Source organism: Micromonospora radicis (genome assembly GCF_003583405.1).
In the GTDB taxonomy this organism is placed as follows: Bacteria; Actinomycetota; Actinomycetes; order Mycobacteriales; family Micromonosporaceae; genus Micromonospora; species Micromonospora radicis.
On the sequence record NZ_QXEC01000034.1, the window covers coordinates 1 to 48,998 of the forward strand.

Genomic DNA, 48,998 nt, shown 5'->3' on the forward strand with positions numbered 1-48,998 from the left:
AAGCTTGCCGAGACTGATCGACATCGGTCGACATCGGATCGGAGGCGCTGGGGCGGGACGACTCCGTCGATCGTGCCGGTCACCCGTTGGCGTCCCGAGGTGGCGGATCGGCTGCCGGGGGAGATCGACCAGTACTGCGCGGTGGGCCGTAAGCCGTAGCGATCGTCCGCTCTTCGGGTCTCGGTGGAAATCGGGGCTAGCGCCGGCAGGCTAAACCGGTTTAGCCTGCCGGCGTGGTCCAGCCGTGGCGGCACCCCGCGCAAACCCCCTGCGCAACGGTGTCCCGCCGCGGCGCCACCCCACCACCGAAGGGAAACAGACGATGTTGCAGATCAGCCGCAGGAAGGCCTGGTGGACACCGCTCGCGGCCGGCCTCACGGCCGCGGCGGTCCTGACCACCGGCGGGGCCGCGGCGGCCCCCAAGCCGAAGCCCACCCCACCGCTCGCGCTCCCCAGTGAGGCCCAGCAGGTGCCACCGACGGACTGCACCGCACCCGTCGGGATCGACGCGAACGCCACGCTGCCCGGCTACCTCGTTCCCGACGACATCCTGGGTGTCACCTGCGTGCCGTTCACCCAGGTGCCCCTCGAACCGGCCGGCTACCAGGGCGACTACCGGGTCGACGCCTTCTCCGACCAGGTCCTGCGGGACATGCTGGCCAACTGCGAGGCGGCGCCGCCGTGCGCCGCGATCACCAACGCCCAGAACTACAACCCCCCGCAGTTCCGGTTGACCGGATCCCTGGTCCCGCAGGGGAAGATCGATCCGCACGCGCCCAACGTCGACCTGCGGGACATCCGCCGACCGGCCTTCTTTGGCCAGGCGCCCTACCACGAGGGCATCGCCGCGGCGGACAAGAACAGCTACACCTTCGAGTTCGCCGTCCCGGCGGAACCGTACGAGCGGCTCAAGCGGGGCATCACCGCACCGGTGAAGCTGCGCGGCTGGTACCTGCGCGGCGCCGGCGTGCAGCAGCCCAACGGTCGGCGGGTCCAGTCCCTGGCGATCTTCGTCGGCGGTCGTTCGGTGGAGACCACCACGGTCCAGGATCCCCGCGATCCGCTGTACGTGCGCTCGGAGAGCACCGGCAGGTTCGAGAACGTGACCTACCCGTCGCGCGGCACCGAGCAGTGGGCGGGCCGGCACTGGCGGCAGTACCTCTACAAGCTCAACCAGGCCGGCTTCGACGTGCTCACCTTCGACAAGCGTGGGCACGGCATCTCCGGTGGCATCTCCGGCGACAACATCCTGCAACAGGGCCTGGACATGCTGCGGGCGGTCGACGCCCTGGACACCGGTGACGGCGTGCGTATCGTCGGCGCGAACGGCAAGCAGCTCACCGGCAAGGCCGCCGTCCGCGCGTTGGTGCCGAACAACATGAAGAAGCTGCCGATCATCCTCGGCGGCCCCAGCCAGGGTTCGGCGGCCACCCAGTGGGCGATGAACGCCAACTTCAACAAGTGGTGTGAGCTGGACACCCCCGGACGCGCCTGCCACAAGCCGTGGGGTCACAACGTCAAGGGTGCGGTGCTGATGGCGGGCTTCCCGGTGGTCAACCCGGGGCTGGCCGAGGCCGCGCGGCGCAAGGTGAACCACACCGTCGGCCTGGGCGGCACCTCGGAGCCGTTGGCCGGGATCGGCTCGTGGCCGGCGGTGTTCTTCGGCAAGGGCCTGTTCGACGGCATCCAGGGGCCGTTCCCCACCTTCAACGCCTACCTGCGGGTCAAGGGTGACAAGGAGCTGCTCTTCGTCCGTGGCCCGCACTCCGAGGTCGCCTTCGGGCCGGGCAACGTCGCCCTGATGCAGGAGCGGGTGGCCCAGTTCGCCGTCCGGGCGGTGCTCGGCCAGAAGACCGACCAGCCCAGGTACGCCACCCTCAAGGAGGCGGTGGCCGCCAGCCCGCAGATCTGGGAGCCGTCCACCCAACCCACCTTCGAGACCAAGCCCTGATACCGGTGATCCCCGGTCGGTGGTAGCCCCCGCTACGCCGGCCGGGATCCGGCCCGCCGCGGCGACCGCCTCGGTAGCGCGCTCACGGATCGAGCGCGCCCGACGGTGGTCGCCGCGGCGTGCTGTCTGCCCCCGGGCGGGCGCCACCCGGACGCCGGTGTTCCGCGATCGACGGCTGGCCCCGTGGCGCGGGGCCAGGCCCGCGTGCCGTACCGCCGCCGTCGTCCGCAGCGGCCGATCTTTTCGGCTGTGTGAACCCGTGTGAACACTTGTGTCGCGGCGCATCGGCTGATTGGACGGGTGCTGGTGCCGATCGTGTCGGTTCACCAGTGAACAAGTTCGGGGGTCTTGTTCACTGCCACTTAATCCGATAGAACACGAGTGGACCCGCTGCGCGGGCCGTCTGCCTCGTGGTTCTAGGAGGACTACTTCATGGCACGTTCATCCGGTGCGGGCCCCTCCTCGCCCGCCATCTCCCGCCGCGGGGTGCTGCAACTGGGCGGCGGCGTCGCGCTCCTGCTCGCCACCAGCGCCTGCGCCGCGAACAGCGACTCGAAGCCGGACACCGGTGCGTCGGGCGGCCCGGCCGCCAGCACGCTGCGCATCGCGGTGTCGAGCTACCTGTCCAGCTGGGATCAGGACTTCGTCGGCTTCGACCTGACCGCGCTGATGCTCTACAAGAACATCTTCCCCTACATGATCGACTACGGCGTCACCAACGCGGGCGACAGCCAGATCCTCGACACCCAGAACATCACCCCGACCTTCGCCGAGTCCTTCGAGCCGGACGCCGCGCAGAAGGTCTGGACGCTCAAGCTGCGTCGCGGGGTGAAGTTCGCCAGCGGCAACGAGATGACCTCGGCCGACGTCAAGTGGTCCAAGGACCGCGCCTTCGCCGCGCAGGCCAACGTGGCCGGCATCTACCGCACCATCGGGCTGACCAGCGCCGACCAGGTCAAGGTAGTCGACGAGTACACCGTCGAGTTCCACCAGGAGTTCCCCAGCGCCCTCACCCGGCAGATCCAGGCGATCTCGTTGTACGTCTTCGACTCGGTGGAGGCCAAGAAGCACGCCACCGCCGAGGACCCCTGGGCCAAGGAGTGGTTCGCCAAGAACGCCCCGACCGGCGGCTACTACAACGTCACCAAGGCCACCCAGGGCCAGGAGATCGAGCTGACCGCCAACACCGGCTACCCGGGTCCCGACCCGGCCAAGACGCCGACGATCCGGATCTCGGTGGTGCCCGCCGCCGCGAACCAGCGGCTGCAACTACAGGCCGGTGACATCGACATCGCCCTCGGCGTCAGCCAGCGCGACATCGAGGACCTGCGCAAGGCCGACGGGATCAAGGTGATCTCGGCGGCCAGCAACCGTCAGGTGGCCATCCAGATGTCGGTCACCTCGGCGCCGTTCGACAACGTCAACGTCCGCAAGGCCCTGGCGTACGCGGTGCCGTACGAGCAGATCATCAGCAACGTGTACGGCGGCGACGCCCGGCCCACCAAGAGCCCGGTGCCGCTGGACATGCCCGGGTACGACGAGAGCGGCTACCCGTACACCTACAACCTGGAGCAGGCCAAGGCCGCCCTCTCCGCCGCCGGGCGCAGCTCGGTCGACTCGGAACTCGTCTTCGAGGCCGACAACGAGGAGCAACAGCGCATCGCCGTGCAGGTGCAGAGCGAGGCGGCGAAGGTGGGCATCAACCTCAAGCTGACCCCGCTGGATCCGGCCACCCTGGGCGAGCGACGCACCCGCAAGAACATCCCGCTGCAGCTCACCTCCGGGCAGCTCTGGGTCAACGACGTCGAGTACATGCTCGCCACCAGCTTCGTCAAGGGCGCGAACCTCAACTACTCCAACTACACCAACGCCGAGATCGAGCAGATCTACGAGAAGTCCCACACCACCGTCGACGAGTCGGCCCGCAACGCGCTCTGGAAGCAGGTGCAGCAGATCCTCGCCGCGGAGGTGCCCTGGGTGGTGATCTGCCAGCCCAACTTCAACCTGCCGGTGCGCGAGGCCGTGGCCGGCTGGGTGCAACCCATGGACGGCCTGGCCCGACTGCGATACCTGACCGCCTCCGCCTAGACCCGGGCAGACACCCCGCCATGCGCATCTTCCGTTTCGTCGTCAGGCGACTGCTCCAGCTCATCCCGGTGCTGCTCGGGGTGGTCGTCCTGACGTTCCTCCTGGTCCGGGTGCTGCCCGGCGACCCCATCCGGAGCATCCTCGGGCAGAACGCCACCGAGGCGGATGCCGCCGCGGCCCGCGCCCGGTTCGGGTTGGACCAGCCGCTGTGGCGACAGTTCCTCGACTACCTCGGCGGGCTGGTCACCGGAGACTTCGGCACGTCCATCCAGAGCGGTGCCTCCGTCGGCGGCGAGATGGCGTTACGGATCGGGCCCACCCTGGAACTCGTCGTCATCGCGGTGTCCATCGCCCTGGTGGTGGCCACCGTGCTCGGCGTCTGGTCGGCCCGGCGGGCCAACCGCCTCGGCGACCACGGCATCCGCCTGTTCGCCCTGGTCGGCAACTCCATTCCGGAGTTCTGGCTCGGTCTGATGCTGGTCCTGCTCGGCTACAGCGTGCTGGGCTGGTTCCCCGCCCCCAGCGGGCGGGTCGACCCGGACGCCAACCTCACCCCGATCACCGGTGCCGACCTCGTCGACGCCGTGCTCACCGCGAACGGCCCGGCGATCTCCAGCGCCGCCGCCCACCTGGTGCTGCCGGTACTCACCCTGGTCGTGGGCGTGGTGGCGCCGCTGCTGCGCAGCGTACGCGCGTCCGCGTTGGAGGTGCTGAACTCCGAGGCGTACGCGGCGGCAGCGGCGCACGGACTGCCGCCGCGGACCCTGCTCCACGGCTACCTGATGCGCTCGACCCTGGTGCGGCTGCCGGCCCTGGCCGCGCTCGTCTTCGGCACCGCCATCGGCTCCACCGTCCTGGTCGAGTACGTCTACTCCTGGCAGGGCTTCGGCCAGTGGGCGTTGCGCGGCCTGCTCTACCGCGACTATCCGGTGGTCCAGGCGTCCGTCCTGGTGATCGCGCTCTGCTACGTGCTGGTCTTCCTCATCGCCGATGTGGTCCACGCGATTCTCGACCCGAGAGTGAGGATCTGATGGCCGACCTGAGGGCCGCCGGTGCCACGGGCGCCACCGCACGCGTGACCCGCAGCCGCGACGACCGCTTCGCCCGACTACTGATCATCACCGGTGCGGCCATCCTGGCGGTGGTCGCGATGGCGGCGCTGGCCGCGCCGCTGTTGAGTTCGTGGGGCGCGACCGAGATCGACCCGGCGGCCACCCTGGCCGCGCCCGGGGGCGCGCACCCGCTGGGTACCGACACCAACGGCATGGACGTGTGGAGCCGGGTGCTCTACGCCGCCCGGCTGGACCTGGGCATCGCGGTGGCCGCCGTCGCCCTCGCCGTGCTGGTCGGCACGCTGCTCGGCCTGGTCGCCGGCTACCTCGGCGGCTGGCTCGACGACGTGCTGATGCGGGTGGTCGACATCTTCCAGGCGTTCCCCACCTTCATCCTCGCCCTGGCGGTGGCCGCCCTGCTCGGCAACGGCACCGTCAACCTGATCATCACCATCGCGGCGGTGAACGCACCGGCGTACGCGCGACTGGTCCGCGCCGAGGTACGCACCCAGCGCGAGTTGCCGTTCGTCGACGCCGCGGTGACCTCCGGCGCCTCCACGGTCGGCGTGCTCTGGCGGCACCTGCTGCCCAACAGCCTCACCCCGGTCCGGGTGATCGCCCCGCTCAACTGCGGCTGGGCGATGCTCACCCTGGCCGGGCTCTCCTTCCTCGGCCTGGGCGTCAGCATCCCGGAGGCCGAGTGGGGCGCCATGATCAGCCTCGGTGCCGCGGACGTGGTCGGTGGCCGATGGTGGACCAGCGTGCCGCCCGGCCTGGCCCTGTTCGTCTCCGTGCTGGGTTTCAGCCTGCTCGGCGAGGGCCTGCAGGAACGCGCGAACGCGAAGCGGCGGTGACCATGCTGTCCATCGAGAACCTCTCCGTGCTCATCCACCGCGCCGACCGGCAGGTCGCCGCGCTCACCGACGTCACCTTCGCCGTACGCCCCGGCGAGGTGGTGGGTCTGGTGGGGGAGAGCGGCGGCGGCAAGAGCATGGTCGCCCGCGCCGTGGTGGGGCTGCTGCCCACCGGCGCGCAGGCCACCGGGCAGGTCCGCTTCGGCGACGCCGACGTGCTGCGGATGGACCCGGCGGCGCTGGCCGCCCACCGGGGCCGGGGCGCGGCCATCTGCTTCCAGAACCCGCGCGGCGCGCTCAGCCCCACCCGGACCGTCGGTCGTCAGCTGAGCGACCGGCTCGTCACCCACCAGGAGATGTCCCCGCGGCGGGCCCGGGAGGCCGCCCGGGAGCTGTTCGAGGCGGTCGGCATCCGCAGCCCGCAGCGCCGGCTGGACGCCTACCCGCACGAGCTGTCCGGGGGCATGGCCCAACGGGTGATGATCTCGCTGGCCACCGGCTGCGCCCCCGGGTTGTTGATCGCCGACGAGCCGACCACCGGCCTGGACGTGACCCTGACCCGGGAGATCCTGCGCCAGTTCCGGCACGCCGCCGACGTGGACGGCCGCAGCGTCCTGCTGATCTCCCACGACCTCGCCTCGATTGCCGAGATCTGCGACCGGGTGGTGGTGCTCTACGCCGGCACCGTGGTGGAGGCCGGACCGGCCGGGCAGATCTTCGCCGAACCGGCGCACCCGTACACCCGGGCGCTGCTGCGTTCGGTACCGGACGTCGGTGGTCGACCGGTCGTCGCCACCCCCGGCGCGATGCCGCTGCTGCAACGCGCGCCGCGGCACTGCCCGTTCGCGGCCCGCTGCGCGCACGCCGACGACACCTGCACCACCCGCCGCCCGCCGGCCACCCCGATGGCCGGCCGTCGGACCGACGAGTGGTCCCTGGCCTGTTTCCACCCGCAGAGCGGACCGGTCGCTCCCGCCGTGGAGCCGGCGGAGCGGTCCACCGCGTCGCCGACGCCCGCTCCGGTGGCCGGTGACGCGGCCGTCCCGGGCCCCGCCGTGCTGGAGATCGACGACGTGCACGTCGTCTACCGCAGCCGGTTCGGCTCCGGTGGTCACCACGCGTTGCGCGGGGTGAGCCTGCGCCTGGCACCGGGGGAGACCCTGGGGGTGGTCGGCGAGAGCGGCTGCGGCAAGAGCACCCTGGCCAAGCTCATCATGGGGCTGGTCGCCCCCACCTCCGGCACGGTGAGCGTCGCCGGGCAGTCCCTGGTGCGGCAGCCGGGCCGACCCACGCCCCGCGGACGGGCACTACGCCGGCTGCGGACCCGCGCCCAGTTCGTCTTCCAGGACCCGATCGGCTCGCTGAGCCCCCGCCGCCGGGTCGGCGACTCCATCGCCGAGCCGCTGCGCGCCGCCGGCCTCTCCGCCGCGCAGCGACAGGCCCGCGTCGCGGCGGTACTGGACCGGATGGAACTCGACCGGTCCATCCTGCGGCGGTACCCGCACGAACTCTCCGGCGGGCAGGCACAACGCGTCGGCATCGCCCGTGCCCTGGTCGGCGAGCCCGATCTGATCGTCTTCGACGAGCCGACCTCGGCCCTCGACGTCACCGTGCAGGCACAGATCCTCGCCGTGATCGCCGACGTGACCGCCGACACCGACCGGGCCTCGGTCTTCATCTCGCACGACCTGGCCACCGTCCGGGGCTTCGCCGACCGGGTCGCGGTGCTCTACCTCGGCCGGGTGGTCGAGGAAGGACCGGTCGACGTCGTCTTCGACAGTCCCCGGCACCCGTACACCCGGGCGTTGCTGGCCAGCGCCGCGCGCCTCGGTGGGGAGCCGACCTCCGGTGCCGCCGCCGTCGAGCTGGTGCGGGAACTGGAGGAGGGCGACGCCGCCACCGGCTGCGCGTTGGCCGCCCGCTGTCCCTTCGTCACCGACACCTGCCGGTCGCAGCCGCAACACCTCCAGCCGTACGGCGCGAGCCGGGCCGCCTGTTGGCGGATCCCGGAACTCGACGCCCTGATCGGAAAGCAGGCCGCCACCCCATGACACCTCGCCCCATCCGGCTGGCCGTCGACATCGGCGGCACCTTCGTCGACGCGATGGAACTGGACACCCGCACCAACCGGGTGCGGTTCCGCAAGGCGTCCACCACGCCGGCCCGTCCCGCCGACGGGGTGCTCGCCGCGATCACCGCGCTCGGCACCGACCTGTCCGAGGTGGAGCTGTTCATCCACGGCACCACCCTCGGGCTGAACGCGGTGCTGGAGCGACGTGGTGGGCGTACCGGCATCATCACCAACGAGGGATTCCGCGACATCTTCCTGCTCGGCCGGGGCAACGTGCCGCCGCAGCACATGTACGACTTCCAGTACCAGCGACCGCCGAGCCTGGTGCAGCGCCGCTTCACCGCCGGTGTCCGGGGCCGGCTGGACCACCGGGGTCAGGTGGTGGAGGAGCTGGATCCGGAGAGCGTGCGGGCCGCCGCCCGTACCCTGGTCGAGGAACACCAGGTCACCTCGATCGCCATCTGTTTCCTGCACTCGTTTCTCGACCCGAGCCACGAACGGGAGGCCGCCCGGCTGATCCGGGAGCAACACCCCGAGGTCAGCCTGTCGCTCTCCACCGACATCGTGCGGGAGTACCGCGAGTACGAGCGGACCAGCACCACCGTGCTGGAGGCGTACATCCGGCCGATCTTCGAACGGTACGTCGACGAGTTGGAGTCCGGCCTGGCCGATCGGGGCTTCGCCGGCCGGTTCCTGATCATGCGGTCCGGTGGCGGCTCGATGACCAGCACGGTGGCGAAGACGTCTCCCACCCACACCGTGCTCTCCGGTCCGGCCGGCGGCATCGTCGGCGCCGCGTACCTGGCTTCCGAACTGGGGCGCGAGCGGCTGCTCACCTTCGACATCGGCGGCACCTCGCTGGACGCCTGCGTCATCGAACACGGCAGTCCGGTCGCCGCGTACGAGGCCCAACTGGAGCACTTTCCGCTGCTCATCCCGACGTACGACATCCGTACCATCGGGGCCGGTGGCGGTTCGATCGCCTGGCTGGACCGCGGCCTGCTCAAGGTCGGGCCGCAGAGCGCGGGGGCCGAGCCGGGGCCGGTCTGTTACGGGCGCGGCGGCACCCGGCCGACCGTCACCGACGCGGCGGTGGTGCTCGGCTACATGGATCCGCAGCGGTTCCTCGCCGGCACCATGGGGCTGGACGACGCGGGCGCCCGCGCGGCCGTCCGGGAGCAGTTGGCCGAACCGCTGGGCCTGACCGAGGCGGGCGCGGCGGCCGGTGTCTTCGACGTGCTGCTGGCCCGTACCGTCGGCGCGGTCCGGCAGATCACCGTCGAGCGGGGGCACGACCCCCGACACTTCTCGCTGCTCGCCTTCGGTGGCGCCGGGCCGCTGCTGGCACCGCTGCTGGCCCGGGAGATGGGCATCGGTGAGGTGGTGGTGCCGTTCGCGCCGTCGGGCTTCTCCGCCTGGGGGATGCTGTCGGCGGACATCGTCAACGACTTCAGCCGCACGGTGATGGCCGCCCTGGACGACGTGGAACTGGCCGACCTGGAGCAGTTGTTCAAGGCGGTCGAGGCGGAGGCGGTGGCGTCGCTGGTGGCGCAGGGTGTGCCCGGCGGGCAGGCCGTGTTGGAGCGGCAGTTCGAGGTGCGGTATCTCGGCCAGGAACACAGCCTGATGGTCACCGTCGGGCGCGCGGTGGACCGCGACGCGGTGCGGGCCGCCTTCGACGAGCTGCACCGGGCCCGGTACGGCCACACCATGGACAACCCGCTGCAACTGCTCAACCTGCGGGTGCGTGGCATCGGGCGGACCGCCCGACCGGAGTTGGGCAGCCACCCGCGCGGTGACGGCGACCCGTCCCGGGCGTTGCTGACCCCTCGGGACGCGTACGACTTCGGGCAGCGCGCGGTGGTGCCGTTCGCCGTGTACGACCGGGCCGCGCTGGAACCGGGCGACACGTTCGCCGGTCCGGCCCTCGTCGACGAGGGGACCTCGACCACGGTGGTGCCCAGCGGCCAGCGGGTCACCGTCGACGAGCACCGCTACCTGCTGGTGACCTTGGAGGAGGCCGCATGACCGCCCTGGACGGCGCGCAGGTCGAGGTGGTCCGCAGCTATCTGCTGTCGGCGGCCGAGGAGATGCGGGCCACGCTGATCCGGACCTCGTTCAACCCGGTGATCTACGAGGTGCACGACTTCGGCCTGTCCATCTACGACGCGGACCTGCGGCTGGTCGCCGAGGCCACCGGGCTGACCTTCTTCCTCGGGGCGAACGACTACTCGCTGGCCAAGGGGGTGGCGTACGTGGGTCGGGAGAACCTGCACCGGGGTGATGTGGTGCTGCTGAACTATCCGTACTGGAACGCCGCGCACGCCTACGACGCGACCCTGTTCGCGCCGGTCTTCCGGCCCGACCCGGCCGACGTCGACGCCGACGGCGACCTGGTGGGCTTCCTCTGCGTCCGGGCGCACTGGATGGATCTGGGGGCGAAGGATCCGGGTTATGTGTTGGATTCGACGGACATGCATCAGGAGGGGTTGATCTTTCCGGGGACGAAGGTGGTGTCCCGGGGGGTGCCGGTGCGGGAGATCCATGAGTTGATCCGGTTCAACTCGCGGATGCCGGCGGCGGTGTTGGGGGATCTGCACGCGCAGATCGCCGCGTTGCGTACCGGCGAACGCCGACTGCTGGAGATCATCGACAAGTTCGGCCGGGACACCGTGGCCGCTGCCGTCGACCGGATCATCGCCGACGGCGAGGCCCGTACCCGGGCCGCGCTCGCCGCCCTGCCGCAGGGCACCTGGAGCGCCGAGGACTGGGTCGACGACGACGGCATCACCGATGAACCGGTGAAGATGCGGGCCACCGTGACCATCGCCGACGGCACCTTCACCGTCGACTTCGCCGGCTCCGCGCCGGCCACCCGGGGCCCGATCAACATGCCGTTCGGTGCCACCGAGGCGATCTGCAAGGTCATCCTCAAGTCGCTCACCTCGCCGGACGAACCCTCCAACGCCGGCACGGTCGCACCGCTGGAGGTACGCGCGGAGCCCGGCACGTTGTTCCACGCCGTCTACCCGCAGCCGACCTTCACGCTGTGGACCGGCATCGTCGCCGTCGAGCTGATCCTCAAGGCGTTGGCGCAGGGGATGCCGGATCGGTTGCCGGCGTCCAGTGGTGGTGATGTGCCGGGGTTCATGATGGTCGGCGCGCATCCGGACACCGGCCGGATCTTCGCGGTGAGCAACAACGACCTGGTCGGCTGGGGCGGCACGCCCGAGCACGACGGGATGGAGGCCGCCACCCACGTCTCCGGCAGCACCGGCCGGGGCACCCCCATCGAGGTGATGGAGGCCCGCACCGGGATGTTCTTCGAGCGGGTGGAGATCCGGACGGATTCGGGGGGTGCGGGGCGGTTCCGGGGTGGGTGTGGGTTGCGGCGGGACATTCGGTTCGTGTCGGCGGGGGAGTTTCTGTCGGTGATCAAGAAGACGCGGAGTGCGCCGTGGGCGTTGGCGGGTGGGTTGTCGCCGGAGCCGAATCAGGTGGTGGTCTTCCCCGGGACGGATCGGGAGGCGCGGGTGAGTACGCGTCGGACGTCGGTGGTGGCGGGTGATCGGGTGTCGTTGTTGACCGCTGGTGGTGGTGGGCATGGTGATCCGGCGCTACGGGATCCGGAGGCGGTCCGTCACGACGTGGCCGAGGGGTATGTCTCCGCACAGGCGGCCCGCGACGTCTACGGGGTGCAGCCGCGATGACCGACACCAGTCCGCCCAGCCTGCTGCTGGCCAACTGCACCGTCCTCGACGCCCGCGTCCTGGACGGCCTGGCCCCCGTGCCCGACGCGGGAGTCTGGGTACGCGGCGACCGGATCGCCGCCGTCGGCCCGTACGCCGGGGTGGCGGCGCAGGCCCGGGCCGCCGGCCCGGTGACCGAACTGGACCTCGACCGGGCGTACCTGACTCCCGGACTGGTCAACATGCACACCCATTTCTCGTTGTCGCTGCCCGGCACCGGCGGCGACAACGTTAAAACCATGGGCCCGTACGACCTGGCCCACTACATGGCCGACGGCGCCCGGCGCACCCTGCACTGTGGAGTGACCACGGTGCGCTGCGTGGCGGAGAAGGACCACGCGGACTTCGCCCTGCGCCGGGCCATCACGGCCGGCCGGATCCCCGGCCCGCGTATCCACACCGCCGGCCGGGCCCTGGTCTGCACCGGCGGCCACGGCCACGAGAGCAACGACACCCTGGAGTGTGACGGCCCGGTCGGCTTCCGGCGTGGCGTACGCAGCCAGATCAAGGCCGGCGCGGACCTGATCAAGGTGATGATCTCCGGTGGCATCGCCGGGGAACACGAGGGCATCCACACCCCGCAGCTGTTCGCCGACGAACTGGCGGCCGTGCTGGAGACGGCGCACGCCTGGGGTCGCAAGGTGACCGCGCACGCCGGCCCGGCCGAGGTGATCGCCACCGCGGTGGAGTTGGGCCTGGACTGTGTGGAACACGGCTACCAACTCACCCCGCAGGTGGTGACCCGGATGGCCGAGCGGGGCACCGCCCTGGTGCCGACGTTGCTGGTCACCCGCTGCAAGGCGTTCTTCGACGAACTCGGCGTGCCGGAGTGGATGCAGTGCCGCTCGTTGGGCGCCGGTCCCCGGCACCTGGAAAGCTTCGCGATGGCGGTGGAGGCCGGGGTGGAGGTGCTGCTCGGCAGCGACATGCCCCCGTTCTGGGACTTCGAGGGCACCAACGCCACCGTCCGTGAACTGGAGTACCTCGCCGAGGGCATCGGGCCGGCGCGGGCGATCCACGCCGGCACCCGGGGACCGATCCGCTGGTTGGGCGCCGAGGCGGACCTCGGCACGGTGCAGGACGGCAAGCTCGCCGACCTGATCGCCATGGACGGCGACCCGCTCGCCGACACCTCGGCGTTCCGGGGAGTGCGGTGGGTGATGACGGGCGGCCGGGTCGCCCGCGACGACCGGGCAGGTGTGCCGTGACGTTCGTGGCCGCCGACGAGGCGGCCGTCGCCGCGCTGATCGACGACCTGTACGCGGCGTTCCTGGCCGGCGACCGGCGGCGTTTCGACGGGCACCTGCACGCCGACGTGACCACCTGGGAGACCCACCTGCCCGGTCCGTTGCGGAGCCGGGCGGAACTGGACGCCTACCGCAACAGCCGCGACGCGTCCGGGCAACGGCCCCAACTGGCCCTGCTGGTGGCCCGCGACAAGCACATCGACGTCTGGGGGGCGACCGCCGTGGCCCGGTACGTGCTGCTCGCCCGGTCCCATCCCGACCAGCCGCTGTCGGCCACCCGGGTCACCGACGTGCTGCGGCGCGTCGGCGGCCGCTGGCTGATCGTGCACCACCACGCCGAACTGCTGCGCGACCAGGAGGAGACACGATGATCCGCCGACTGGTCGCGTACCGCACCGGTGAGCCCACGCAGGTGTTGTCGGTGGCCGAGCTGCCCGACGACCCGCCGCCCGGCCCCGGCGAAGTGCAACTCGCGGTACGGGCCGTCGGCCTGAACTTCCTCGACGTGTCGCTCTGTCGGGGCGAGTATCCGGTGCGCCCAGAGCCGCCGATGACCCCGGGAGTCGAGGCGGCGGGTCGGATCGTCGCGGCCGGTCCCGGTGCGGAGCAGCTGTTGGGGCAGGAGGTGATCGCCTGCCCGGCCCTGCCCCGCGGCGCGCTCGGCAGCACCGTCACCGTCGACGCGACGCTGGTGGTGGCTCGACCGCCCACGATGGAACCGACGATCGCCGCGGCGCTGCCGGTCACCTACCAGACGGCCTGGTTCGCCCTGGAGCGGGCGCGGGTCACCGCCGGCGACGTCGTGCTGGTGCACGCCGGTGCCGGTGGCGTCGGTATCGCCGTCACCCAGTTGGCCGTCGCCCGGGGCGCGCGGGTCATCGCCACCGCCGGCAGCCCGGCCAAGACGGCGCTCTGCCGGGCGGAGGGCGCCGCGGTCGCCGTCGACTACACCAGCGAGGACTTCGTGGCCGTCGTGCGGGAGGCCACCGGCGGGCAGGGCGTCGACGTGGTGATCGACCCGGTCGGTGGTGACGTGCTCGCCCGATCCCTCGACTGTCTCGCGTTCGAGGGCCGGCTGGTGACCGTCGGCGCGGCCGGTGGCGCACCACCGCCGGTGGACCCGGCCCGGCTGATCGCCGCGAACGCCGACCTGGTCGGGCTCTCCTGGGGTTCGACGTACCCGTGGCGTCGGCCGGCGGCGGTACGCGCGGCCTACCAGACGCTGTTCGACCTCTGCGCGGCCGGCGCGGTCCGCCCACCGGTCGCCCGGGTGGTGTCCCTGGCGCAGACGCCGCAGGCCCTCGACGACCTGGCCAGCCGCCGGACCACCGGAAAGATCATCGTACGGCTCGACGAAGGAGAGCAGTGATGGCTGACAGCACCGACGGCGACATGGAGATCTACGACCTGAAGGTGACGGTGGACCGCATCGAGGGCCGATCGGTCTGCGGTATGGCCACCGGCGACTCGTTCGAGCTGGTCAACAGTGCCCACCTGCGGCTGCCGGAGGGCAAGCACTTCTGCGTCTACGCCCTCGCCGCCGTCCTTCCCTTCCTCGCCGCCAAACAGCGTGACCTGGCCGCCGGTGACTGGCTCGCCCAGGACTCGCACTTCGCCTGCCCCGACCCCGAGGAGCGGCTCGTCATGAAGGTCGAACGGACCTGCCGCCGGACCATGAACTCGGCCGACCTGACATGACCGGCGTCGAGATCGGACTCGGTCTACAGGGCGACAAACCGGCGGGCGCGTACGCCCGGCTGGCCCGGGCCGCCGAGTCGTACGGCTTCGACGTGCTGACCGTCTTCGGTGACCTGATGTACCAGCCGCCGCTGTTCGCCCTGCTGGAGATCGCCCAGGCGACCGACCGGGTACGTCTCGGCCCCGCCTGCCTCAATCCGTACTCGCTGGCCCCGTACGAGATCGCCGGACAGCTCGCCGCCCTGGACCTGGCCTCGCACGGGCGGGCCTACCTGGGCCTGGCCCGGGGCACCTGGCTCGGTGCGGTCGGCCTGCCCCAGCCGAAGCCGCTGGCCACCATCGAGGAGGCGACGGCGGTCGTCTACCGGCTGCTGCGCGGCGACCGGTCCGGCTACCAGGGAAGTGTCTTCACCCTGGCCCCCGGCACCGCGCTGCGCTACGCCGTGCACCGACCCGATCCGCCGCTGCTGCTCGGCGCCTGGGGTCCGCGCGGGGCGGCGCTGGCCGGCCGGATCGCCGACGAACTCAAGGTCGGCGGCACCGCCAACCCCGACCTGGTGCCGATCGTCCGCGACCGGATCCGGGTCGGCGCGGACGCGGTCGGCCGCGACGTCGACGCCATCGGCATCGTGTTCGGCGCGGTGACGGTGGTCGACACCGACGGTGCGGCGGCCCGCGCCCGGGCCCGCACCGAAGTCGCCATGTACCTCGCGGTCGTGGCCGACCTGGACCCGACGGTCGTCCTGCCCGACGGCCTGGTCGCCCAGGTCGGACAGCTGGTCGACGCGGGCGAGCACGAGGCCGCCGGGCGTCTCATCCCGGACGGGGTGCTCGACCGGTTCGCCTTCTCCGGCACTCCCGAGCAGGTCGCCGCGCAGGCCCAGCGGCTCATCGACGCCGGTGTCCGGCGGGTCGAGTTCGGCACCCCGCACGGGTTGACCGACGAGCGGGGCGTGGAACTGCTCGGTGCCGCCGTGCTGCCCCTGCTGCGTCGAGGACGGGGGTGACCGAGGTGGAGGTCGTCGTCGTGACCGGTCCCGACCTGGTGGCCGACCTCGACCTGCTGGAAACCCTCACCGCCGGCACGGCCACGGCGCTCGGTGTCGCCGGCCGGTTGGTCGTGGCCGGCTCGGCGGCCGAGTTGGCCGCCCTGGTCGCGGCGACGCCGCCGCCGCTGGTGGTGCTGCCCGGCCCCACCCCGACGGCGCGAGCTGTGATCACGGCGACACCCGAGGTGGTCTGGTACGACCCGACCGTGCAGCCCGTCGTACCCGGCGCGGTCCACCTACAGGGCCGGGGCATCTGGGGCCTGGCCTGGGCGATCCGCCACGCCGTGCACCGGCGGCGCACACCGGCCACCCGGCTCGCCTACGGCAGTCAGGCCGACCAGTGGGGTGACCTGCGGTTGCCGACTCCGCGCGAGTCCGTCCCGGGCACCTCCCGCGAACCCCGCCCACCTGCGGTCGCGGTACTGCTGCACGGCGGTTTCTGGCGGTCGGTGTGGGGCGCCGACCTGATGGACGCCCTCGCCGTCGACCTCACCGCCCGTGGGTACGCCTCCTGGAATGTGGAGTATCGGCGGCCCGACCGGCACGGCTGGGACGCCACCACCGCCGATGTGGCTGCCGCCGTCGCCGCGCTGACCGGCATCGCCGACCGCGGTGCCCTGGACCTTGGTCGGGTCGTCGTGCTGGGTCACTCGGCCGGCGGCCAACTGGCCCTGCGCGCCGCCGCCGACCTGGCTGCCGCCGACCTGGCCGCCGCCGAGCGGGGCGGGTCGTCGGGTCGGCGCGGTGCGGTCGCCGCCAGTCCTCGGGTGGCGGTGGCGGTGTCGCTGGCCGGGGTGGTCGACCTGGTCGAGGGGGAGCGTCGACAGCTCGGTGAGGGCGCCGTCGCCGCCGCGCTCGGCGGCACCCCGGAGACGACCCCTCGGCGGTACGCCACGAGCGACCCGCTGGCCCGGCTGCCGTTGGGCGTACCCACCGTGCTCGTGCAGGGCACCGCCGACAGCCTCGATCTCGTCGACAGCAACCGGCGCTACGCGGCGGCGGCCCGAGCGGCCGGCGACGATCTGACCCATCTCGAACTGCCCGGTGACCACTTCGACGTCATCGATCCCGGTTCGACCATCTGGCAGGCCACCCTCGCCGAGGTCGACCGCCGCATCGACCGGCTCGGCAGCTGACCCGCCCGGCAGCTGGCCCGCCCGGCAGCTGGCCCGCCCGGCAGCTTGCCCGCCCGGTAGCTGGCCCGCCCGGCAGACACCGGACACCGGCATGTTTCATGACGGTGAACAGATCCCGCGGCCCGGTCGTTGACCGACCTGGTTAGAACAGCCGGGGTGTGACGACCGAGACGACCGTGGTGACGCTGTCGGTGTCGTTGTACATCCGGTGCGGCACGGACGAACGCAGATGCACGCTGTCACCGGGGCGCAGCCGGTGTTCCACGCCGTCGACCTCGTAGAGCAGCTCGCCGGAGATGACGTACGCGAACTCCTCACCGGCATGCCCGTACGCGTTCTCCCGCCGCCCGCCGGGCGCGATGCTCACCAGCATCGGTTCGAGCCGCAGGTCGGGGCCGCGTTCGGAGAGCATCCGGTAGGTCTGCTGCCCGGAGACGTACTGGGTGGTGGTGCTGGTCTCCGCCCTGGTCAGCGTGAAGTGGCTGGGCAGCGGGGTGACGGCGCCACCGGCCGGGTCGGCCCCGTTGTCGAAGAAGTCGCCCACCGAGTGGTCCAGCGCCTTGGCGACGCTGCCGAGCGCGGTCAGGCCGATCGCCGAGATGCCCCGCTCGACCTGCGACAGGAAGCCGATCGACAGGCCGGCCCGGGCGGCCAGTCCCCGCAACGTCAACCCGCGTTCCTTGCGGAACTGGCGAATCCGCGCACCGACCAGGCCGGCCGGCGTCTCGCCGTCGACCTTCTGGTCGGTGCGGGCCTGCTCCGGCACCGGGTGACTCTCCAACGACCGCACGCGGCACCTCCTGTTACCGCCGGCGGAAGCCGCTCCACCAGCGGTGTTCAATCCTATCGAACACGGCCCCCGCCCCGCGAGGCCGACCGGCACATCTCGGGTGCGCGGGACGGACCCCGAAACGCGACCCGACGAGGTACTCGGCGAAGCCCGGGTCGAAGAGGTCCTGCGGCAGCTCGATCTGACTTTCCTCCGGCGATCTGATCCGTCGATGTGGGGCCTTCGTATCCATCTCAGTAGCGGATGTGGTGAACCCGGCGAAAGGGGCAGGCTCCGATGGACAGATCGAGGTACGGCAGGTCTCGTACGCAATCTCGGCGGTGGCGGCTCGGCACGGTCGCCGGGGTCGCGGTTCTCGCGCTCGGTGTCGGACTGGGTGTCGCCTCGGCCGGCGAGGACGTGCCGGCCGCGCCGCCACCTGCCACTGCCGCGCCGGTTACCAGCGCGCCCGTCGTGGCCGGGCCAGCGCCGCAGGCTCCGGCGGACACGCCGGTGGCGGTGCACGGTCGGCTCAGCGTCTGTGGTGTGCAGCTGTGCAACGAGGCCGGTGAGGCGATCCAACTGCGCGGCATGAGCAGCCACGGCCTGCAGTTCTTCCCGGACTGCGTGAACACCGACTCGCTGGTGGCGCTGCGCGACGACTGGCGGGCCGACGTCATCCGGCTGTCGATGTACGCGCAGGAGGGCGGCCTGGAGACCGACCCGGTCGGCTTCACCGCCAAGGTGAACGGGCTCGTCGACGACGCCACCGCGCTGGGGCTCTACGTGATCGTGGACTTCCACGTGCTCACTCCTGGTGACCCGAACATCAACCTGGAGTTGGCGAAGAGCTTCTTCGCGGAGGTGACGAGCACGCACGCGGCGAAGAACAACGTGATCTACGAGATCGCCAACGAGCCGAACGGGGTCAGCTGGGCCGGTATCAAGGCGTACGCCGACGAGGTCATCCCGGTGATCCGCGACAACGCGCCGGAGAGCGTCGTGCTGGTCGGCACCCGCGGCTTCTCCTCCCTGGGCCTGAGCGACGGCAGCGACGAGACCGAGATCATCGACGATCCGGTCACCTTCGACAACATCATGTACACGTTCCACTTCTACGCCGCCTCGCACGGCGCGGACCGGCGTGCGGTGGTGGCCCGCGCCGCGCGGAGCCTGCCCCTGTTCGTCAGTGAGTTCGGCACCCAGACCTTCACCGGCGACGGTGACAACGACTTCGACAGCACCACCGCCTGGCTGGACCTGCTCAAGGACGCCAGGATCTCGTATGCGATGTGGAGCTTCTCCGACGGCCGGGAGACCAACTCGACCTTCCTGCCGGGCACCTGCGCGGGCACCGACTTCACGGGCAACGAGGTGTTGACCGAAGCGGGCCGGTACCTGCGTAGCCGGATCCGCACCGGCGTCGGCAACCCCAACGGCTAGCTAGCCGACGACGCAGTTCGGCTGGCCGGAGGCAGACCCGCGGGTAGGCGTGATTTCACCCTGAAATTTTTATTTCACCATGAAATCAACGCTCTGAAGGTAACCCTCTCCCGGGGCTGCCAGCCACGGCGCCAGCACGGATCATCCAATGCCGTCTATCGATCACCGGCCCGCCGCACCCGACCTCGAGACACGGACCTAGCTAGACCTTCGCTGCGCCCGCAGCCCCGCCCCGAGTTAGCACTTACTCGTCTAGATCTCCACGAACAGCGCGGACGCTCCGGTGGAAGTTCGGGCGTCCCGCTGTTCGTTACGGCCGTGCGGTGCCTGGGCTGTCGGGCAGCTTTCGGGGGTCGAGGTCGACGGCCACGGGTAGGTGGTCGCTGGCGGCGCGGCTGACGGGGGTGTCGATGACCGTGAGCGAGGTGACCGCCTTGAGGACCGGTGTGGTGGCGTGGATGGTGTCGATGCGCCGGGCGATGCCTCGGGCGTCGTAGGGGCAGGTGGGCCAGTGGCCGGTGGTGGGTTTCCAGGGGCTGCGGGTGGCGGCGGCGAGGTCGTGGAGGCCGCCGGATTCCCAGACCAGAGCCGGATCGGTGGCGCGGTCGCGGGGGTGGTGGTCACAGTGACCGTCGGCGTGGTCTGGGGTGCGGGAACGGGGTCCGGCCGCCGCTGGTGGTGGGGGCGCCGCGCCACATCCGCCAGATGATCGGCCCGTCGGTGGGGAGGGCGATGGTGGGGCCGGCGGTGTAGCCGTGGCGCAGGTAGAGCCGCCGGTTGCGCATGTTGCTGGCTTCCAGGTACGCCGGCAGGCCGAAGTCGTCGAGTCGGCGGTGGTGGTCGGCCAGCAGGGTGGCGCCGATGCCGCGGTTCTGCCGGCTGGGGTCGACGGCCAGGTACGCGAGGTAGTGGTGGGGTGTGTCGGGGTGGAAGGCGTCGAACAGCTCTTCCAGCAGCACGAACTTCGGCGCGTAGACGCCCGTGATGCGTTCCAGTGCCGCCAGCCGTTCACGGGTGTCGGTGGGAGCGGGTTCGAGGCGGGGGTACCAGATGGCCACGGCGGTCTGGTCGGCGGTGGTGTGGACCTGCCCGTGTGTCATGCCGTGGTGGAGCGCGTCGCGGAAGTAGCGGTAGTAGACGGTGCGCCGCTCGTCGGGGTCGGGGATGAGCCACTCGGCGAGGGGTCCGTCGTGGAACGCCTCGGCGAGGACGCCGATCAGCGGTCCGGTGTCGGCTTCGGTGGCGGGGCGGACGAGCGGGTTGTTGTTGGTGACGGTCACGGCTTCTCCTTGGTCAGGCGGGTTGGCGAACGGCGTCGGGGGCGCGCAGGGGTCCGGTGTCGCTGTCCGCGCCGAGGCCGACTGCGGCGTACACGTCGGGGTTGGTGGTGCGCAGGAGCAGTGCCCAGGCGATGCCGAGGAGTGCGGCGGCGGCGTAGGCGGCGGGGAACGCCCAGCGCAGTGGCGAGTCCGGTGCCACGCCGAGGAGGGTGGCGAACTCGCGCAGGGTGACGGTGAGGATCCCGGCGAGCGCGAGGGTGGCGGCCCCGGGTGCGATCAGCGTCCGCCAGGGGCCTTCGGTGTGGGTGATGCGGGCGTAGAAGCCGATGACGGCGGCGGAGGTGACGGTCATCAGGATGAGGACGCCGAGGCCGCCGGTGACGGTGATCCAGAAGAACAGGTGCACGATCGGGTCCGCCCCGGCCAGGGCGTAGCCGACGAGCACGGCGAAGGCGAGGCCACTCTGGGCGAGGGAGCCGACTTTCGGGGCGCCGGTGTGCCGGCTGGTGCGGCCGAACACGGCGGGCAGGACGCGTTCGCGGCCGAGGGCGAACAGGTATCGGGCCACGGTGTGGTGGAACGAGAGCAGGGCGGCGAACAGGCTGGTGACGAAGAGGACCCGGGCGACGGTGATGACACTGTCGGCCAGGTACGGCGAGACCAGGTTGAAGATGAGGTCGGTGCCGTCGGCGCGGGCCGCCTCGACGATGCGGTCGGGGCCGGTGGCCACGGACATCGCCCACGCGGACAGCCCATACAGCAGACCCGTCACGGCCACCGCGATGTAGGTGGCACGGGCGATCGTGCGGCGAGGATCCTTCGTCTCTTCGCTGAACACCACCGTGCCCTCGAAGCCCACGAACCCGGTGATCGCGGTGACCAGCGCCGCGCCGATCCCGGCGGCGAACACGTGTGCCGGGGCGAGGGTGTCGAAGCTGACGGTGCCGTCGGCGGGGTGGGTGACCATGATCGCGTCGAAGGTCAGGGCGACGACGCATTCGGCGACGAGGACGACGGCGAGTACCCGGCCGTTGAGGTCGATCCGGGCGACCCCGAGCGCCGCGACGATGGCCCAGACGGCGAGGGCGCAACTCCACCAGGTGAGGTGCCAGCCGTACCGGTCGTTGAGGAACGCGGCGGTGACGGCCCCGGCCCCGCCGTAGAGGCCGATCTGCATGGCGTTGTACGCCAGCAGCGCGACCATCGCCGCCCCGACCCCGGCCGGACGGCCGAGGCCCCGGCTGACGTATGTGTAGAAGGCTCCGGCGTTGACGATGCGCCGCGACATCGCCACGTAGCCGACCGCGAACAACGCCAACACGGCGGCGACGAGCAGGTAGGACACGGGGATGCCGGTGACGCCGGTGACCGCGTACCCGGTGGTCGCCCCGCCCGCGACGACGGTGAGGGGCGCGGCGGCGGCGATCACGAAGAACACCACCGACGGGATACCGAGCCGCCCACGGGCGAGGACGGCGGAGACGGTGTCGGGTTTCGAGTGGGACATCGGTTCTCTCTCAGCGAAGGGGATGGCTGGGGTTGGTCGCACTCAGGAGGTGCGGTGGCTCAGTACGGCACCGCCGACGACGGCACCGAGATCAGCGAGAAGGTCACGCAGCGGCAGGGGTGCCTGCTCGACCTGCCGGCGCAGGAACGCGCGGGCGGACAGGGGCGCCCCGTCGAGCAGGATCGGATCGAGCTGCGTGTGCACCGCGATACCCGCCAGGGCGATGTCGAAGGCGTTCAGCCGTTGGTGGTTGCGCAGCTGGTAGGACAGGCGCGCCCACGACCAGGCGGCCGTGTTCATGTCCGCCGGCACGTAGACGGTGCGCTGGCGCCACAACCGACCCACCTGCTCCGGTCGGAGCAGCCCGAGCTGCCACATGCGGGTCGCCACCTGCTCGTGGGCGGTGGTGCCGAGGAACGCCAACCACGTCCGCGTCGCCGTGTGACGGGGCTCGGCCACCAGCCGGTCGAGGACGAGGTGTTGCAGCCAGTCCCTCGGCGGCGACACGTCGGTCACCCGCACCTGCCGGCCCACGAACGTGATCCGCCCCTCCCAACACAGTTCAGCGAGGAGCGCGGCGGCCAGGCCGTGCGCTGTCGCGGACTCGAACAGCCGCGACCGACCGGTCTGGTCGTCGTGCGCCAGGTAGAAGAACTCGTCCGCGAGGCGCGCGGGTTGGGCGGCGGCGCTACCGACGGCCCGCACCGGCCGGGCCGGCTCCACCGGCACCCGGTGCTCGCGTAGGTGTGGGGCGTGGTCGTCGGCTGCGCCGGGGGGTGTGGTGTTCACCGCGGCTGGCCTTCCTCGGTCGAATCGTCAGGGGAGATCGGGTGCCCGAGCTGCCGAAGGAGCTTCCGCCCGCCAGGATGGCGAGCGAGTTCCTCGATCGCCCAGGCGTGTTGCCCGCACCGGTCGTGCCGACAGTGGAGACACGTGCCGCCGTCGCGGTGCTGGAGCGCGGTGTTCCGCGCCGACTCGAAGCGGTCGACGGGCCGATCGCTGTCGTCGGTGCCGGTCACGACGCGGCGAGCTGGCGGTGCAGCGCGGCGATCCTGACCCGCACCTCCATGCACGGCGGGTGCCGGTCCACGTGCGGGTACGCACACTCCGGCCGGTGACCGAGCACCCAGACCCACTCGTCGCTGCGGTACAGCAGGTCGCGGACGCCTGCGACGGTGACGGCCACGGAAGTACCGGGGGTCAGGCCGCGCCCGTAGGACCAGTCGTCCGCGCGGAGTTGGAGCAAGACACCCGGCGGGACGTCGGGGAGCGGCTGCGGGGTGCGGTTCACGGCTGTGTCCCTCCGTGAACCGGCTGCGGACCGCAGCCGCGACCCGATGCGGGTCGGCTGGGGCTCGGTCGGCGCATGTGATCGTGTCCGTGAGCGGGGACGAACCGCTTGACGCGCACTGTCATCACCTCTTCGTGTGGGAGATACGCGGCCGGGCCCTCCCTGGCACCGACCGCACACCCCGATCAGCGGACGCAGGCGTGCGTCCCGTACGGGACGCACGGCGGACCCCGCACCCGGTTTATGGACAGGACAGGACCGCTTCCGCACGTACTCGGCGTTGAGCTGTTTGAAGAGGCCCGCGGGCTCGTGGCGTTCCGCTTGATCCGACAGACGTGATCGGCCTTGGGGTGATGACCCGTTCGGCGACTGTCCGGCCCTTCTGCTACTCATTACACTTTGGACATGACCAGAAATCAACCATCCAAGAAGGGGTATCTGTTTTGAGAGAAGTTTTTGCGTTGCCTAATAAAAGGGCAGGTCACAGGGGATGTGCCCCTCAGGGTTACGCGTCTATTGCGTGTTTTAATTGGGCGCAGCACGCGCCCAAAGTGGACGAGAGGGTGGGCTTAGGTGTCTGAGGCAGTGGGCTCGGCGTTGCTACGCCGCCACATCGGGCGTCGCCTGGAGGCGTTACGGAAGCACGCTGGGCTGTCGCAGGAGCAGGCGGCCGAGCAACTCCAGAAGGGCCGCACGACCATCGCCAGGTGGGAAGAGGGCCACGAGAACGTCCGTTTCCGCGACGTGGACGTCAAGGCGCTGCTGGAGATCTACGGGGCGGGAGAGCATGACACCAAAGTCCTGCTCGCGCTGACCGCCGAGACCCGCAACGGCCGGCGCAAGAGCTGGTGGCACGACTACACGGAGACGGCGCTGCCGACCTGGTTCGGCCTGTACGTCACGTTGGAGGACAGCGCCGAGACGATCCTCCAGTACGAGTCGGAGCTGGTCCCCGGCCTGCTCCAGACCCCCACCTACGCCGAACAGGTCGCGCGCGTGCCACCGGGTTACCTCGAAGAGGACGAGATCCTCCGCCGCGTCCAGGTGCGGGTCGAGCGACAGTCGCTGCTCACCCGCCCCCGCGCGCCGCACCTCCAGGTCGTCCTCAACCAGGCGGTGCTCCATCGACCCGTCGGCGGCCCGAGGGCCATGGCCGAGCAGATGGCCCACCTGCTGGAGCTGACGGCCAAGGCGAACGTGACCGTGCGCATCGTGCCGTTCTCCGCGGGCGTGCACAGCGGCATGGCCGCCTGCGGGCCGTTCACCATCCTGGACTTCCCGACCAACGAGTTCGGCGATCCACTCGAACCCCCGCTCGCGTACGCCGAGACGCTGACTGGTGCGATGTACCTGAACAAGCCCGACGAGGTCAACGCCTACCGGCTGGCGTGGGCTGACCTTGAGAAGCGCGCCCTCAACCAGACGGCGTCGAAACGACTGATCGTGGAAGCACAGAAGGGATACACCAGTGGCTGACTCGGCTGGCGCGATCTGGCGCAAGAGCACCCGCAGCGGCAACGGCGGAAACTGCGTCGAGGTGGCGACGAACCTGCTCGACCGCCAAGGCGCAGTCCTTGTGCGCGACAGCAAGAACCCCCAGGGCGGCAACCTCGCCGTCACGGCCAGGAGCTGGACGGCCTTCACGGCCGCCGTTCGGGAGGGCACCCTCAGCCGGTAACCACGACGTGGCGGCACCCCGCAGGTGTCGGCCCGCGCCGAGCACCACCGCCTTCACCGCCACCGCCACCGCACCAGCTCCACCGGACCAGCTCCACCGGACCAGCTCCACCGCGCCAGTTCCACCGCGCCAGCTCCACCGCACCAGAGCTGCGCGACCGAGGGCAGGAAGCTGCTGAAGTCCTCGGCGGACCAGGAAGGGAAGAGGTGGGAGGGAGGGCACCGCCGGATGGTGCCCTCCCTGGTGCCCGCCCTGCGGAACCGCCGGGCGGGCCGTCACTGTCGGCGGTCAGATGCTCGTGTGGTCGACCGCCTCCCATGAGCGCAACCTGACATGCGGCGTCCCGGCCGCCTGGAGGCGTTCCGGCGAGCTGTTCGCGGCCGCCGAGGCCGACGCCAACGGGACCTTGTAGAGGCCGTAGATGTCCGCCGCGTTCTTGACCATCTGGTTGATCTTCTTCTGGTCACCCCCGTATGCCTGGTTCAGGATCGGGGCGTACAGCGCGAGGAAGTCGTTGAAGGCCAACTTCGACAAGTCCACGGCCGACTTGAAGGCGACACAGGTGAGCACACTCTCCATGTACGACTTGATCGACTGGGCCCGAATGTTCCGCCCCCAGAATGCGAAGTCGAACCGGACGATCGCCGGGTAGTCCACCGCCACCGCGTAGTACCTCGCCTCGGACTCCTGCCCCTCGCCGGCACCGATGATCGCGGTGAGCGCGGTGCCCACGACGCCCGCGATACCTTCCATGATCTGGGGATCACCGGAGAAGATCTTGGCGAGGGAGTTCTTGACCTCGTTCACGATGTTGGTGGTGTCGCTCTTCGTGTAGGCACGAAACTCCGTACGCTTGCTGACGATCTTGGTGATCGCGATGGTGAGGTTGTCGGACGTCTTCCCCAGGAGCAGGTCCTGCTGGATCTCATCCTCGTACGCCTTGCCTTTTGCCTCGGCAAGACTCATCAGTAGGGACAGGTTGTCCTTTACCTCGGCAGCGACTTCCGGGGTGTTGTCCACGGCTTGCACGACATCTCTTGCGAAACTCATGACTTTCCTTTCCCGAGAATCATTGTGCGGTGCCCCCGCACGGTCAGGTTGCCCCTGGAATCAGGAGGACGGGCTTCCCTCGACAACCCAGATGTGCGCATCGCCCGCGCGGTAGTCATCAAGGCTCGACAACAGGGCGTGTCGGACGGACCGCTCGATCTCCCGCTGCTGCTCCAGGCTGCGCTGCCGGTTGGTCGCCGGGTCGATGGCGACCGCAGACGGCGCGACGAGCGCCGCGGCCACCGTGTTCGGCCGAGCTATGCCCTTGAGCTGGACCTGCAGGTTCGCTCGCCCATCGGCCGTTCGCCCCTGGACGTCCAGGTGCACCCGGTCGTTCTCCACGACGGTCCCCGCAGCGTCCCGCCAGATGTCGGCATACCCAAGGTTGGCGATCGCGTTACGGGCGTCTTCGTACTGAAGTTGGTCGAACTGGGGAGCCGCCGCCCGCGGAACCTCGCCCTGACTTATGGTGATGGTCATCTCCGAACACCAATCACCATTTCCGTATTGCCTCTCACCGCTCTCGCTCCTCTCCGGATTGGAACATCTTCCGAGTCTCTTTCCGAGACACCAGCCGAAGGTAAATCGAAGTGCGCGATCAAAGGCGCAGAGTCACGCCTGACGTCAGGAAATACTGACGATCTTCACAAGTGCCACAACATCGTCGACCACATCACGATGATGACCCCATGCCGATAGATGATGCGCGGTGGCCCTACCTGTCGCCGTCGTTACCGGACTGGGGGCGGGTGGCCGATCCACGCGGATTGCTACGACACATCGTCACGCGGGACATCACTCGACACGCCCCACAGCCGAATGCGTTGGCCACGGTTCTCGACGCCCTTGGACAGTACGCGCGCCTGCGAACGGCGCTCGGTACGGAACTGTTGCTCCTGGTCGTCGAAGCCCATCTCCGTGGCGCCTCCTGGGCAGAGGTGGGTCGTCGCCTGGACCGAACGAAACAGAGCGTCCACCAGCAGTACCAGGCGCGCGTCTGGGCACCGGAGACCCGACGGCTACTCCTGTCCGACCTGGCGTTCGCGCGGGGCAGGTCGCCTTACCTCGCGGCGACGACACATCGCGCCCAGAGGGTTGACGTCGGCCCACTGCGCCTGCGTCAGCAGCCCCCCACGCACCAGCCGGTGTCGGTGTTCGAGATGTAGCGAGGTCTCCGGCATCTGGTTGGGATCTGCAGGCCGAGCCGCCGGGCGGGGCCACGGTCGAGCCGACCGATCACGCGCTCGGCCGGTCGCGGGGTGGGCTGACCACGAGGCTGCACCTGGCCTGCGCGCAGGGGCAGAAGTCGTTGTCGATCGTGTTGACCGTAGGGCGGCGTGGGGACAGTCCGCAGTTCGTCAAGGCGTACACGTCCCGGGCCATCCGTCGCTACCTGCGCCGACGCGGAATCGCCGTGGCCATCCCGTCGAAGGCCGATCAGGACGCCAACCGGCGTGGACGAGGCGCGAAGGGCGGCCGGCCACCCGCCGTCGACCCCGAGCGGTACAAGCAGCGTCATGCGAAGCCACCGTGCGCGTCGCCGCGATCCGCGAGTGGCGGTGACCGACTTCGACACAGGCTTAAACCGACGACACAGGCTCTAACCGACGACGCAGGCTCTAACCGACGACACAGGCTCTAACCGACGACGCCGGCTCAAGCCGACGACGCAGTGGCTGGCGCCGACTCGCCCCGATCCGGCCGCCCCCGGCCCGGAGACAGATCTGCGGGTAGGCGTGATTTCACCCTGAAATTTTTATTTCACCATGAAATCAGCGCTCTGCAGGTAACCCTCTCTCGGGCTGCCAGCCACGGCGCCACCGCCGATCATCCGCCGCCGTCTAGCGATCACCGACCCGCCGACACGCACCCGACTTCGAGACACGCGGGCATCCGTCAGGAATCAAGAAGTGCCGGTCTCACGGCACGGCTAGCGTCGGAGGCGCCGACCACGAGCAGGAAGTGACAGCGATGAGCGCCAACACCAGCAGGAAGAACACCGACGGCTTCTCGGCCGAGGAGCGTGCCGCCATCAAGCAGCGTGCCGCGGAGCTGAGGGAGGAGGCGAACCGTGGCGGTCGCGGCAAGAAGGCAGCCGCCGAGGAACTCGACGTGCTGTCGAAGATCGCGGAGATGGAGGCGGCGGACCGCGCGGTGGCCGAACGCATCCACGCGATCGTGACCACCAACGCTCCGGAGTTGTCGCCGAAGCTGTGGTACGGGCAGCCAGCCTACGCCCGGAAGGGAAAGGTCGTGTGCTTCTTCCGTAGCGGGCAGGTCGACAAGGAGCGGTACTCGACCTTCGGTTTCACCACGGACGCCAACCTCGACGACGACAGCGGCCTGTGGCCCACGTCCTACGCCGTGACGGCGCTGAGCGCCGAAGCCGAGAAGGCGCTCACGGCCCTCGTCAAGAAGGCCGTGAGCTGACGCCACGTCCCCTACCCGGTCCTCACCCGCACGAGCCCGGCGAGTGTCGCGGGAGACGTTCCTGGCCCGTTTCTTCGAGCGGCGGCTTGCCGCACCGGCGGCTCAGGTGGCGAGCAGGTCGTCGATCCGGTTGATCGCCGAGGTCGCGCCCTCCACGACGCCCATGTCCAGTACCTTCTGCAGTGCCTCGGCGGATTCGTACCTGCCGAGGTAGACCGCCCGGGTGCCGCCGTCGTGTTCGGTGAAGGTGTAGACGTTGTGCGAGGCCGGCGTACTTCTCGCCCTCGGGGCTGGTCATGTAGTAGGTCACCCGGCCGCCGGGAGTGAGGTCGTGGTCGACGAAGGTCGCCGGGTACGTCGGTGGTCCCCACACCGTCGGTCACGGGCACGGGCCAGTCCTCCTGGTCGGGATCGGGTGTGTTCTGGTCGGGATCGGAGGCGAGGAGCAGGTCGATGCGGGCGACGCGGCCGCGCCAGACCTGTTCGAGTTCGCCGAGCATGGCGGCCACCGACCGCACCGCCGCGACGTAAACGTCTCCGGCCGTCCGCGAGTCGGGGCGGTGCCCGGGCCGGTACGGCGGCGACGGGGGAGACCGATGGGCGCCGGGCGCGACGGCCGAACCGGCCGAGCCGCCGTACCCGCCGGTGGCCCTGTCCCGAGGGCGGGGCCACCGGCCGGTACGGTCAGGCCGGGTGGTGGTGACCGAACTGCATGCGGGCCAGCAGCACCAGCATGACCACGGCCCCGCCGAGCAGCGCGAGCCAGGACCAGACCCAGCCGACGGTGAAGCTGAGCACCGCGAAGGCCGCGATCGCGACCAACCAGATCGTGGCCGTGTAGAGCCCGAACCGGGCGGCGGTGGCCGGGTCCCGCGTGAAGCGGTCGGCGCCGTCACGGTGGTCGGCCATCAGGCGCAGCAGCCACGGCTTGTGCCGGTTGGTCTGGGTGCCGCCGAGGTAGGCGAAGAGCGCCACCGCCGTGACCACCGCGAGCGCCCCGCCGACCAGCCACGGCAGGTCTTCGTTGGTGCGGTACGACCAGCCGGCGCCGAGACCGGCCAACACGAGGGCAACGGCGGCACCATAGGCGCCGGCCCGCGCCGCCGGCATCGGGTAGTTGGTCGAGGTTTCCTGGCGCAGCGCGTCGGCGGTGCCCGCGCCCGCCGCGATGGCGACGGCCGCGACGGCGACCAGCGACCAACCCGGCGGTACGGCGGTGCCGGCCACGGCGAGCGCCAGGAGCACGAGACCGGTCACCCCGAGCGCGGCGGACAGTACCGTGCGGACCAGGTAGCCGGGAGTGGGTCGTACCCGGTGACGTTCCCATTCGGCGTGGGTCGACGGGGTGCCGGCTGCCGGGGCGGTGTCCAGCAGGGGGCGCAGGTCGCCGAGTTCGGTCATGGCCTGCCGGGCGGCGACGGCGGGGGAGTGGCCGGCGTCGAGCAGCTCACCGACCCGGGCGACCAGGTTGGCGCGGATCTCCTCCTTGAGGTCCTGCCGTTCGGGGCACATCTCGACGCCGGCGAACGCCTCGTCGAGCAGGCGGTGGACGTCCAGTGCGGTGGGTGTGACGGTCATGGCTGCCCTCCAGCGGACAGGTCGGGTCGGCCGGCACGGTCGGCCAGGTCGAGCAGGGTGTCGATGAGGTCGCGGGTCACGGTCCAGGCGGCCACGTTGCGCTGGTAGACGGCGTGGCCGGCGTCGGTGATGCGGTAGTACTTGCGGCGGCCACCCTGGGTCTCGTCACCCCAGTACGACTCGATCAGCCCGTCCCGGACGAGCCGGCGGTAGCTGGCGTAGAGGGTGGCTTCCTTGATCTCGTGGCGGCCGCCGGTGCCGTCCCGGATCCACTTGAAGATCTCGAAGCCGTAGCTGTCGGTACGGCGCAGGATGCCCAGCACGATCGTGTCGGTGTGGCCGCGCAGCAGATCGGCGGCGAGCACGTCATCGTCGGACAGGACCAACTTATCAACCACAACGAGTACTGTATCAGATAGGGTACCCGTCTCGTCCACCGCCACGCAGGGCAGCAGCGGCACGGCGGTCTCGTTGGGCTGGATCCGTTCCTCGGTCGTCATCGTGATGGCCCCGGTTCCGGTCGACGTGACGCACCAGTGTGGCCCGTCCACCTCGTAGTACCGGGGCTGCCCGGGACGCGGCGGGCGTCGGGGAGCTGATCTGCGCTCAGGCCGGGTGCGGGAACCTGGCGTTACGCGTCGCCCAGTCCAGCGCGTGGTCGGCGACCTCTTCCCATCCGGGCCCGCCGCAGGTCCAGTGGTCCCGGCCGGCGAACTCGTGGTACTCGGTGATCGCCGGGGAGCGGCCGTACTGCTTGGCGTTGGACCGGTTCACCGCGGGCGGCATGAGGTGGTCCTCGGTGCCGGCGATGAACAGCAGCGGCGCCCGGTCGGCCTGGTAGTCGACCCAGGTGTCCTGGTGCCCGGGCTTGAAGTTGGCGATCAGGCCGTACTCGAAGACCCAGTAGCCGGGGGCGGGGATGTGGTACCGGTCCCAGACCGCCCGCGACTGGGCCTCGGTCAGCGTGTTGGTGAAGGCGTAGTGGAACTCCTCGGGGGTGAAGCCGACGGCCCGGTGCCGGTTCGCGGGATTCTTCAGCGCGGGAAACAGGGACTTGACCTGTGTGGCGGGGGTGGCCCGGACGCCCTCGGTGGGTGCCGAGTCGATCGCGACGCCCGCGCAGCCCACGCCTCGGGCGAGCAGGAGTTGGGTGAGGGTGCCGCCGAATGAGTGGCCGATGATGATCGGTGGGTTGGGCAGCCGCCGGACGACGTCGGTGAGGTGGTCGAGGGTCTCGGCGACGGTGAGGTTCGCGATCACGTCCGGGTTCTCCCGCAGCGCCTCGACCTCGATCTCGAAGCCGGGATAGGCGGGGGTCAGCACGGTCAGCCCGCGTTCCTGGTAGTACGGGATCCAGTGTTCCCAGCTGCGTGGGGTCATCCAGAGGCCGTGGACCAGGACGACGGTGTCGGGGCCGGTGGTGTGGGTCATGGCGGGTCGGCTCCTGTGTCTCGCCCGGTGCCCGTCCCGGGTGCGGATGTTCGGGTGTCGGTCGCGCCCACTCAGCATCGCGCCGGCCGGTCGGCCGGCGCGGCGTTTCGGTGGATCCCGGCTGGTCGACGGGTCGAGCGGCAACGTTCACAACCGGAGCCGCGCGGACTGGCGGATCTCGATGCCTTGACAGCCGGACGTTGGGCGTCAACACTGCGACACAAGCCCGAAACAATGATCGTCACCGATCATTCGTGGATGGTTGTTAGCGCTCACATGAGCGCCGTCACCGTGCCGTCACCGCATCGCCGCCACACCGCCACCACCTACCGTCCGCCTCGCCGGCAAGGAGTCGAAGATGTCCAGAGTTCTGGCCAGGATGAGCGCCGTGCTCGCCGCCCTCTTCCTGTTGTTGCTGCCCGCGGCGCAGGCACCCCGCGCCGAGGCCGCCGCGCTCGACCCGTTCACCGGATACCTGATGGCGCACTTCACCGGGGAGTCCGCCAACGGGGAGCAGATCTACCTCGCCCACAGCCGCGACGGGCTGACCTGGCGCGACCTGAACAACGGCGCACCCGTCCTGCTCTCCACCCTCGGCACCCGCGGCGTGCGCGACCCGGCCCTGGTCCGCTCGCCCGCCGGCGACCGGTACTGGATCGTCGCCACCGACCTGCGCATCGCCAGCGGCACCTCGTGGAGCGACGCGCTGAACCGGGGCAGCACCTCACTTGTCGTCTGGGAGTCCCGCGACCTGGTGAACTGGTCCGCCCCCTGGATGATCAACGTGGCGGGTGCGATCCCCGGCGCCGGCAACGCCTGGGCGCCGGAGGCCATCTACAACCAGGCCACCGGCGACTACGTTCTCTACTGGGCGACGAACTCCCCGCGCAACGGCGTCACCAAGAACCGAATCTGGTACGTCCGCACCGCCGACTTCCGTACCTTCACCGCCCCGCAGCTCTACATCGAACGGCCTGGCGGCCAGGGCATCATCGACACCCAGATCATCGAGGTGCCGAACAGCGTCGGCGGCTACCGCTACTACCGGGCGTCCGCCGACGGACACATCCCGATCGAGGCCAGCAACTCGATCCTGGGCACCTGGACCAGCCTCGGCAACCTGGCACACCTGGGCATCTCCAACGGCACCGGCGGCGGCAACATCGTCGAAGGTCCGATGTGGATGCAGTTCAACGACCGCGACGAATGGGCGTTGTACCTCGACCAGTTCGCCACCAACCGCGGCTACCTGCCGGTCACCTCGACGAACCTGGGCAGCGTCAACAACTTCCGGATCCGGTCCGACTACAACATGGGCGCCAGCCGCAAGCGGCACGGCTCGATCCTGAACCTGACCGCCGCCGAGGAGAGCCGGGTGCTGGCCCGCTGGCCGAGCACCACCACGGTCAACCGGATCCAGGCGTACACCCACCAGGACCGGTACGTGCGGCACGCCAACTACGACGTACGCATAGACCCGAACGTCAGCCCCGCCCAGGACGCACAGTTCCGGGTGGTGCCCGGCCTGGCCAACAACTCCGGGTACGTGTCGTTCGAGTCGGTCAACTACCCCGGCTACTACCTGCGCCACTACGGCTTCGACTTCGTGCTGGCCGCCAACGACGGCAGTTCCATCTTCGCCGCCGACGCCACCTTCCGTCAGGTCGCCGGCCTGGGCAACAGCGCCTGGCAGTCGTTCCAGTCGTTCAACTACCCCGACCGCCACATTCGCCATTACGACTACCAACTCCGCCTGGACCAGATCACCGACGCCCAGTCCCGCAACGACGCCACCTTCCGCCTGACCTCGTAGCCCACTTGTCCCCGTAATGGAGCGGGGCGCGCCGAGACGGATCGATGAGCAGACCCGCGACTGAACCCTGGGGTTGACGTTGGTCGGGATCTGCGACACAGCGGGACCGGTGCCGGATGATCGGCACCGGCACCCGTGGCTGGTGCGCCCGGGGACGGCGTGCCCGGGACGATCGCCTTCAGGACACTGATTTCACAGTGAAATAAAAGTTTCGCTATGAAATCACGCCTACCCACGGATCTTCCGCCGGCCCGACGATCCGTAGGCAGTCAATGCCTGGCCCTTCCGCGCGTGACCCGGCCAATGAGCGCGTTTCGTCGTGGGTTTGGCTGGTCGGGCCGTGATGTAGGGCGAGGATGGCCTTGACGATCATGGTGGCGCGTCGTGGGCGGCAGCGGAGTTTGGTCAGGATCTTCCAGCCCTTGAGGGTGGCCACGGCGCGTTCGCCGGCGGCGCTTGAAGGGCGGGCGGGGGATGCCGCGGGTGCAGGAGCGCTTCGGCCCCAACCGGCCGGAATCCGGCCGCGTGGAAGGCGCGCACACTGCGCGCGTTGCCGGCGGCCTGCTGGGACCAGACCGGCTGCCCGTCGGGCACCAGGTGCCGGGCGGCCGTGGCGAGCGCCCGACCCAGTCCCCGGTGGCGAAGCGCCTCGTCCACCTCGATCGCCGTCTCCCACCGGCCCGCCACCCCCCGACCCAGGATGAGCAGTCCACCCTCGGCGGCCCAGACCCGCACGTCGTCGCGGCGACTACGTGCCCTGACCTCGCGGGGATGGTCGGCGGCGGTGAGTTCACGCAGTCGCAGCGGAGGCGGACCCGTCAGCGGGTCGGCGACGGTCAGCAGGTCGATGGTGTCGGTGGTCCGGCCGGTACGGTCCAGCAGCGCCGCCAGGAAGCGCGGATTCAGCGTGGCGGCCAGAGCGTCGCAGTCGAGAGCCGCCAGCACGCCCCGGACCCACCGGGGATCCTCGTCGACGAAGACCACCGAGTGCGCGGTGAAGGCGATCACTCCGGCGTCGCGGTGGCTCGGCTGTGGCAGCACGGTCACCCCGCCGTCCGGCGGCGGGAACCGTCCACCGGCCACCGCCGTCAGGATGTCGCCCAGCGTACGAGCAACCTCCGGCGGAGTACGGTCGTCAACGCGGGGCATAGTCCTCCGTAGCGTGCACCACCAGCCGGAAACCCATCGGCATCCGTTGGTGGCGCGGCAGGCCGAGCACGGTGTAGTCGACGTGTGGCCGCCGGCACCGTCATGACAGCGCACGCTACAACCCCCGCGCCCGTGGCGCTGCCCGCGCCGCTCACGGACTGTCCGGCCGTCGGCCCAGAGCAGCCGGCCCTAGGCGGCGAGCAGCCGCTCGATCCGCTCGAACTCGGCGGCCATCTCGGGCTTGGCCAGAAAGTCGTCGAGATCGGCCGAGACCTGGAAGTCGACCTGCTCGACGGAGCGCAGCGCCAACTCGTAGAGTTCCTCGCGCCGGCCCGTTTCCAGGTACGTCGTCCAGTGTTCCAGCGCGGAGAGCGCGATCAGCAGCTCGGGATCCATGTCGCCGTCGCTGACGACACCATCGTCGACGCGGGTCAGTTGCGCCCGCAACTCGGACGCACTGGCGGTCAGGACGTTCTCCCGGGCGATCGTGAACGCCGCCACCGCATCATCGTCCAGCTCGTCCTCGACACGGACGTCGTCCAGCTGTTCGCTGGCGACCAGCCGGTTGACCGTCTCGGCACCGAAGGCGCGGAGCCGGTCGTCGTCGGCGTCGGCGACCAGTTGACGGATGGCGGCTTCGAGTTCTCGGTATCGCACCGCGGCAGTCTACGTACCGGCCACCACCTGGATCCCGTCGCCGTCGGCGCGGCTGACTCCGGTAGGACCGGCCTGGTTGGCCACAACCGGCCGGCAGGCTCGTACCATTGCGCAGAGACCGGGACCGCGCGGCGGGGAGGGACCCATGGGTAAAGGGATCTACGTGCAGGAACTGCCGGGAATCGGCAAACGGTACGACGTCGATCTGGGCAGCAACACCCAGCGGATCTCCATCGTGGTACGCCGTGACGGTGCCCGCGACCTCTACGTCTTCGCCGCCGGGGCGGACGACCCGGTGGCGGTGATCGAGATGTCGGAGGAGCAGGCCCGCAAGGTGGGCGCGCTGCTGGCCGGCACGTACTTCTCCGAGTAGCCCCGGCCGCCTCCCGTCGTTCCCTCTCCAGCCCACTCCAGGAGTCCCCACCGTGCACGCTGACCTCGTGGGCTTCGGCGCCCTCGTGTTGATCGCGGGGTTGCTGGCCCGCTTCGGTCGCCGGATCAACCTGCCCACCGTGCCGTTCTTCATGCTGGCCGGCATCATGCTCGGGCCCGGTACGCCCGGTCCGGTGCTGGTCGCCCACCCCGAGGACCTGAGCCTGCTCGCCTCGCTCGGCCTGGTGCTGCTGCTGTTCCACCTGGGCGTCGAGTTCCCGGTGGAGCAGGTGCTGGGCAGCGGTAAACGGCTGTTCGTCGCGGCGGGGGCGTACATCGCCCTCAACGTCGGCGCGGGTCTGCTCTTCGGGTACGCGCTGGGCTGGGGCGGCTACGAGGCGTTCGTGGTGGCCGGCGCGCTCGGCATCTCCTCGTCGGCCATCGTCACCAAGCTGCTCATCGAGCTACGCCGGCTGGCCAACGCGGAGACCCCGGTCATCCTCGGCATCATCGTGATCGAGGACCTGTTCCTCGCCCTGTACCTGGCGCTGCTGTCGCCGCTGCTCTCCGGTGCCGGCTCGGCGGGCGAGTTGACCCTGCGCATCGGGCTCAGCTTCGCGTACCTGGTGGTGCTCTTCGCCGTGGCCCGGTTCGGCGCCCGATGGGTCGGCAAGATCATCGACAGTAACGAGGACGAACTGCTGGCCATCCTGATGGTCGGGCTGGTGGTGCTGGTCGCCGGCATCTCGGCCGAGATCGGTGTCTCCGACGCCATCGGCGCGCTGATGATCGGCCTGGTGGTGTCCCGTACCCCGATCCGGGAACGGGTCGAACGCCTGGTCCTGCCGTTGCGCGACGTCTTCGCGGCGGTGTTCTTCGTGGTGTTCGGGCTGAGCATCAACGTCAGCGCGATCGGCTCGGTGGCGCTGCCGGTGCTGCTGGCGGTCCTGCTGACCCTGGCGACCAACGTGCTGGCCGGTCTGATCGCCGGCCGGTTGTTCGGCCTCAACCAGCGCGGCGCGGCCAACGTCGGCCTGACCGTGCTGGGTCGGGGCGAGTTCTCCCTGATCCTGGCCACCCTCGCGCTGGCCGCCGGGCTGGACGCCCGGCTCGGCCCGTTCATCGCCCTGTACGTGCTGGTGCTCGCCGTACTCAGTCCACTGCTGGCGGCGAACTCGCGCTACCTGGCCCGGATCATCCCCGACCGGCTGCTGCACTCCAGTTGGCGGTACGTGCGGGAGGAGACCATCAGCACCGCCTGCACCCACCTGGACCGGATCCAGATCACCGAGTCCGACGCGGAGGCGTGCCCGCAGTGTGTGGAGACCGGCGACGACTGGGTGCAACTGCGGATGTGCCTGACCTGCGGCGCGGTGGGGTGTTGCAGCGACTCGGTCAACAACCACGCCGAGCAGCACTACCGGCAGACCGGGCACCCGCTGATCCGGTCGTTGGAGCCGGGGGAGGACTGGCGCTACTGCTACATCGACGGCGCTCTGGTCCGCGAACCGATGGGCGCCACCCGGGAGTGACCGGGTGGCGGGGAGCCGTCGCGTCGGCTGCTGCGCCTCAGTCGAGGCGGTAGACCAGCGCGCCGGCTATCTCCTCCCGGGTGATGCCGAGGCCGTCCACCGGCCGGCTGGTGATGCCGTCCCACGGCGTACCGGCGAGCCGGTCCGGCAGCACGACCACCGACCGGATGCCGACCTGCCGCAGGTACGCGATGCTGGCCCGATCGGGGAAGGTGGTGCTCGCGGTGCGGATCTGCTGTTGACCGGCCGGCACGAAGGTGACGTAACCGTTGGCGACGCGGGGGAACCCGTCGGTCGACCAGAGCATGACGTGCGCGTCGGAGAAGCTGTCGCTGGGCAGGACCAGCAGCGGGTCGGGCGCCGACCGGAGCGCTGCCGGGGCGGTCGGCACGGTGGGGTGCGGGGTGCGGTTGACACCCTCGACCAGGACCAGCAGCAACGGCACCACGAGCAGGATCCGCCCCGCCAGTCGTGGCCACCTGAGGGTGGGAAGCTGCCGTCCGAACTCCGTGATCGCGCCCGCCGCCAGCACGGCGAGCAGCAGACTCGTCCACACCATGAGCCGCCCCGGGGTGCGTAGCGCGTCCCAGCCGGGAAGCAGCCGCGACAGCGTCAGGTACCCCGGATCGCCCTGGCCGACGAGGTTGGTGCCCAGCCCGAGCGCACCGCTGACCAGTACCCCGAGCCCGAGCAGTACGCGGTGCCGGACCCGGAACACCGAGTAGCTCAGCCCGGCCACCGCCAACATGATCAACGTGACGCCGGGCAGCAGGGTCATCTCCGGCGGCCAGGACAGCTGGGCGCGGGCGGCGGCGAAGTGTTCACCCCAGAGCCACGAGTCCGCGGGCGCGACGAGGTATCCCCGCAGGGGTGGTGAGAACATCTCCGTCCAGGCCAGGTCCCGGCTCGCCTCCGGATTCAGCTCGACCACCCGCAGGTAGGTGGTGCCCAGCCAGACGCACACCGCAGCGAAGGCGGCGCCGCCCACCAGGTTGGCCAGCACCACCCGGCGGCCCAGCACCCATCGGCCGGTCCGCCACCGGGCCCACCCGACCGCGGCGAGGACCACCAGCCCGGTTCCGGCCAGGAAGTACACCAGCGGCAGGCCGATCGCGAGGCCGAGGCACACCTGCCAGGCCGCGACAAGCCAACCGGCCACGACCCATCCGGGTCGGTGCCGCGCCGGTCGGTGGCCGTCCCGCAGGGACCAGCCGTGGCCGCGGGCCAGCATCGCCAGGCACAGGGCGATGCCGCCGATGGAGAGGACGTTCAGGTGCCCGCTGTGGGCGAGCCGCCACGGCGCGAAGGCCCAGGCCACGCCCGCCACGGCCGCCGCCGTCCGGATGCCACCCAGCTGGCGTACCAGCGCGTACGCCCCGACGAAGGCGAGTGCGTGGGCCAGCACGTAGAGCAGGTTGTAGCGGAACAGGGCGGCCTCGACGCCGTGGCCGAACAGGCCGGCCAGCGCGTAGCCGGGCATGCTGTCGGTGTAGGCGAACGTGTACGACGCCGGGAAGAACGTGTTGGAGTGCCAGAGGCTGAGCGGGTCGGTGCTCAGGGCGTGCCCGGCCCAGGCGACCTGCCATGCCTGGAGTGTGGGATCGCCGGCATCGCCCGGAATCGTGGTGAACGGATGCCGCAGGGTCGGCCAGGTGAGCAGGACGGCCAACGCGACGCCAGCGACAGCCGCCAGCGTCCACTCGTGGCGCAGCGAGCGCGACGTCAGTCGGGCGGCGGCGGCGAACCGGCCCTGCCGGTGCTGGGGCGGCTTCGGTTCTGCCTGCTCCTGGTCGTCCGGCTCTTGGTCGTCCTGCCGGCGGTCGACGGACGAGGTTCCGGCAAGCTTTCGACGAATCGCCTGCACGTATCCTCCCGTCGATGTCCGGCGCCGAGCCCATAGCGTCGCATCGATCGGATGATAATAGCCATGGCCAATGGCCACCGATACTTTCGAAAGGGCCTACCGGCCCTCGATCCCATCGTTCGGGAAGCGGGAGAAACGGTGAGAGTGGTCCCGCTCAACGTCCGGCTGGCCGGGGCGTACCCATCCGGCTCAGGCCGGAGCCGTGCTCGACCAGGGGCGCGACGAGCGCGGCCAGCACTCCGCCGAGCAGCGGGAAGACGATGAACACCCAGAGCTGTCGCAGCGCGTCCCCGCCTTCGAAGATCGCCGGGCCGAAGGCCCGCGCGGGGTTCACCGCCGCGCCGGTCAGGGCGACCCCGGCCAGGTTCGCCACGCCCAGCGCCAGGCCGATCGCCAGGCCGGCGAAGCCCGACAGGTCCGTGCTGCGCTTGCCCACCACCAGCACCACCAGGACGAACAGGAAGGTCAGCACGGTTTCCAGCAGCATCGCCCCGCCGGCGTTGATGTGCGTGCCGTACGCGTTGGCGCCCAGCATCCCGGTCTGGTCGGTCACCCCACCCCAGCGCACCAGCACCCAGAGCAGGAAGGCCGCCACCGCGGCACCGGCGAACTGGGCGATCCAGTAGGCCACCGCGCCGAGCGGTGAGATCTTGCCGGAGAGCAGCACGCCGAGGGTGACCGCCGGGTTCACGTGGCTACCGGAGAGTTGACCGATCGTGTAGACCAGCGCGAGCATCACGAACCCGAACGCCAGCGAGACCACCACGACGCCGCCCTCGACGCGGGCGGCGACCGCGCTGCCCACGCCGAGGAAGACCAGCAGGAAGGTGCCGATGAACTCGGCCACGTAGCGCCTGACGTCGACCATGCCGCCAGTCTTGCCCACTCCGCTCGCCGGGGTGGACGTTTCCGCTGTTCATGGGTGCTGCGGGCGGGTATCGAGCGTAGGCCGTCAGCGGTCAGTGCAACGTCGGCGGCCGAGTCCGGGGGCGAACCGGCCGACCCGGGCGGCGTACGCGGCGTAGCTCGGGCCGTGCACCCGGCGCAGGTACGGCTCCTCGACGGCACGCACCTGTGCCTGCACCGATCCGATCAGCACGACCATGGCGGCCAGCGCGACCGGGTTCGCCACCATGAGCGCCAGTCCGGCGCTGGTCACCATCATGGCGGCGAAGATCGGGTTGCGGGTCAGCGCGAACGCGCCGGTGGTGACCAGCGTGGTGCGTTCGGTCGGGTCGACACCGACGCGCCACGCGGTACCCATCTGGAGTTGTGCGCCGAGGGTGCCGGTGAGCCCGGCCACCGCCAGCGTCAGCCCGGCGGCCTGGATCCCGCCGTGGTCCAGCGCGTCGACCCGGGGTAGCCCGCCGAGACCGGCGATCGGTCCGGCCAGGCCGAGCAGCAGGGCGAGCAGGAACGCCGTCTTGGCCCACCAGGCCGTCGAACCGACCGGGCCGGCGTGCAGGCGCAGCCCGCTGTCGCCGGTGGCCCGCCACTGGGCCACGCTGCGCCAGCCGAACGCCAGGGCGAGGCCGACCACGTACAGCCCCAGTGCGAGTCCGGTCATCAGGCGCCGCCCGCCTGTGCCTGCGGCCTCGGTGCCGGACCGTGCGGTGACCGGAGGTGGCCGAAGGCAACTATGTGGTCACATGGCAATGTATGCATGAGTCAACCGTACAGCAATCGATGTATTCATTGGAAGCTGTACCGCTGGGGGGTGTCAGGGCCGATGCAGCCGGCGGTACACCGGTGCCAGCCGCTTGTGCAGCTCCCGGTAGACGGCGAAGACCTCGTCGTAGGTGGCCCGGTGCGCCGGTGTGGGGCGGAAGACCCGATCGGTACGCATCAGGCCGGGGACGTCGGCGAAGTCGAGCAGCCCGGTGCCGACCGCGCCGATCCAGCCGGCGCCCCTGACATTGACCGCGAGCGGCTGGGCGTCGCGGCGGATCTCGACGTCGAGCACGTCGGCGAAGATCTGGCACCAGGAGTCCGACAAGGCGCCGCCGCCGGTGATCGCCAGCGAGCGCACCGGCGAGCCGAGGAACCGGTCCACCGCCCCGGCGAGCCAGCGGGTGTTGAGGGCGACCCCCTCGAAGACCGCCCGCAGCAGGTCGGACCGGTTGGTGTCGAGGGAGATGTTGAGGAACGCGGCCCGCAGGTGCGGATCGTCCACCGGCGCCCGCTCGGCGTACAACCAGGGGGTGTAGAGCACGCCGTTGGCGCCCGCCGGCACGGTCGGGATGATCCGGTCGAACGCGTCGAAGATGGTGCCCTCGTCCCGGCTGACGTGGCCGGCACCGAGCAGCGGATCGTCGTACTCGACGACCTTGTCACGCAGCCAGGTCAGGTTGGCCCCGGCGGTGGCCTGTAGGGCGGTCATCAGGTAGCGGTCGCCGATCGCACAGGGCACCGAGGCGATGCCGGCGGCGATGTCGGTCTTCTTGCCGGGCACGTGCGCGGCGATCCACGACGAGGTGCCGAGGTACAGGTGCGGCTGGTTGTCGCCGGTGGTGCCGGCGCCGATCGCCGCCGCGGTGGTGTCGATCGCCCCGGCCACCACCCGTACCGACGCCGGCAACCCCAGGTGCGTGGCGGCGGCCGGGCTCAGCGTGCCGATCACCTCGGTGCAGGCCACGATCGGCGGCAGCTTGTCGGCGTCGATGCCGCAGTCGGCGACCAGGGCGGGGGAGTAGCGGATCTTGCCGGGCCGGCGGTTGTCGGTCACCCACGAGGTGAGGACCGAGTCGACGGTGGCCACCGTCCGGCCGGTGAGCTTCAGGTTCATCCAGTCCAGGACGTTGAGGAACGACGCGGTACGCGCGTACACCTGCGGTAGCTCGTCGCGGACGAAGAGCATGTGCGCGGCCGGATCCTTGCCGGTCGGCGAGGGCATGCCGCCGGTGAGCCGCAGCCAGCGGGCGATCCGGCGGACCGACATCCCCTGGTACGCGGGAAAGCCGCCGAACTGTCGACGCAGGTGCGGTGCGCCGCGCATGTCCAGCCAGGAGATGCACGCGGTCAGCGGCTCCCCGGCCGCGTCCACCGCGATGGTCCCCTCGCCCTGGGTGGAGGCGCAGACCGTGCCGACGGCCCGCAACTGCTCCGGGTGGGCGCGACCCAACTCGGCCGTCACCTCCCCGAGCGCCGCCCACCACGCCAGGGGATCCTGTTCGGCACCGCCGCCGGGCAGCACCCGCAGCGGCACGGCGCGCTCCGCCCAGCCGGTCACCGTGCCGTCGGCGGCGACCAGGGCCGCCTTGAGCCCCGAGGTGCCCAGGTCGATCGCGAGGATCTGCGGCGGGGTGGCAGCCACCGGTTCAGACCCCTTCGACCAGCGCGAAGACCTGGTCGAACCGGGCGAGGGCGTCGTCGACGACGGCGTCGGTGTCGGCCATCGAGGTGTACATCCGGGAACCGGCCAGGGTGACGATGCCGTGCGCGGTGTACGCCGCACCCATCTGCTCCATCAGCCGCTTGCGGGCCTTGTTCTCCTTGAGCAGCTTCACCGGGTTGCGCATGTCCAGCAACATCACGCCGCTGCACTCCAGGTGCACGATCGACCCCTGGTTGTACGCGACGTACGGCAACCCGTAGGAGTCGATCAGCCGTTGCAGTCCGCGGGTCAGCCGGTCGCCGGCCCGGCCGGCGATCACCGGCGCGTTGGTGCGGGCCATCTCCTCGATCGCGAAGTAGCCCGCCGCGCAGGACAGCGGGTTGGCCGACAGCGTCCCACCGACCTGGATGTGCGCCCCGCTCTTGCCGTCCAGGCCGGAACCGAAGACCGCCATCACGTCGGCCCGCCCGCCGACCCCACCGGCCATCGGGTAGCCGCCGGAGACCGCCTTGCCGAACACGGTCAGGTCCGGGGTGACCCCGAAGTAGCCGGCCGCGCCGCCCAGTCCGAGCCGGAACCCGGTGACCACCTCGTCGAAGATCAGCAGCGCCCCGAACTCGTCGCAGAGCGCCCGGACCTTCGCGTTGAAGTCCCGCGGCGCGGGCCGGGTGCCGGACTCCGGACCCACCGGTTCGACCACCACCGCCGCCGTGCCACCGCGCAGCCGGTTCTCGATCAGCTTGCGCTTGAGCTGCCCGAGGTCGTGCGGGAACGCCTCGCGGGTACGGGCGGTGGCACCGAACGGGATGCCCTTGGCGTTCATCCGGTACGTGCCGGGCACCCGCAGGCCGTAGACCATGGTGTCCGACCAGCCGTGGTACGCGCCCCCGACCTTGATCACCATCTTCTTGCCGGTGAAGGCGCGGGCACCGCGTACCGCCGCCATCACCGCCTCGGTGCCGGAACCGAGCGACCGGTACATCTGCACGTGCGGCATGAACCGGTGGATGATCTCGGCGAGCTTCAGTTCGTACTCGTGGAACAGGCCGGTCACCGGACCGGAGGCGCGGACCACCTCGGCGACCCGCTCGTTGACCGGGCCGTAGTTGCTGCCCAGGATCGTCGGCCCGCCGGCCTGGAGGAAGTCGATGTAGGTGTTGCCGTCCCGGTCGACCAGGTAGGCACCCTCCGCCTTGTCGACGGCGAGTGGGAACGGGTAGTTGAAGGCCAGGTTGTGCTGCACCCCGCCCGGGATGCGCTGCTTGGCCCGGTCGGTGATCTCCTTGCTGGCCCGGCACTTGGTGTCGAAGTAGTTCAACACGTCGAGCAGCGCGTCGTGGCGCAGCCCGCGCAACGGCTGGGCGGTCAGCGCCTTGAGCCGCCGCATCACGTCGTTGACGTCGGGGTACTCGCTGATCGCGTACCCGAGCCGCGCGGACTCGGCCCCCGGCGCCTCGGCCGACCCGGCGGTGACCCCGACGGCGGTTTCGCCGGCAGCGGTTTCCCCGGCGGCGACCTCCGGGGCGGTTTCCCCGGCGGCGACCGCGTCCGCGCTGGGCAGAACCTCGTCGGCCGGCACCCGCACCGGCTCCACCGCCTCGGTGATCTGCGCGGCGATCCGCTTCTCGTCGGCGCGCAGCTTGCCGAAGGCGATCTCCCGAATCGCCACCGGAATGGTGTGCACCTTCCCCGCCTCGCTGGTCAGCGCCAGCAGGTACGCGATGGAAACCTTCTCCAACAGCGCCATGTTGAACACCGCCCGGTCCGGGTCGGTGCCCACCGCCACCACACCGTGATTGGCGATGATGAACGCGTTGTCGCCGCTGGCCACCTTCTTCTGCACGTTGCGGGCCAGGAACGAGGTGCCCGACGGGGCGTAGTCGATGATCGCCACCTCCCGCCCCAGGAAACGCACCTGCTCGTCGGTCAGCGCCGGGATGGGCTTGCGCAGGAACGCCAACGCCGAGGCGTACGGCTGGTGGGTGTGCACGATCGCGTTCACATCCGGACGTTCCCGGTAGATGTTGGCGTGCATCCCGCACTCGATCGACGGCTTGAGGTCGACACCGGAGCCGTCCGGCACGTGCTTGCCGTCGAAGTCGACCAGGCAGACGTCCTCGACCCGCATCCGGTCGTAGTCGTAGTTGCTCGGGGTCACCGCGTACAACCGGTGGCCCGGCACCCGCACCGACACGTTGCCCTCGGTGGCCTTCAGGTAGCCGCGGGCCAGCATGGTGCGGCACATGTCAACCACGTGCTGGCGGGACAGGCGATGCTGCACGGCGCTCCTCCGTCGACTCCTCGGGCACGGCGGGGTCCATCCTCGCCCGGCTGACCAGGTCGAAACACCGTCCGGACGGCAGCGAGAATCCGGCCCGGAACTATCCCGCCGTGACAAAATCGACCGGGTGAGCGCGCCCCTGTCCGCCACCCCCTGGCAGCTGCTGCCCGCCGACCTGGCCACCGCCATGCGCCCGCGCCTACCCGCCACGGTGCCCGCCGTGGCGGTCGCGGTCACCGAGGCCACACCCGCCTTCGCCGCCGTCGCCGACGACAAGTTCCGCCGCGACGTGCACACCGCCGTGCAGGTCGCCCTCGACCGCTTCCTCGACCTGGTCGGCACCGACGAACCCGCGCTGCCACCGCGCATCCGGGAGGTCTTCGTCGCCCTCGGTGCCGCCGAGGCCCGCGAGGACCGGGGACCGGAGGCACTGCTGGCCGCGCTGCGGATGGCGGCCCGGCTGCTGCTGCGCACCGCGTCGCAGTCCCTGGCCCAGCTCCGGCCGGTCGACCCCGAGGAACTTGTCGACCTGTCCGACGCGGTCAGCGCGTACGTCGCCGAACTGGCCGCCGCCAGCACCGACGGGTACGCCCTGCAGGTGCGCGAGCAGGCCGGCGAGGTCGACCGCCGCCGCCAACTCGCCGAACTGCTGCTGCGCGGCGACGCCATGCCCCACGCCGTCGAGACCGCCGCCGCCCGCATCGGCTGGCCCGACCTGGACATCGTGACGCCCGTACTCCTGCCCCCGGAACAGGCCCGCGACGCCCGGTTCCGGTTCGGCGCGGACGGCCTGGTCGTCGAACGCGGACGCGACGCGGTGCTGCTGCTGCGCGCCGGCCCCCGGGCGACCCGGGCCGCCCTGACCACCGCCCTGGCCGGCCGGTGGGCGGTGATCGGCTCGGCGACGGACTGGCCGCAGGCCCCCGCGGCGGTGCGCCTCGCCGAACAGGCCGCCGGACTGGTCGGCCCCGACCCCGGGCCGGTCTTCGTCGACGACCACCTCGTGGCGCTGACCCTGCGCGGCGAACCCGGCGCACTGGCCGTACTCACCGCCCGCCGGCTGGCCCCGCTGCGCGACCTGCGCCCGGCGCAGCGAGACAACCTGCTGGTCACCCTGCACGCCTGGCTGCGCCACTGGGGCTCGCGCACCGAGGTCTCCGCCGAACTGTTCGTCCACCCGCAGACCGTCAGCTATCGGCTCAAACGCCTCCGCGACCGGTACGGCACCGACCTCGACGACCCGACCGCCCGCTTCGAACTCCTGGTGGTCCTGGCCAGCCACCTCGGCACACCCCGCCCCTCCGACGCCGGAGCCTGACCGACGGCACCACCCCGACGGCCCCACCAGCGTCCCGACGGTGCCCGTGCGAAGGATGGGTCGCCACCGGCGAATCGACCGGCGTCGTCGTCCGGGTCTGTCGCGGCACCCCGCCGCTCGGTAGGGTCGTCCCGTGGACCTGGACGACACCGCGGCCCGGCTCGGCGTACCCGTCGAGGACGTCGACCGGGTGTACCGACTCGCTGGTGACCTGCCGTCGGCTCCGCTGCCCGCCAGGGCCGACGCCCCGGCGCTGCTCGACCGGCTCGGGGTGCAGCCGGACGACGCCACCGAGATCATGGCCGGCTGGCCCGACACCGAATCCCCACTGTGGACGCCGGAACTGCGGTGGCTGCTCGACCGCTCGATCGCGCTGGTCCGCGCCGACCTCGGCGGCCATGGCTGGTTGTCGCCCGGCCCGGAGCTGCCCCGGGACCGGGGCCCGGCCTGGCGGCATCTCTACGTGTACGCGTACCTCGCCCTGGTCGACGTCGTGCTTGAATACCACCGCGACCACGGCATCGCCGAGAGCGTGTCCTGGGCGACCCTGGCCGACCTCGGCCGCAACCTCGCGGTCGACCGACGGATGAACCGCGAGGGCTGGCCGGTCATGCAGAGCTGGCTGACCCTGCACGCGCGCGGCGGCCTCTACCAGCTCGGCCGACTACAGCACCAGCGCGGCGGCACCGCTCTCGACCTGCACATCCCCGACTCGGGTCCGCTGACCCCCGAGGCGATCGACGCCTCCCTCGACGAGGCCCGCGCCTTCTTTCCACGCCACTTCCCCGACGAGCACTACACCGCCTTCGCCTGCGGCTCCTGGCTGCTCGACCCGCAACTGTCCGAGTACCTGCCGGCAGACTCCAACATCATCCGATTCCAGCGCAGATTCGAACTGGAACCCTACGAGGAACCGGAAGGGTTGGACCCCGACGTCGAGGTACGGCGGTTCGTGTTCCGTACCCTGACCACACCGCTGGACCAACTGCCACGCCGCACCGTGCTGCAGCGCGCGGCCGCCGACCACCTCAAGGCCGGCCGCCACTGGCAGTGGCGCCGCGGCCGCTTCCCGATCTAGGTCGGGGCCACCGCCCCCGGCAGCCGCACGGGCGCTCGACCTCCTCGCCACCCGCGCCGCCGGAAACACCCGCCACCCGCCGACAGTAACCTGTCGAGAAGTGGTGCCGGCCGTTCGTTACCCAGATGACGGACCCGCCATCAGGAGGAGCAAGAATGCAGTACGCAATGCTGATCTTCGGTGACGACCAGGAGTGGGCCGCGCTCTCCCCCGCCGAGGAACAGGAGCTGATGACGCAGATCTACGGCTGGTACGAGCGGTGGCAGCCCACCGGCAAGGTCACCAACGATGGCGCCGAGTTGCAGCCCCGTGAGACGGCGAAGACGGTCCGGGCCGCAGCCGACGGAACGCCGGTCACCACCGACGGGCCGTACCTGGAACTCAAGGAGGTCATCGGCGCCGTGATCATGCTGGAGTGCGACGACGTCGACGAGGCCACGCGGATCGCGGCCAGTTGGCCACTCGGCGCCGGGATGAGCGCAATCGAGGTCCGTCCAGTGATGATCCGCGAATAGCACGCGCCACGCGGGTCGGCGCCCCCACCCCGGGGGTGCCGGCCTCATCCCCGACGCCGCAGCGCACCCACCCGACGCGACATCAGCTCCCGCTCCGCCGGATTCGTCGCCAACTCCAGCGCCCGCTGCGCCGCCACCAGCGCCTCACCGGGACGGTCCGGCGTGGCCGGCAGGTCGGCGTGCGTGGCGTGCCACAGTTGAGCCTGCACCTGGTACGGCCCGGCACGGCCCTGACGCACCGCCGAACGCAACCGCCACACCGCCCGCCCGATCGCCGCCCGATCCCACCGCCGCCGGTCCTGCTGATCGAGCAGCACGATACGACCGCGATCCCGCGCTGGCGACCTCGAGGACGCGTGAAGCCACCAGACCCCAGCCGTGATCCCGAACGACGGTGACGTCCGGAAGCCACCGCCGCAGCAGCGCGCGCTGCCGCGGTGCGAGAGCGTCGAGTGTGGCGGTCATGTCCGGCCGAGGTAGGCCGCGGCCGTACCCGCCTGGCTGCCCGCCGTCAGCGCGAAGGCCAACGGGAGGAACAGATCCCATGGAGCTGGCAGGGGACCGGTGAGCAGGACGCCGGCCACCAGGCACCCGGCCGCGGTGACCGTCAGTGCCACCACCACCCGCAGCCGGTACCCGCGGCGAACCCGGGGCAGCCCGAAGGCACCGAGGGCGGTCACGCCGGCAATGTCGTTGTCCCACCCGAGGGCGACCGCCACCACCATGACCACCAGGCCGCTGAGGGTGCCCACCAGGGACGACACGGCGGCGGCCCGCAACGCGACGGGGAGCGGCAGGTCGGGTACGGACGCCTCGCCGACGAAGAAGAGCCGCCTGGGCCAGCCCGACGTCACGCCCGCGGGTGGCGGATCGGCCTGGCCCGGTCGGTCGGATGACATGTCCCAAGTATCAGACATCGGCCGACGCACAGCCCACTGCCGACCTCGTTCCACCGCATCCGACGGCCGCCGGCGCCGCCGTGCTCGACATCGCCCCTCCCGACCTCCGCGCGCTGACCGGTGTCGGCCATGGCTGGTTGGGTGATGTCGCGTACTGCGATTGTGTATCCGACGAAGGCGGGCAGCGCTGGCGGCAACGGGGTTGGTGGCACCTCGGCTAGTTTGGACGCGGCGATCAGTGTGACTGCGGCGTCATCGAGGTCGAAGGTCCGCGCGTGGCCGTGGGTGTCCGGGGAACGACCGAGGTATGTCTCGTAGCGTCGCTGGATACCGGGCAGGTTGTTGTCGGGTACGCACAGTACGCACTCGACCAGGTCGATGGCGCCGTTGGCATGCTCGGGGTGGGCACCGCCGACACCCCCAACCGCGGCCGCAGCACCTGATGTGCCTCGATGGTTGGGTTCTCGGCGATGCCGACTCTGCCCTCAGACAGCCGGCCGCGCGGCGCATCCGGGTCGTCGCTGTCGATCTCCAGGTAGCGCCCCGGCACCATCCGGGTGCCGTCGGGGGTCTGGATCGGGCGCCGCACGGGCGTGCACGCGCCGTGACCGACGCCGCTCGCGGTCAGCCGGTTGGCGGCGCGGTCGAGGCCGGCTGAGCCGAGGATGAGGATGTGCGCGCCCTCGAACCGGTCGAGGCCGGCGGTGGGGTTTGTGACGGTGCCGCGAACGGCGGCGACGAGTCCGGGCAGTTTGTCGTCGGGAATCACGCCGCCGACGCGGCGCCCCCTTCCGGTCGATCATGAGGTTGGCGGCAGTTTGGAGATCGATATCT

General features: G+C 70.8%; 44 protein-coding genes and 2 pseudogenes. 24 read left to right on the forward strand and 22 right to left on the reverse strand.

The window, feature by feature from the left end; translation table 11 throughout:
- The first annotated feature begins 322 nt into the window (after positions 1-322).
- The 13 genes from D2L64_RS24345 to D2L64_RS24405 all read left to right on the forward strand — a co-directional run bounded on the left by D2L64_RS24345 (position 323) and on the right by D2L64_RS24405 (position 16,895).
- Positions 323-1,951, forward strand: coding sequence for a hypothetical protein (locus D2L64_RS24345; RefSeq protein ID WP_119579535.1), 1,629 nt, complete (start codon positions 323-325; stop codon positions 1,949-1,951).
- 432 nt (positions 1,952-2,383) lie between these two features.
- Complete coding sequence (locus D2L64_RS24350) at positions 2,384-4,039, forward strand: ABC transporter substrate-binding protein (RefSeq protein WP_119579536.1); 1,656 nt, start codon at positions 2,384-2,386, stop codon at positions 4,037-4,039.
- Positions 4,040-4,059: 20 nt separating this feature from the next.
- A complete protein-coding gene (locus D2L64_RS24355; RefSeq protein ID WP_119579537.1) occupies positions 4,060-5,070 on the forward strand; it encodes an ABC transporter permease in 1,011 nt (336 codons plus the stop codon).
- The gene (locus tag D2L64_RS24360; protein WP_119579538.1) at positions 5,070-5,945 is read left to right on the forward strand and encodes an ABC transporter permease; all 876 of its coding nucleotides are present in this window, start codon (positions 5,070-5,072) and stop codon (positions 5,943-5,945) included. The genes D2L64_RS24355 and D2L64_RS24360 overlap by 1 nt, the downstream gene beginning before the upstream one ends.
- Before the next feature lie 2 nt (positions 5,946-5,947).
- The gene (locus D2L64_RS24365; protein WP_119579539.1) at positions 5,948-7,996 is read left to right on the forward strand and encodes a dipeptide ABC transporter ATP-binding protein; all 2,049 of its coding nucleotides are present in this window, start codon (positions 5,948-5,950) and stop codon (positions 7,994-7,996) included.
- A complete protein-coding gene (locus D2L64_RS24370; protein WP_119579540.1) occupies positions 7,993-10,044 on the forward strand; it encodes a hydantoinase/oxoprolinase family protein in 2,052 nt (683 codons plus the stop codon). Before D2L64_RS24365 ends, D2L64_RS24370 begins: the two co-directional genes overlap by 4 nt.
- The gene (locus tag D2L64_RS24375; RefSeq protein ID WP_119579541.1) at positions 10,041-11,726 is read left to right on the forward strand and encodes a hydantoinase B/oxoprolinase family protein; all 1,686 of its coding nucleotides are present in this window, start codon (positions 10,041-10,043) and stop codon (positions 11,724-11,726) included. The genes D2L64_RS24370 and D2L64_RS24375 overlap by 4 nt, the downstream gene beginning before the upstream one ends.
- Entirely contained in the window at positions 11,723-12,973 is a 1,251-nt protein-coding gene (locus D2L64_RS24380) for an amidohydrolase family protein (RefSeq protein ID WP_119579542.1), read from the forward strand. Before D2L64_RS24375 ends, D2L64_RS24380 begins: the two co-directional genes overlap by 4 nt.
- Positions 12,970-13,383, forward strand: a complete 414-nt coding sequence (locus tag D2L64_RS24385; RefSeq protein ID WP_119579543.1) for a nuclear transport factor 2 family protein — start codon at positions 12,970-12,972, stop codon at positions 13,381-13,383. The genes D2L64_RS24380 and D2L64_RS24385 overlap by 4 nt, the downstream gene beginning before the upstream one ends.
- Positions 13,380-14,381, forward strand: a complete 1,002-nt coding sequence (locus D2L64_RS24390; RefSeq protein WP_119579544.1) for an NADPH:quinone oxidoreductase family protein — start codon at positions 13,380-13,382, stop codon at positions 14,379-14,381. The genes D2L64_RS24385 and D2L64_RS24390 overlap by 4 nt, the downstream gene beginning before the upstream one ends.
- A complete protein-coding gene (locus D2L64_RS24395) occupies positions 14,381-14,710 on the forward strand; it encodes a TIGR04076 family protein (protein ID WP_119579545.1) in 330 nt (109 codons plus the stop codon). The genes D2L64_RS24390 and D2L64_RS24395 overlap by 1 nt, the downstream gene beginning before the upstream one ends.
- Entirely contained in the window at positions 14,707-15,717 is a 1,011-nt protein-coding gene (locus D2L64_RS24400; protein ID WP_119579546.1) for an LLM class flavin-dependent oxidoreductase, read from the forward strand. The genes D2L64_RS24395 and D2L64_RS24400 overlap by 4 nt, the downstream gene beginning before the upstream one ends.
- Positions 15,714-16,895 (forward strand): alpha/beta hydrolase family protein, encoded by a 1,182-nt coding sequence (locus D2L64_RS24405; RefSeq protein ID WP_119579547.1) that lies wholly within the window; start codon positions 15,714-15,716, stop codon positions 16,893-16,895. The genes D2L64_RS24400 and D2L64_RS24405 overlap by 4 nt, the downstream gene beginning before the upstream one ends.
- Positions 16,896-17,037: 142 nt before the next feature.
- Here D2L64_RS24405 and D2L64_RS24410 read toward each other — a convergent pair whose 3' ends face one another.
- The gene (locus D2L64_RS24410) at positions 17,038-17,685 is read right to left on the reverse strand and encodes a helix-turn-helix domain-containing protein (RefSeq protein WP_119579548.1); all 648 of its coding nucleotides are present in this window, start codon (positions 17,683-17,685) and stop codon (positions 17,038-17,040) included.
- Between the two features lie 276 nt (positions 17,686-17,961).
- On the opposite strand from D2L64_RS24410, the gene D2L64_RS24415 reads away from it, so the two are divergent.
- Positions 17,962-19,107 (forward strand): glycoside hydrolase family 5 protein, encoded by a 1,146-nt coding sequence (locus tag D2L64_RS24415; protein ID WP_119579549.1) that lies wholly within the window; start codon positions 17,962-17,964, stop codon positions 19,105-19,107.
- A gap of 620 nt (positions 19,108-19,727) precedes the next feature.
- On the opposite strand, the gene D2L64_RS24420 is transcribed toward D2L64_RS24415, so the two are convergent.
- The 4 genes from D2L64_RS24420 to D2L64_RS24440 form a co-directional block, all read right to left on the reverse strand.
- Entirely contained in the window at positions 19,728-20,387 is a 660-nt protein-coding gene (locus D2L64_RS24420; protein ID WP_119579550.1) for a GNAT family N-acetyltransferase, read from the reverse strand.
- Positions 20,388-20,400: 13 nt separating this feature from the next.
- Complete coding sequence (locus D2L64_RS24425) at positions 20,401-21,894, reverse strand: APC family permease (RefSeq protein WP_119579551.1); 1,494 nt, start codon at positions 21,892-21,894, stop codon at positions 20,401-20,403.
- Positions 21,895-21,936: 42 nt separating this feature from the next.
- A complete protein-coding gene (locus D2L64_RS24430) occupies positions 21,937-22,683 on the reverse strand; it encodes a GOLPH3/VPS74 family protein (protein ID WP_119579552.1) in 747 nt (248 codons plus the stop codon).
- A 226-nt stretch (positions 22,684-22,909) separates the two neighbouring features.
- Positions 22,910-23,185 carry a hypothetical protein gene (locus tag D2L64_RS24440; protein WP_119579554.1) on the reverse strand — a complete coding sequence of 92 codons (276 nt, stop codon included), beginning with the start codon at positions 23,183-23,185 and terminating at the stop codon, positions 22,910-22,912.
- A 573-nt stretch (positions 23,186-23,758) separates the two neighbouring features.
- On the opposite strand from D2L64_RS24440, the gene D2L64_RS24445 reads away from it, so the two are divergent.
- A complete protein-coding gene (locus D2L64_RS24445; RefSeq protein WP_119579555.1) occupies positions 23,759-24,661 on the forward strand; it encodes a helix-turn-helix domain-containing protein in 903 nt (300 codons plus the stop codon).
- The gene (locus D2L64_RS24450; RefSeq protein WP_119579556.1) at positions 24,654-24,863 is read left to right on the forward strand and encodes a DUF397 domain-containing protein; all 210 of its coding nucleotides are present in this window, start codon (positions 24,654-24,656) and stop codon (positions 24,861-24,863) included. The genes D2L64_RS24445 and D2L64_RS24450 overlap by 8 nt, the downstream gene beginning before the upstream one ends.
- A 288-nt stretch (positions 24,864-25,151) precedes the next feature.
- Here the strand turns inward: D2L64_RS24450 and D2L64_RS24455 are convergent, their stop codons facing one another.
- The 3 genes from D2L64_RS24455 to D2L64_RS27400 all read right to left on the reverse strand — a co-directional run bounded on the left by D2L64_RS24455 (position 25,152) and on the right by D2L64_RS27400 (position 26,827).
- A complete protein-coding gene (locus tag D2L64_RS24455) occupies positions 25,152-25,883 on the reverse strand; it encodes a hypothetical protein (protein ID WP_119579557.1) in 732 nt (243 codons plus the stop codon).
- A 90-nt stretch (positions 25,884-25,973) separates the two neighbouring features.
- Positions 25,974-26,393: a hypothetical protein gene (locus D2L64_RS24460; RefSeq protein WP_119579558.1), complete on the reverse strand. Its 420-nt coding sequence runs from the start codon at positions 26,391-26,393 to the stop codon at positions 25,974-25,976.
- A gap of 290 nt (positions 26,394-26,683) precedes the next feature.
- Positions 26,684-26,827: a hypothetical protein gene (locus D2L64_RS27400; protein WP_158603543.1), complete on the reverse strand. Its 144-nt coding sequence runs from the start codon at positions 26,825-26,827 to the stop codon at positions 26,684-26,686.
- A 278-nt stretch (positions 26,828-27,105) separates the two neighbouring features.
- On the opposite strand from D2L64_RS27400, the pseudogene D2L64_RS28090 reads away from it, so the two are divergent.
- Positions 27,106-27,435 (forward strand): annotated as a pseudogene (locus D2L64_RS28090) (IS5 family transposase); the annotation flags it as partial.
- A gap of 449 nt (positions 27,436-27,884) precedes the next feature.
- The gene (locus D2L64_RS24475; RefSeq protein WP_119579560.1) at positions 27,885-28,343 is read left to right on the forward strand and encodes a DUF1801 domain-containing protein; all 459 of its coding nucleotides are present in this window, start codon (positions 27,885-27,887) and stop codon (positions 28,341-28,343) included.
- Between the two features lie 684 nt (positions 28,344-29,027).
- Here D2L64_RS24475 and D2L64_RS24485 read toward each other — a convergent pair.
- From D2L64_RS24485 to D2L64_RS24495, 3 genes are all read right to left on the reverse strand, one after another.
- Positions 29,028-29,921 carry a permease prefix domain 1-containing protein gene (locus D2L64_RS24485; protein ID WP_119579561.1) on the reverse strand — a complete coding sequence of 298 codons (894 nt, stop codon included), beginning with the start codon at positions 29,919-29,921 and terminating at the stop codon, positions 29,028-29,030.
- Positions 29,918-30,319, reverse strand: a complete 402-nt coding sequence (locus D2L64_RS24490; protein WP_233559130.1) for a PadR family transcriptional regulator — start codon at positions 30,317-30,319, stop codon at positions 29,918-29,920. The genes D2L64_RS24485 and D2L64_RS24490 overlap by 4 nt, the downstream gene beginning before the upstream one ends.
- 208 nt (positions 30,320-30,527) lie before the next feature.
- Positions 30,528-31,352, reverse strand: a complete 825-nt coding sequence (locus D2L64_RS24495) for an alpha/beta hydrolase (protein WP_119579563.1) — start codon at positions 31,350-31,352, stop codon at positions 30,528-30,530.
- Between the two features lie 358 nt (positions 31,353-31,710).
- Between D2L64_RS24495 and D2L64_RS24500 the strand changes: the two genes are divergently transcribed.
- The gene (locus D2L64_RS24500) at positions 31,711-33,165 is read left to right on the forward strand and encodes a glycoside hydrolase family 43 protein (RefSeq protein WP_119579564.1); all 1,455 of its coding nucleotides are present in this window, start codon (positions 31,711-31,713) and stop codon (positions 33,163-33,165) included.
- 340 nt (positions 33,166-33,505) lie between these two features.
- Here D2L64_RS24500 and D2L64_RS24505 read toward each other — a convergent pair.
- The 3 genes and pseudogenes from D2L64_RS24505 to D2L64_RS24515 all read right to left on the reverse strand — a co-directional run.
- Positions 33,506-33,619, reverse strand: a pseudogene (locus D2L64_RS24505) (IS5/IS1182 family transposase); the annotation flags it as partial.
- Entirely contained in the window at positions 33,571-34,314 is a 744-nt protein-coding gene (locus D2L64_RS24510) for a GNAT family N-acetyltransferase (RefSeq protein WP_233559131.1), read from the reverse strand. The pseudogene D2L64_RS24505 and the gene D2L64_RS24510, both read right to left, overlap by 49 nt.
- A 189-nt stretch (positions 34,315-34,503) precedes the next feature.
- The gene (locus D2L64_RS24515) at positions 34,504-34,971 is read right to left on the reverse strand and encodes a hypothetical protein (protein ID WP_119579565.1); all 468 of its coding nucleotides are present in this window, start codon (positions 34,969-34,971) and stop codon (positions 34,504-34,506) included.
- Positions 34,972-35,116: 145 nt separating this feature from the next.
- On the opposite strand from D2L64_RS24515, the gene D2L64_RS24520 reads away from it, so the two are divergent.
- Both D2L64_RS24520 and D2L64_RS24525 read left to right on the forward strand, forming a co-directional pair.
- The gene (locus D2L64_RS24520) at positions 35,117-35,344 is read left to right on the forward strand and encodes a potassium transporter TrkA (RefSeq protein ID WP_119579566.1); all 228 of its coding nucleotides are present in this window, start codon (positions 35,117-35,119) and stop codon (positions 35,342-35,344) included.
- Positions 35,345-35,396: 52 nt separating this feature from the next.
- A complete protein-coding gene (locus tag D2L64_RS24525; RefSeq protein ID WP_119579567.1) occupies positions 35,397-36,875 on the forward strand; it encodes a cation:proton antiporter domain-containing protein in 1,479 nt (492 codons plus the stop codon).
- Positions 36,876-36,912: 37 nt separating this feature from the next.
- Here the strand turns inward: D2L64_RS24525 and D2L64_RS24530 are convergent, their stop codons facing one another.
- The 5 genes from D2L64_RS24530 to D2L64_RS24550 all read right to left on the reverse strand — a co-directional run bounded on the left by D2L64_RS24530 (position 36,913) and on the right by D2L64_RS24550 (position 44,354).
- A complete protein-coding gene (locus D2L64_RS24530) occupies positions 36,913-38,739 on the reverse strand; it encodes a hypothetical protein (protein WP_199714750.1) in 1,827 nt (608 codons plus the stop codon).
- Positions 38,740-38,893: 154 nt separating this feature from the next.
- Complete coding sequence (locus D2L64_RS24535) at positions 38,894-39,607, reverse strand: MIP/aquaporin family protein (protein WP_119579575.1); 714 nt, start codon at positions 39,605-39,607, stop codon at positions 38,894-38,896.
- Between the two features lie 84 nt (positions 39,608-39,691).
- Entirely contained in the window at positions 39,692-40,306 is a 615-nt protein-coding gene (locus tag D2L64_RS24540; protein WP_119579568.1) for a methyltransferase family protein, read from the reverse strand.
- A gap of 153 nt (positions 40,307-40,459) precedes the next feature.
- Positions 40,460-42,052, reverse strand: a complete 1,593-nt coding sequence (locus tag D2L64_RS24545) for a xylulokinase (protein WP_119579569.1) — start codon at positions 42,050-42,052, stop codon at positions 40,460-40,462.
- Between the two features lie 4 nt (positions 42,053-42,056).
- Positions 42,057-44,354 (reverse strand): aminotransferase class III-fold pyridoxal phosphate-dependent enzyme, encoded by a 2,298-nt coding sequence (locus D2L64_RS24550; RefSeq protein WP_119579570.1) that lies wholly within the window; start codon positions 44,352-44,354, stop codon positions 42,057-42,059.
- A 127-nt stretch (positions 44,355-44,481) separates the two neighbouring features.
- Here D2L64_RS24550 and D2L64_RS24555 point away from each other — a divergent pair, with 127 nt between their 5' ends.
- The 3 genes from D2L64_RS24555 (at position 44,482) to D2L64_RS24565 (ending at position 47,265) form a co-directional block, all read left to right on the forward strand.
- Entirely contained in the window at positions 44,482-45,672 is a 1,191-nt protein-coding gene (locus tag D2L64_RS24555; RefSeq protein WP_233559132.1) for a PucR family transcriptional regulator, read from the forward strand.
- Between the two features lie 133 nt (positions 45,673-45,805).
- Entirely contained in the window at positions 45,806-46,750 is a 945-nt protein-coding gene (locus tag D2L64_RS24560; RefSeq protein WP_119579571.1) for an acyltransferase domain-containing protein, read from the forward strand.
- Between the two features lie 155 nt (positions 46,751-46,905).
- Complete coding sequence (locus D2L64_RS24565) at positions 46,906-47,265, forward strand: YciI family protein (protein ID WP_119579572.1); 360 nt, start codon at positions 46,906-46,908, stop codon at positions 47,263-47,265.
- A gap of 44 nt (positions 47,266-47,309) precedes the next feature.
- On the opposite strand, the gene D2L64_RS24570 is transcribed toward D2L64_RS24565, so the two are convergent.
- The 3 genes from D2L64_RS24570 to D2L64_RS24580 form a co-directional block, all read right to left on the reverse strand.
- Positions 47,310-47,648, reverse strand: coding sequence for a DUF6596 domain-containing protein (locus D2L64_RS24570; protein WP_325049927.1), 339 nt, complete (start codon positions 47,646-47,648; stop codon positions 47,310-47,312).
- Between the two features lie 78 nt (positions 47,649-47,726).
- Positions 47,727-48,164 carry a hypothetical protein gene (locus D2L64_RS24575; protein WP_147376302.1) on the reverse strand — a complete coding sequence of 146 codons (438 nt, stop codon included), beginning with the start codon at positions 48,162-48,164 and terminating at the stop codon, positions 47,727-47,729.
- 235 nt (positions 48,165-48,399) lie between these two features.
- Entirely contained in the window at positions 48,400-48,933 is a 534-nt protein-coding gene (locus D2L64_RS24580) for a hypothetical protein (protein WP_119579574.1), read from the reverse strand.
- Positions 48,934-48,998 lie beyond the last annotated feature (65 nt).

Excerpts from the sequence above, each read along its gene's own strand:
- D2L64_RS24500 (WP_119579564.1), top strand. The coding sequence starts at position 31,711 with ATGTCCAGAGTTCTGGCCAGGATGAGCGCCGTGCTCGCCGCCCTCTTC.
- D2L64_RS24415 (WP_119579549.1), top strand. The coding sequence starts at position 17,962 with ATGGACAGATCGAGGTACGGCAGGTCTCGTACGCAATCTCGGCGGTGG.
- D2L64_RS24365 (WP_119579539.1), top strand. The coding sequence starts at position 5,948 with ATGCTGTCCATCGAGAACCTCTCCGTGCTCATCCACCGCGCCGACCGG.
- D2L64_RS27400 (WP_158603543.1), bottom strand. The coding sequence starts at position 26,827 with ATGGGCTTCGACGACCAGGAGCAACAGTTCCGTACCGAGCGCCGTTCG.
- D2L64_RS24390 (WP_119579544.1), top strand. The coding sequence starts at position 13,380 with ATGATCCGCCGACTGGTCGCGTACCGCACCGGTGAGCCCACGCAGGTG.
- D2L64_RS24370 (WP_119579540.1), top strand. The coding sequence starts at position 7,993 with ATGACACCTCGCCCCATCCGGCTGGCCGTCGACATCGGCGGCACCTTC.
- D2L64_RS24460 (WP_119579558.1), bottom strand. The coding sequence starts at position 26,393 with ATGACCATCACCATAAGTCAGGGCGAGGTTCCGCGGGCGGCGGCTCCC.
- D2L64_RS24535 (WP_119579575.1), bottom strand. The coding sequence starts at position 39,607 with ATGGTCGACGTCAGGCGCTACGTGGCCGAGTTCATCGGCACCTTCCTG.
- D2L64_RS24425 (WP_119579551.1), bottom strand. The coding sequence starts at position 21,894 with ATGTCCCACTCGAAACCCGACACCGTCTCCGCCGTCCTCGCCCGTGGG.
- D2L64_RS24485 (WP_119579561.1), bottom strand. The coding sequence starts at position 29,921 with ATGACCGTCACACCCACCGCACTGGACGTCCACCGCCTGCTCGACGAG.
- D2L64_RS24395 (WP_119579545.1), top strand. The coding sequence starts at position 14,381 with ATGGCTGACAGCACCGACGGCGACATGGAGATCTACGACCTGAAGGTG.
- D2L64_RS24355 (WP_119579537.1), top strand. The coding sequence starts at position 4,060 with ATGCGCATCTTCCGTTTCGTCGTCAGGCGACTGCTCCAGCTCATCCCG.
- D2L64_RS24475 (WP_119579560.1), top strand. The coding sequence starts at position 27,885 with ATGAGCGCCAACACCAGCAGGAAGAACACCGACGGCTTCTCGGCCGAG.
- D2L64_RS24575 (WP_147376302.1), bottom strand. The coding sequence starts at position 48,164 with ATGTCATCCGACCGACCGGGCCAGGCCGATCCGCCACCCGCGGGCGTG.
- D2L64_RS24565 (WP_119579572.1), top strand. The coding sequence starts at position 46,906 with ATGCAGTACGCAATGCTGATCTTCGGTGACGACCAGGAGTGGGCCGCG.
- D2L64_RS24510 (WP_233559131.1), bottom strand. The coding sequence starts at position 34,314 with ATGCCCCGCGTTGACGACCGTACTCCGCCGGAGGTTGCTCGTACGCTG.
- D2L64_RS24345 (WP_119579535.1), top strand. The coding sequence starts at position 323 with ATGTTGCAGATCAGCCGCAGGAAGGCCTGGTGGACACCGCTCGCGGCC.
- D2L64_RS24380 (WP_119579542.1), top strand. The coding sequence starts at position 11,723 with ATGACCGACACCAGTCCGCCCAGCCTGCTGCTGGCCAACTGCACCGTC.
- D2L64_RS24375 (WP_119579541.1), top strand. The coding sequence starts at position 10,041 with ATGACCGCCCTGGACGGCGCGCAGGTCGAGGTGGTCCGCAGCTATCTG.
- D2L64_RS24520 (WP_119579566.1), top strand. The coding sequence starts at position 35,117 with ATGGGTAAAGGGATCTACGTGCAGGAACTGCCGGGAATCGGCAAACGG.
- D2L64_RS24350 (WP_119579536.1), top strand. The coding sequence starts at position 2,384 with ATGGCACGTTCATCCGGTGCGGGCCCCTCCTCGCCCGCCATCTCCCGC.
- D2L64_RS24360 (WP_119579538.1), top strand. The coding sequence starts at position 5,070 with ATGGCCGACCTGAGGGCCGCCGGTGCCACGGGCGCCACCGCACGCGTG.
- D2L64_RS24400 (WP_119579546.1), top strand. The coding sequence starts at position 14,707 with ATGACCGGCGTCGAGATCGGACTCGGTCTACAGGGCGACAAACCGGCG.
- D2L64_RS24495 (WP_119579563.1), bottom strand. The coding sequence starts at position 31,352 with ATGACCCACACCACCGGCCCCGACACCGTCGTCCTGGTCCACGGCCTC.
- D2L64_RS24540 (WP_119579568.1), bottom strand. The coding sequence starts at position 40,306 with ATGACCGGACTCGCACTGGGGCTGTACGTGGTCGGCCTCGCCCTGGCG.